Source organism: Nonomuraea aridisoli (assembly GCF_003236395.1).
Lineage (GTDB): Bacteria > Actinomycetota > Actinomycetes > Streptosporangiales > Streptosporangiaceae > Nonomuraea > Nonomuraea aridisoli.
In genome coordinates, this window is sequence record NZ_POUD01000039.1 from 1 (window position 1) to 45,687 (window position 45,687).

Here is a 45,687-nt window from a genome sequence, read left to right on the forward strand (position 1 = left end):
GGGCGGGCAGGGGCGCGCGGCGCACCCGGTCGAACCGGGCGCACGTCACCTTGCCCTCGAAGTCGACGACGACCGCCCACCAGCCCTCGCCGTCGAGGGCGGCGAGGTCGGAGGTCACGTCGCGCAGACCGGTCGCGAGGTGTTGCCCTAAGGCGGCGAAACCGTCGTGCACACCCGCCATTCTCCCAGGAGCTCCACCAGCTCCAGCGCGGCGGGCAGCGGCGACTCCGGCAGCGCGGCGTGGACCTGCCGTACGGGCCGCGTGCCGCGCAGCGGCCGGAGCACCAGATCGCGCGGCACGCCACGCGCGGCGAGCTCCGGCACGAGCGTCACCCCGAGCCCCGCCGCGACGAACCCGAACTTGCCCGTCCACTCCGCCACCCGCAGCCCGGTGCGCGGGGTGAAGCCGGCCGCCGCGCACGCCGTCATCAGCACGGTCGGCTGTCCGCTCGGCGCGGCCTCGATCCAGCTCTCGTCCGCCAGGTCGCGCAGGTCGACGTCCGGCTCGGCGGCCAGCCGGTGGCCGGCGGGCAGGGCGACCAGCAGCCGGTCCGCGCCGAGCGGCACGGTGCGGGCGCCCTCGGCGGGCAGGCCGGCCGGGTAGTCGCTGATCACGGCCACGTCGAGCGCGCCCGCGCGCAGCCGGTCCATCAGGGCGGCGCTGAGCCCCTCGGTCACCCGGGGCTCGACGCCGGGGTGCCGCTCGGCGAGGCGTTTGAGCGCGCCGGGCACGAGGGCGACGTTGGCGGTGGCGAACGCGCCGACGCGCAGCGTGCCGCCCGTCCCGCGGTGGAGGGCGGCCAGGTCCTCCGCGGCGCGGTCGAGGCGGTCGAGCACGGCGACGGCGTGCCGGTGCAGCACCCGCCCGGCGGGCGTCAGGCGCACGCCCCTGGCCAGGCGTTCGAAGAGCGGGCCGCCGGCGGCGCGTTCGAGCGCGGCGACGCGGCGGGAGACCGCCGACTGGGTGTAGCCGAGCAGTTCGGCGGCGGCCGTGAACGAGCCGCTCATGGCGACCTCGTCCAAGAGCCGCAGGGCGGCTGTGTCGAAGTCATTCGTCTCGGGCATGGCTGGCATGCAATCTAGTCGGTGGTGGAATACCGCGCATACCGCTTCACTGGCCGCATGATTGCTTTTCTCGGACAGGGGCGCATGGGCGTCCCGATGGCCCGGCGGCTGACGGAGGCCGGGCACGAGGTGACGACGTGGCGGCGCGGCACGGGCATTCCGGTCGCCGAAGCGGTGCACGGGGCAGAGCTGGTCATCACGATGTTGAGCGACCCGGCGGCGGTGCGCGAGGTGCTGACGGCGGCGCTGCCGGGGCTCGCCCCCGGGGCGACGGTGGTGGAGATGTCCACGATCGGCCCGGAGGCCGTGCACGGGCTGCGCGCGCTGCTGCCGCCGTCGGTGGGGCTGGTGGACGCGCCGGTGCTGGGCAGCGTGGGTCCGGCGGCCGAGGGCACGCTGACCGTGCTGGCCGGCGGTGACCTGTCGGCCTGCCGCGAGGTGCTGTCCGTCTTCGGGACGGTGCGCGAGGCCGGGCCGCTGGGGGCGGGCGCGGCCATGAAGCTCGCCGTCATGAGCGCGCTGGTGCCCGCCCAGGTGCTGGTGGCGGAGACGTACGCGTACGCGGAGGCGCACGGCGTCGATCCGGGCGCGCTCGCCGGCGTGCTGGCGGGCACCCCGCTGGGCGCGTTGGCCGAGCGGCTGCGCGAGCCGGCGCCCGAGACGCGGTACGCGCTCGCGCACGCCGCCAAGGATCTGGAGCTGGCCGCCTGGGAGGGCGCCGGGCTGGCCTCGGCCGCCCGGGCCCGGCTGCGGGAGGCCGTGGCGGCGGGCCTGGGCGGCCACGACCTGACGGCCGTCACCGCGCACGTCCGCGCCGCCACCCTGGGGACGGGCAGGCGGCGGGCCGTGCCGCTCAACCTCGCGACCGTGCCCGCCACGAACGGCGCCTACTCGCACGCCGTCCGCGCCGGCGACACGCTCTACGTCTCCGGCCAGGCCGCCCTCGACGAGCGGGGGAACGTGGTCGGCGCGGGCTCCATGGCGGCGCAGGCCGAGTACGTCTTCCAGCTCATCGGCCGCATCCTCGCCGATCAGGGCGCCACGTTCGCCGACATCGCGTTCATCCGGACGTACCTGACCGACATGGAGGACCGGGCCGAGTACGGGAAGGTGCGCCGGAAGTACATCACCGGCACGCCCCCGGCCAGCACGACCGTGGAGGTGTCGAAGCTGTTCGTGCCGGGGCTGCTGCTGGAGGTGGACCTGATCGTGGCCCTGCCCGCCGCCCTGCCCGCCTGAGTCAGTCCAGGGGGCCGGTGACCGACTCCGCCGCCGCCACGACGCCGCCCTCGGCGACCAGGCGCACGGCGGCGTCGATCTCCGGGGCCAGGAACCGGTCGGGGCCCGGCGCGGGCACGGTCTCGCGCAGCGCCCTGACCACGGCCGCCGTCGCCGGCGCGGGCTCCAGGGGGGCGCGCAGGTCGATCGCGCGGGCGGCGGTGAGCACCTCGATCGCGAGCACGCGGGTGAGCCCGTCGACCGACCTGCGCAGCTTGCGCGCGGCCGACCAGCCCATGGACACGTGGTCCTCCTGCATGGCCGAGCTCGGGATGGAGTCGACGCTCGCGGGCACGGCGAGGCGCTTCATCTCGGAGACGATGGCGGCCTGGGTGTACTGGGCGATCATGTGGCCGGAGTCGACGCCCGGGTCGGCGGCCAGGAACGCCGGCAGCCCGTGGTTGCGGGCCACGTCGAGGAAGCGGTCGGTACGCCGTTCGGACATGGAGGCCAGGTCGGCCGCCGCGATGGCGAGGAAGTCGAGCACGTAGCCGAGCGGCGCCCCGTGGAAGTTGCCGTTGGACTCCACGCGGCCGTCGTCGAGCACGGCGGGGTTGTCGACGGCGCTGGCCAGCTCCCACCCGGCCACGGCGGCGGCGTGCGCGATCGTGTCGCGGACGGCCCCGGCGACCTGCGGGGCGCAGCGCAGGGAGTAGGCGTCCTGGACGCGGGCGCAGTCGGCGGGGTCGCGGTGGCTGGCCACGATGGCGGAGCCGCGCAGGATCGACGCCATGTTGGCGGCCGAGCGCGCCTGGCCGGGATGGGGGCGCAGCGCCTGCAGCTCGGGGGCGAACACCCGGTCGGTGCCGAGCAGCGCCTCGACGCTCATCGCGGCGCTCACGTCGGCGGTCCTGACCAGCGTGGTGAGGTCGTGGATGGCCAGGATGAGCATGCCGAGCATGCCGTCGGTGCCGTTGATCAGCGCCAGGCCCTCCTTGGCGGCCAGCTCGACGGGCTCGATGCGGGCCTGCTTGAGCGCCTCGGCGGCCGACACGACATTTCCGGATTTGTCGCGTACGACGCCTTCGCCCATCAGGGTGAGCGCCACGTGGGCCAGCGGCGCGAGGTCGCCGGAGCAGCCCAGGCTGCCGAACTCGTGCACGATCGGCGTGATGCCCGCGCTGATCAGGGCGGCCAGGGTCTTGGCGGTGGTCGGCCTGATGCCGGTGTGGCCGGTGGCCAGGGTGTGCAGGCGCAGCAGCATGAGGGCGCGCACGACCTCGGTCTCCACCTCGGGGCCGCTGCCCGCCGCGTGCGAGCGCACCAGCGAGCGCTGGAGCTGGGCGCGCAGCTCCGGGTCGATGTGCCGGGTGGCGAGGGCGCCGAACCCGGTCGAGATGCCGTACGCGGGCACCGGGCTCTCGGCCAGCTCGTCCACCCGCTGGCGGGCCGCCGCGACGGCGGCGATGGCGTCGTCGGTGAGCCGCACGGGGGCTCCGTGGCGGGCCACCTCGATGACCTCGTCGAAGCTGAGCGGCTCGGGGCCGACGTTCACGACTTCGTTGTCGCGCATGTGTGCGTCTCTCTCGTTCAGGTAACCGGCGTAGCCGATGTTAGCTCCTTACCGGAGAACAGCGCCGCCAGCCCCTGCCTGCCCTCGTCGGTGAGCACCACCGCCCTCGGGACCGCGCCCCGCCGGTACCAGCCGCGTTCGAACAGCGTCCGCGCGATCGCCGCCCCGAGCGCGCCGCCGAGGTGGGAGCGGCGCTCGGTCCAGTCGAGGCACTCGGGAGCGAAGCGCCGCCGCGACCCGCGCGCGCCCGCGACGTCCACGCCGAGGCCGGACAGCAGCCGCTCCCCCCGCTCCGTCAGGTCGCAGGCCGCGTAGTGGCCGCCCTCCCTGAGCCGGTCGAGCAGCCCCACCCCGGCGCGGCCGGCGAGGTGGTCGTAGCAGGTGCGGGCCTCCTCCAGCAGCCGGGCCTGCCGGGACTGGCGCAGCGAGCGCACCGGCGGGCGGGCGCTGATCGTGGCCAGCGACTCCAGCACCTCGGCCACCTCGTGCCCGGCCAGGCGGTAGTAGCGGTGGCGGCCCTGGGGGACGACGTCGACGAGCCGGCCGTCGAGCAGCCGCGCCAGGTGGGCGCTCGCGGTGGCGGCGCTGACCCCGGCGACCCGGGCCAGCTCCCCCGCCGCCAGGGCGCGCCCGCCGAGCAGCGCGGTGAGGATCGCCGCCCTCGTGGGGTCGGCGATGAGCGCGGCGACGGGCGCGATGTCGGCGTCACGGGCGAAGTACTCCATGCTCACGACGCTAGTACGCCGACGTTTCGCCCCGCGTCGAAGGGTCCCGGGTCAGTGCCGGTCGAGGGCCTTCCGGATCACGTCGCGGGCGCGGTCCATCAGCGCGAGCGGCGTGCCCATGAGCAGGTTCTTGGCCGCCGACTCGGTGCCGGGACGCGGGCGCGACGGCGCCAGCGACTCCGCGGCCCGCACCGCCGCCGCCATGGCCCGCCGCTCCATGGCGGTGGTGCCGGCGCGCAGCCGGGCGAACTCGTAGCGCTCCTCGCTGCGCGCGTGCGCCGTCACGGCGGTGCGCAGCCGGGCCAGGCCGTCCCAGAAGCCGGGGTCGTCCACGCCCTTCTTGTGCAGTTCGAGGAGCAGGCGTTTGGCGCGGTTCTCCTCCTCCAGCCGGTCGGCCACGACGCCCTGGCCGTTGTCGAGCTTCTTGCGCGCGTACGGATGGACGATCTCCTCCTCCGCCGTCTCGTGCACCGACAGCGCCCGCGTCAGCCGGTCGAACGCCGCCGCGACCTTCTCCGGCGGCGCCTGCTCCACCTCGTCGAACAGGTCCCTGATCTGGCCGTGCTGCGCCATCAGCAGCTCGATGACATCTTGTTCACGCACCCCAGCGGCCTACCCGGCACACAGTGCGACACGCCCCGCCTTACCGAACGCGGGCCGTTCGGGGAGCGAACGCGGAGGTTGCCCGCCCCGGCCCCGGGTAGGCGCAGCGACATGGCCTTCGACCCACTCCAGGAGCGGGGAATCCCGCTGGACGAGCAGCTGCGCGACTGGCGGGAGCTGAACGTCACGCCCATCGACCCCGACCGCTGCGACCCGTACACGCGGTGCCGGATCATCACGATGAACGGGATCGAGACCGAGGCGATCCTCTTCAGCCACCACATGGCCCGCCACTGCCGCGACCTGGAGGTCAAGCAGCGGCTGGCGCGCGTGCGCTACATCGAGGCGCAGCAGCAGAAGGTCGTCAACTGGCTGCTGCCGGGGGCGTCGTCGGTGCTGGAGACGACGATCGCCTACGAGCAGGTGGCCGTCGACCTGACCGCGTGGGTGGCCCGCATGGAGCCGGACCTGCGGCTCAAGCAGGCCTACCAGTTCGGCGTGCTGGAGGACTTCGACCATCTCTACCGGTACGCCAACCTGTACGAGATGATCGAGCACCGCAAGGCGGAGCAGATCGTCGACCAGCTCACCGAGGTCATGCCGGGGCGGCCGACGTACCTGCACCACCGCGACCCGATGGACAACGTGCGCGAGCCGTACCAGCGCCGGGTCACCGAGCCGCTGTCGCGCCTGCACGCGCTGACCATCACGGCGGCCGAGCAGCAGACGATGAACTTCTACATGAACGTCGGCCCGATGTACATGGAGCCCATCGCCCGCCAGCTCTACCAGGAGATCGGGCTGATCGAGGAGGAGCACGTCACCCACTACGAGTCGCTGGTGGAGCCCGGCGAGAGCTGGTGGGAGCGGCTGCTCAACCACGAGTACAACGAGTGCTACCTGTACTACTCCTTCATGGAGACCGAGAGCGACCCCAAGGTGCGCAACATCTGGGAGCTGCACCTCAACATGGAGCTGGAGCACCTGCGGCTGGCGGCCGAGATGTTCCGGCGCTTCGACGGGCGCGACCCCGACCAGGTGCTCGCCCCCGCGCTGCCGCCGCCGGTGACGTTCGAGCCGAACAAGGGCTACATCCGCGACCTGCTCGCCACCCAGATGGACCTCACGACCCTGGGCACCGGCTACGTACGGGAGGCCCACGAGCGGTTCGAGAAGATGCAGGAGGCGGTCATGGGCGGCGAGAGGCCGCCGTCGGAGCGCGTCGTCGACGAGAACCGGGCGATCTCCGGGGAGGAGTACCGCCTGCAGACCGAGGGCCCGCACCCGGCCGGACTGCAGGTCAGCCGGTAGGTCCGGTGTCCGGCGAGCCGGCGGGCGAATTCCGGTTTGGGGACTCGGCCAGGATTCGCTAGAGTTCTCTCGTCGCCCTGCACAACGGGGCGCACGCGGAAGTGGCTCAGGGGTAGAGCATCACCTTGCCAAGGTGAGGGTCGCGGGTTCGAATCCCGTCTTCCGCTCGGAGCTTCCGGCTCGGTGGCGTGGCCGAGAGGCGAGGCAGCGGCCTGCAAAGCCGTCCACACGGGTTCAAATCCCGTCGCCACCTCTGCAAAGGACGATTAGCTCAGCGGGAGAGCGCTTCCCTGACACGGAAGAGGTCACTGGTTCAATCCCAGTATCGTCCACCATCTCCGCGCCCTCGCCGGGCTCCCGCCCGGCGGGGTTTTCGCTTTTTCGGGCACCTGCCCGCCGCCCCTCACTTGCTCGAAGGCGCCCGGCCGCGTGTAGCCCCGGAGGAGGGACTTGGTGGCCGGGCGCTCACCTGAGGGCCACTTAGCGGTCACCGGGCCGCGGGAGTGCCGGCCGGCGGGGGCAGATGACCGGACGTGGCCAAGACGACGCGCGCCTTCCTCCTGGTGGCCTTCCTCTGTGCGTCCGGCGTCGCCGGGGTGTGTGCGCTGCCGCCGGGCCTTCTACCCCGGTCGAAAGGCTGTGCGGTTATGGCGTTCGCATGGGCTCTTCTCGGTCACGACATAGCAGTCGATCTCGGAACCGCCAACACGCTCGTCTACGTCCGCAGGAAGGGCATCGTGCTGAACGAGCCCTCCGTCATCGCGATCAACCTGCAGAAGAACACCGTCGTCGCCGTCGGCAAGGCGGCCAAGCGCATGATGGGCCGCACTCCCCCGCACATCGCCACGATCAGGCCGCTCAAGGACGGCGTGATCGCGGACTTGGACGCGGCGGAGCGCATGTTACGCATGTTCATCCAGAAGGCGCACCGGAGCCGGTTCCTGGCCAAGCCCCGCATCGTGGTGGCCGTCCCGAGCGGCACCACCTCGATCGAGCAGCGAGCGGTCAAGGAGGCCGCGTACGAGGCGGGCGCGCGGCGGGTGCACATCATCGAGGAGGCCATGGCCGCGGCGATCGGCGCCGGGGTCAAGGTCGGCGAGGCCGCCGGCAACATGGTCGTGGACATCGGCGGCGGCACGACGGAGGTCGCCATCGTGTCGATGAGCGGCGTCGTGGTCGCCACGTCGGTGCGGGTGGGCGGGGACGAGCTGGACGAGGCGATCGTCGCGTACACGAGGAAGGAGCACGCGCTGCTGCTCGGCGAGCGCACTGCCGAGCGGCTGAAGATCGACCTCGGGGTGGCGCGGCCGGCGCCGGTGTCCGCGCGCGACGCCGACCCGACCCCCAAGGGCAGGCACCGGGTCGGCGCGCCGATCCAGCCGGACGGGGACGAGCCCGTCGTGACGGAGGAGGAGCCTGGCGAGGCCCCGGCGCCGCGCGGCTGGAACCCGTTCAGGTCGAAGGCCAGGTCCGAGAGCGCCGTGCCGGCTCCGTCTCCGCCGGGCCCGCCCAGGACGTCCGCGCCGGTGCGCCGGCGCGACCTGGTCATGGGCCTGCCGAAGACCACCACGATCACCGCCGACCAGATCAGCGAGGCGATCGAGGACCAGGTGCAGGCCATCATCGACGCGGTGCAGGCGACGCTCGACCAGTGCCCGGCCGAGCTGGCCGGCGACCTGCTCGACAACGGCATCGTGCTGACCGGCGGCGGGGCGCTGCTGCGCGGGCTGCCCGAGCGGATGGGCGAGGCCACCGGGATGCCGATCCGGGTGGTGGACAAGCCGCTGTACTCGGTGGCCCTGGGCGCGGGCCGCTGCGTCGAGCGCTTCGACGCGATGCGCGACGTGCTGCTGCCCGATTGGTCGCGGCGGTGAGGCGGGCGGTCGTCCTGCTCGTGCTGGCCGCCGCCGTCTCGCTCGTCGTGATCGACCGTACGCTGGCGCCGCTGACCCCGCTGCGGGAGGCGGGCTCGGCCGTGTTCGGAGCCGTTCAGAACGGTGGCGGGGCCGTGACCAGGGCGTTCGGCGGTGACGCCCGGGTGCGGGCGCTGGAGCAGGAGAACGCCCGGTTGCGCGCCGAGCTGCTGTCCGGCGGCGCGCGGGCGGCCGGCGCCGGGATGGCGGCGGGGCACGAGGGGGTGGCCGCGCACGTGGTCGGGTTCGGGCGGCAGAGCGTCACCATCGACGCGGGCGCGGCGGCGGGCGTCGAGCGCGACGTGACGGTGCTGAACGCCGACGGCCTGGTCGGCAAGGTCACCTGGGCGGGGCCGGCGACGGCGTCGGTGTCGCTGATCACGGACGCCGGGTCGTCGGTGGGCGCGCGGATGGCGGGCTCGGGCGAGCTGGGCGTGGTGACCGGGCTGCCGGGCGAGGGGCTGCTGCGGCTCAGCCTGTTCGACCCGCACGCGCCGGTGCGGGCCGGCGACCAGGTGGTGACGCTGGGGTCGGCGGGCGCGCGGCCGTACGTGGCCGGGGTGCCCATCGGGACGGTGACCGAGGTCGAGTCGGTGCCGGGGGCGGCGACGCGTACGGCGCTGGTGCGGCCGGGCGGCGGCGGATCGTGTGGGCGCCGTCGCTGGGCGCGCCCGACAGGGTGCTGGCGGCGCTGGCGGCGGCGCTGTCGGCGGTCGGGCTGCTGCTGGTGTGGTCGGCCACGCGGATGACGGGCGACCACACGCTGCTGGTGCGCCAGGCCGTCGCCGTCGCGGGCGGGCTCGTGCTCATGTGGCTGGTCTCGCGGGTGGATCTGCGGGTGCTGCGGGCGTACGTGCCGGCGGCGTACGTGCTGGCGGTGCTGGCGCTGGCCGCGGTGCTCAGCCCGCTGGGCGAGCGGGTGAACGGCGCGCACTCGTGGATCGTGCTCGCGCCGGGACTTCAGTTCCAGCCGTCGGAGCTCGCCAAGGTGGCGCTGGCGCTGGCGTTCGCGGTGCCGCTGGGGCTCGTCCGGCCGTACCAGCTGGAACGGCTGCTCGTGCTGGCGAACCCGGCGGCCGACCCGGGCGGCGCCGGTTACAACGCCGCCCAGGCGCGCATCGCGATCGGCTCCGGCGGCCTGTACGGCAAGGGCCTGTTCAACGGCGAGCAGACGGCCGGCCACTTCGTCCCCGAGCAGCACACCGACTTCGTCTTCACCGTCGCGGGCGAGGAGCTCGGGTTCGCCGGGGCCGCGGCCGTCGTGCTCGCCCTGTGCGCGCTGCTGTGGCGCGGCCTGTCCATCGCCCGCGACAGCGCCTCGCCGTACGGGACGGTGCTGGCGTGGCGCGCGGTGTCGTGGATCGGGTTCCAGGCGTTCGTGAACGTCGGCATGACCGTGGGCCTGACGCCGATCGTGGGCGTGCCGCTGCCGTTCGTGTCGTACGGCGGCTCGGCCACGGTCGCCGGCCTGGTGGCCGTGGGACTGCTACAGGCCGTTCACCGGACCAAGCCCATGCAGCCGTAGCAGGTTCTCGCCGAGGATCTTGCGTTTGGCCTGGTCGGTGAGCTGCGGGTAGCCGTACCCGTCGCACAGGTCCTGCGGGATGGTGAAGTCCCTGAACGCGCGCAGCGCCCACTGCGGGTGGAAGATCGGCGCCTCCGAGCCGTAGATGATCTTGTCTTCACCGCACCAGAAGAGCAGCTTGCCGATGATCTCGGCGAACATGCGCGGCGCCCGGACGATGAAGTTGATGGTGGCGGCCAGGTCGGCGTACAGGTTGGGGTAGCGGATGAGCTGCCAGCAGGTCTCGTCCAGGAACGGCAGCCCGACGTGGAAGATGACGAAGTTGATGTCGGGGAAGTTCGCGGCGGCGCCGTCCATGTCCCAGGTCTGGGTGTGCTCGATGGGCTGCGGGCCGAGCGGCACGCCCTTGTGCACGCCGATCAGGTTGACGCCCAGGTCGCGGGCCTTCTCGAAGATGGGGAAGGCGACCCGGGGGTCGTCCATGCGCCACGGGTACGGCGACCCGTAGTCGTAGCGGACGTTGTACAGCTTGAACGCGCGCGCCCCGAACTCCCCCACCTGGCGTTCCATCAGGTCGAGCGCCTTGCGTCCCTCCAGGGGGTTGACCGAGCCCCAGAAGACGATCCGGTCGGGGTCGCGGGCGGCCAGCTCGGCGCACTCCTGCCACGGCGACAGGCCGTCGTGGTAGAGGTCGGTGAGCGGGAGCGGCATGGCGACCAGCATGTCGGTGTCGGACTCGTCGAAGACCATGCGGCGGATGTCGTCGATCGTCCACTGGCGCAGGAACTCCTCCGGCGCCAGCCTGGTCTCGCCCTCCGGGGTGAGCGTGGTGTGGAAGGCGTACAGGTGGTTGGAGAACATCTGGCCCGCCGGGCCGTAGGCGTTCTTCTGCTCGAAGTTGAAGACGTGCGCCACGCTGTCGAACACGAACATGTCGTCGATCATCGAAGCTCCTCGCGGATGTAGCTCTCCTTGTCGGGCACCTGCGCGGGGGCGGGCAGGAAGCGGAGCACGCGGGCCGCCCTCGGGGAGAGCCGGTCCACCGTCCAGACCTCGTCCCACACGACCTCGACCTCCGCCTCGCGGACGCCGGGCTGCTCCTCGATGCGCTCGCGCACCTCCGTGAGCACCCGGGCGGCGAACGGGCACCAGCCCGAGGTGAGCAGCAGCTCCACCCGGGCACGGCCGTCGTCCACCTCGACCGATCTGACCAGGCCCATCTCCACGACGGAGATGCCCTTCTCCCTGCAGCACGGGTCGTAGACCCCCGACAGCGCGTCACTGGCCCACTGCGGTATGTCCGGCATGGCCTCATCGTCGGACGGGTGTGCCTTCCGGGGTAGGAGTGCGATTTTCAGATGGCGCACATGCTGAAGGGATGACCGGTGAACCCCCCAGCGATCTGATCCGCAGCGTCTCCCGCGCGCTCCGCGTGCTGGAGGAGGTCGCGCGGGCCGACCGGCCGCTGCCGGTCAAGGTCATCGCCCGCCGCTGCGGCCTGAACCTGTCCACCTCCTACCACCTGGTGCGCACCCTGTGCTACGAGGGCTACCTGCATCGGCGGCCGGACGGCGACTACCTGCTCGGCTCGCAGGTGGCCGAGCGCTTCCACGAGATGGTGCGGGCCTTCGAGAGGCCGCCGCGCGTCCGGGCGGTGCTCGGCCACCTGGCGGCCGTGACCGGGCACACCGCGTACCTGGCGCGGCTGGCCGACGGGCGGCTGGTCGTGGCCGAGGTGGCGGAGGGGCCGTGCTCGCCGTGGCTGGAGGACCTGCAGGCGGGCCTGGAGACGGCGCCGCACGCCACGGCGCTGGGCAAGGCGCTGCTGCTGGCGCTGCCGTCCCGGACGCGCCGGGGCGTCCTGCGCGGGTACGGCCTGCGCCGCTTCACCTCCGCGACGCCCGCCAGCGTGGAGGACGTCGAGGAGGAACTGGCCGGGCTGCGGCCGGGGCAGGTGGTGGAGGAGCACGGGCAGTTCCGGCCGGACGTGGCGTGCGCCGGCGCGGTGGTGCCCGGTACGCAGTGGGCGATCGGCCTGTCGGCGCGCGGCCTGTCCGTCCCGCGCGCGGCCTCCGCGCGGCTTGCCGAGGCCGTGCGCGACCTGGCGTGCGCGTGAAGGTGTTGCCCCGCCGCGCGGGTCTTCGCCACGGTGATCCTCATGAACGTTCCCCTCCGCCAGATCCGCGCCCTGCACACCGAGGAGACGGTCACGGTCTATCAGGCGTACGACGCCGCGATCGCCGAGCCGGCCGTCGCGCCCGGCGCTTCGTGCCGCCGTTCAAGCGGGACCGGATGACGTGGATCAAGCCTTCGTTCCTCTGGACGATGTACCGGTCCGGGTACGCGACCAAGCCGGGGCAGGAGCGCGTGCTGGCGATCGAGCTGACCCGCGAGGGGTTCGCGTGGGCGCTGGCGCACGCCTGCCTCAGCCGGGACGACGGGCGGCCGGGGTGGGCGCGGCGGCTCAAGCACAGCCCGGTGCGGATCCAGTGGGATCCCGAGCGGGGGCCGCGGCACGAGGCGCTGCCGTACCGGTCGATCCAGATCGGGTTGTCCCGCGAGGCGGTGCGGCGTTACGTCGAGGAGTGGACGGTCTCGATAGCCGACGTCACCGACCGGGCCCGTGAGCTGCGGGCGGCGCTCGCGCGCCGAGCGGACGTGAGCGGGCTGCTGCCGGTCGAGCGGCCGTATCCTGTGCCTGCCGACCTCATCGAGACGATCGGGGCGAGTCCGGGATGAGGGTGATCCTCTTCGGGGCGACCGGGGTGATCGGGCGCGCGGTGCTGCGGGAGTGCCTGCTCGACGACCGGGTCACGGGCGTGCTCGTGGTCGGGCGCGTCCCCGAGGGGTTCGTCCATCCCAAGCTCCGCACCGGCGAGCCGGTCGGATACGACGCGTGTTTCTGCTGCGCTCCCGGCCTGGCCCTGCCGGCCGCCCGTACGCTGGCGCCCGGCTGCACGCTCGTGTACGTGCGGGGCGCCGCGGAGACGGACGCGGCGCAGGAGGCGGTCCTGGCGCTGCCGCTGGAGGCGTACGTGTTCCGGCCCGGTCGCCTCCCGTCGGGGAGGCCGCCCTTCCGGCTGGCCTACGTGGTGACCCGGCCGCTGCTCCCGCTGCTGCGCCGCTGGTGGGGCGGTGAGGCGACGACGCCCGAGCGGATCGGCCGGGCGATGATCACGGTGGCCGAGCGCGGCGCGCCCCGCCGCGTGCTGGGCCCCGCCGACATCAACGTCCTCGCCGAAGGCTCCTGATCCCGCCTCTGTACCCCGCGGTGACGGGGATGCCGGATGATTGGAATATCTCAGGAGGGCTTGACGCTCTAGCCGTCAAATCTTCAAAAGTCATGGATGGTGACTAAATTGCAGTTCGGGATCTTCAGCGTGGGCGACGTCACTCCTGACCCCACCAACGGCAGGACGCCCACCGAGCACGAGCGCATCAAGGCGATGGTGACGATCGCGCTCAAGGCCGAGGAGGTCGGGCTGGACGTCTTCGCGACCGGAGAGCACCACAACCCGCCCTTCGTCCCGTCCTCGCCCACCACCATGCTGGGGTACATCGCGGCCAGGACCGAGCGGATCGTGCTCTCCACCGCCACGACCCTCATCACCACGAACGACCCGGTGAAGATCGCCGAGGACTTCGCGATGTTGCAGCACCTGGCCGACGGCCGGGTCGACCTCATGATGGGCCGCGGCAACACGGGCCCGGTCTACCCGTGGTTCGGGCAGGACATCAGGCAGGGCATCCCGCTGGCCATCGAGAACTACGCGCTGCTGCACAAGCTCTGGCGCGAGGACGTCGTCGACTGGCAGGGCCGCTTCCGCACGCCGCTGCAGGGCTTCACCTCGACGCCGCGCCCGCTCGACGGGGTGCCGCCGTTCGTCTGGCACGGCTCGATCCGCAGCGCCGAGATCGCCGAGCAGGCCGCCTACTACGGCGACGGCTTCTTCGCCAACAACATCTTCTGGCCGAAGGAGCACTTCATGCGTCTGATCGGCCTCTACCGCCAGAGGTACGCCCATTACGGCCACGGCACGCCCGAGCAGGCCATCGTGGGTCTGGGCGGGCAGGTGTTCATGCGCAAGAACTCCCAGGACGCCGTGCGCGAGTTCCGCCCGTACTTCGACAACGCCCCCGTGTACGGGCACGGGCCGTCGCTGGAGGACTTCATGGCCGAGACGCCGCTCACCGTGGGCAGCCCGCAGCAGGTCATCGACCGTACGCTGGAGTTCCGCGAGTACTTCGGCGACTACCAGCGCCAGCTGTTCCTCATGGACCACGCCGGCCTGCCGCTGAAGACGGTGCTGGAGCAGCTCGACATCCTCGGCGAGGAGGTCGTACCCGTGCTGCGCGAGGAGTTCGCCAAGAACCGCCCCGAGACTGTGCCCGACGCCCCCACGCACGCCTCGCTGCTCGCCGCCAAGGAGCGGTCCGCGGGCGTCGGCGCCTGAAACCCCCTGGAAAGGAGAGATCCCCCATGAAGCTCGTCGTCGTCACGGCGGGTCTGACCCAGCCGTCCTCCAGCCGCCTGCTCGCCGACCGCCTGGCCGAGGCGGTCGCGCGGCGGCTGGAGGAGACGCCGGGAACGTCCCCCGAGGTGCGCGTCATCGAGCTGCGCGAGCTCGCGGTGGACGTCGCCAACAACTTCGTGACCGGCTTCCCCAACGCGCGCCTGCGCGAGGCGCTCGATGCCGTGACGGAGGCCGACGGGCTCATCGCGGTCACGCCGATCTTCAGCGGCTCCTACAGCGGCCTGTACAAGTCGTTCTTCGACGTGATCGACAACACCGCGCTGACCGGCACGCCGGTGCTGATCGGCGCGACCGGCGGCACCGCCCGGCACTCCCTGGCGCTGGAGCACGCGGTGCGGCCGCTGTTCACGTACCTGCGCGCGGTGGTGGCGCCGACCGCGGTCTACGCGGCCTCGGAGGACTGGGGCGGCGGCCACGGCGCGTTCACCGACGGGCTGGGCGAGCGCATCGACCGCGCGGCGGAGGAGCTGGCCGGGCTGATGGCGCACCGGGCGCCCAGGCGGGAGCCGGAGGAGGACGCGGTCGTCCCGTTCGAGGAGCAGCTCGCCGCGTTGCGCCCGCCGCAGTAGGGAGCTCCTCCCCGGCTCCGCAGCGCGCCGGGGAGGAGGTACGGCGGCGGCCTGCGGGCCGCCGCACGGCTGTGACGCGTGACGTCCTGGCTCGGGGACCAGGGTTCGGCGTCAGGGTTTGAGCGTCAGGTTTGGGCGTCAGGGTTTGACGGAGACCACGTCGTACGTCGTGTCGGGCGTCGGGGTCGTCGTGAAGCGGGCGTTCGGCAGGTAGAGGCGGTGGCCGTAGGAGGCGACCGTCGTCGGCACGTCGAACCGGTCGTCGGTGATCCGCCTGACGACCTCCCCGGAGGAGGCGTCGCGGGACAGGCCGATCACGGCGATCGTGTTGAGCCGGTTGAGCACGGCGTACAACGTGCGGCCGGACAGCAGCAGTCCGTCGCCGTTGGTCAGCACCTCGCCGCCGAGATCGACCTCGGCGGTGACGCCGGTGGACGGGTCCACCTCGAACAGCTTGCCGGTGTTCGACTGCACGATCAGCAGCGACTTCCCGTCGGGGCTCGGGGCGATGCCGTTGGCGTTGTTGCCGGTCGTGTACTGGATGTCGCCGCTGAGCGGGATGTTCACCGCCTCGTCCGGCAGCGCGCCGCCGCGGCCGAGGTCGAGCTTGTACAGGACCGGGTTGGCCGAGTCGGTGAAGTACGCCGCGCCGCCGAAGAGGATGACGTCGTTGACGAACGACGTCCCGGTGGCCAGCTCGTACGACTTGAGCACCTTCCCGGTGCGCACGTCCACCACGCGGGCGTCCCCGCCGGTGCCCCCGGCCACGAACAGCCGGCCGCGACCGTCGGTCTTCATCCCGAGCGAGGGCGTGCCGGGCCCCTGGCTGATGACGGAGCCCTTGCCGGTGCGCAGGTCGGCGCGGTAGACGTCGCCGTCCACGCGGGAGCCGAAGTAGGCGTACGGCCCGGGGCCGATGGCGATGCCCTCCGGCTGGAAACCGTTGGGCAGCGGGAACGTGCCGGGCTTCGTGGCCGCCTGCGCCGGGAGGCCGGCGAGCGTGACCATGAGCGCGGCGCTGAGTGCGGTCTTCAGGATCGCGGATCTCATGCGGACCACGATGCAGAAGCCGCCGGTCCCGGCAAAGGCCCAGAACCGCCTTCACAGGGATCTTTCAGCAACGATCCGGCACGCCGCCGGGGACGAATCAGGGAAAACCGCTTGTGGGCCTCTGCCTGCGTCGTTACTTTTGCCCGAATGCGGAGGGCCCCTGTTATCCCTGATGACCGTCGCGCTCGCCCTGACGGCCTGCAGCGCGCCCGCATCGCCCGCCGCGCAGCCCACCGCGAAGCAGCCCGCCACGAAGCAGCCGCAGGCGGCGACCGCCGCGCCCCGGCGGGTGGACCTGAGCGCGTACGAGGCGGGCCGGTCGCGGCCCGTCCTGGACCCGCTCTACCCCGCCTACGGCGACCCGTCGATCGACGTGCTCCACTACGACCTGGCGCTGACGTGGGAACCCGCTGAGCGCACGCTGTCCGGCACGGCCAAGCTGACGCTGCGGGCCGTCCGGCCGATCTCCCGCGTCCGCCTCGACTTCGGCCGCGCCCTCAAGGTGGACGAGGTCACGGTGGTTGCGGGCACAGGGGTTGCGGGCACAGGGGTTGCGGGCACAGGGGTTGCGGGCACAGGTCACGCGGGCACAGGGGACGACGCCGGCGTCGAGGCGGTCACGAAGGGCGACGACCTCATCGTCCCGCTGCCCGAGCCGCTGGAGGCGGACGAGGTCGCGGTGGTGACCGTGCGCTACCACGGCCGTTCGCTCTCGGCCCCCTCTACATGCGGCCCTCGGTGGTGGCGCACGAGCTGGCCCACCACTGGTTCGGCGACACCGTCACCCCGCGGACGTGGCGCGACCTGTGGCTCAACGAGGGCTTCGCGATGTACATGGAGATGCAGTGGTACGCCGACCACGAGGACGGCACGATCGACGACTTCATCGCCGACATCCGCCGGGTCGACGGTCAGTTGCGCGAGGAGGCCGGCCCGCCCGGCAGGTACCGGCGCGACTCGTTCGGCATCAGCAACGTCTACTACGGCCCGGCGATCATGCTGCACGAGATCAGGAAGCGGCTCGGCGACCGGAGGTTCTTCGCGATGTTGCGCGCGTGGGTCCAGGAGCACCGCAACACCACCCAGGACCGGGCGTCCTTCACCAAGTGGATCAACGAGCACACCGGCCGTGACTTCACCCGGCTCATCGACACCTGGCTCGACTCCCCGACGACACCCGGCGGCGGCTAGTACGTTGGATGGAGCCGAACAAACGGGGTTGAATCATGTCAAATGGTGCACGTCATGCTCTTGGAGTCGTCGCCGGCCTGTTCCTGCCCGCCATCGTCACGGCCGCGTTGTGGTACGGGGCCGGTGATTTCGCGCTGCAGGCCCAGCGGGCGTTCCAGATCTCCTGGCCGGCGGTGGCCGCGCTGGCCGCCGCGGCGATCCTGCTGGCCTTCCTGGCCGGCTCGCGCCTGTCGCCCGTCGCCTCGCTGATCGGCGGCCTGGGGCTCACGGCTCTCGGAGTGCTGCCGGTGCTGGAGATCCTCGGCCGCGGCCCACTGCTGCCCGACGACCTGCTGCCCGGGGTCATGCGGACCGGCATGATGACCGTGGCGTACTCGGGGCTGCAGGCCGTGCTCGGCGTGATGCTGCTGGTCGTGTCGATGTTCCCGTCCCGCTGGCGGGCGTCCGTCACCCGGCAGGAGCTCCCGCCCGCCTACGACCCCGGGTACGACAAGACGCCGTCGTTCTTCGAGCCGCACCCTGGGCCCGAGGACGCCACGAGGCCGATGTACCGTCAGTGAGTTCCGGGCGGCCTGGAAGAATGCCGCCATGCGCGACTCGAGGATCGTCGACTTCCTGGCCGAGCTGGCCGCACGGGTGCCCGCGCCCGGCGGCGGCGCGACGGCCGCCCTGCACGCGGCGCAGGCCGCCGCCCTGCTCGGCATGGTGGCCCGCTACACCACCGGCGACAAGTACGCCGGCCACGCCGAGACCGTCGCCGCCGTGACCGGCGAGACCGACGCCCTGCGGGCCGACGCGCTGAGGCTGGCCGAGGAGGACGCCGCGGCGTTCACCGTGGTCGCCGACGCCTACCGGCTGCCCAAGGGCGAGGAGCGCAGCGCGACCATCGCGCGGGCGCTGGCCGGCGCCGCCGAGCCGCCCGCCCGCGTGGCGGAGGCCGCAATCCGTCTGGTGGAGCTCTGCGAGCTGCTGCTGCCCATCGCCAACCGCAACGTCGTCACCGACGTGGCCGCCGCCGCCGAGGCCGCGCGCGCCGCCCTCACCACGGCCCGGATCAACGTCGAGGTCAACCTGGGCGGCATCGCCGACGAACAACTGCGCGCCGAGCTGGGCGCCCGCCTGACCGGCGTCGACGCCGCCGTGTCCAGGGCCGAGCGGGTCACCGCCGCCGTACGCGAGGAGATCAACCGGTGAAGACGCTGAACGGCAGGGAGCTCGCCGCCGCCATCCGCGCGCAGGCCGGGGCCGAGGCGGCGGCCGGGCCGCAGCCGCGGCTGGCCGTCGTGGTCGCCACCGCCGACGAGGCGAGCCTGTGGTACGTCCGCTCGATCGCCAAGGCGGCGGCCGGCGTGGGCATCGCCTGCGACGTGGTCGACCTCGGCCCGGACGCGAGCCCCGACCAGATCGGTGAGACGTTGTCGCGGCTCAGCGCCGACCCCAACGTGCACGGCCTGATGCTGCAGACCCCGCTGCCCGCGGGCGCCTCCGCCCAGGAGCTGGCCATCGCCATCGACCCGCGCAAGGACGTCGACGGCGCCAACCCGCTGTCGCTGGGCCGGCTGGCCGCCGGGCTGCCCGCGTTCGCGCCGGCCACGGCGGCGGCCGTGCTGGCGCTGCTCGACCACTACGAGGTGGAGCTGCGGGGACGCCGCGCCGTCGTGGTCGGCCGCTCGACCGTGGTCGGCAAACCGCTCGCCCACCTGCTGCTCGACCGGCACGCGACGGTCACCGTCGCCCACTCTCGCACCCGTGACCTGGCCTCGGTCACCGTCACGGCCGACGTGCTGGTCGCGGCGGTGGGCCGGGCGGGGCTGATCGGCGCCGATCACGTGGCGCCCGGCGCGGTCGTGATCGACGTCGGCACCAACCCGACCGACGACGGCGGGCTCACCGGCGACGTCGACTTCGAGGCGGTCTCCCACGTGGCGGGCGCGCTCACGCCGGTGCCGGGCGGCGTCGGCCCGGTGACGACCGCCCTGCTGCTGCGCCACACCGCGCGAGCGGCGAACCTTCCGTGACCCGGCCACCGCGCCGTGCACGTGTTCAGGCTCACCCGCGCGGAAGACGTGGACGAGCGGATTCTGGAGGCATCTGATGGCTGACATCCTCATCGTGCAGAACAGCAAGAGCGGCGGCCCGAGCCGGGTGGGCGGCTGGCTGGAGCAGGCGGGGCTCGGGCTCGACATCGTGCTCGCCCACGACGGCGCCCCGCTGCCGGCCCGGCTGGAGCACGACGCCATGATCATGCTGGGCGGCGGCTACCTGCCCGGCGAGGACGACCGGGCCCCGTGGTTGCGCGACGCCCGGCGGCTGATGGGTCAGGCGCTGGAGGAGGGCGTGCCGGTGTTCGGCATCTGCCTGGGCGGCCAGATGCTCGCCGAGGTGGCGGGCGGTGAGGTGACCGGCGACGTCGGCGCGCCGGAGAACGGCAGCCTGCCGGTCACCATCCGGCCCGAGGCGGCGGCCGACCCGCTGTTCCACGGACTGCCGCCGGTGGTGCCCGCCGTCGAGCACCACAAGGACGCGATCACCCGGCTGCCGGACGGCGCCGTCCACCTTGCGGAAACCGAGCGCTGCCCGTACCAGGCGTTCCGCATGGGTGAGCGGGCGTGGGGGGTGCAGTTCCATCCGGAGGTGCTGCCCGAGCGGATCCGCGAGTGGACGGCCGACGGCTTCGACCCGGCCGAGGTGTACGAGCGGGCGGTGGCGGACGAGCCGGTCTCCACGCCCATCTGGCACCAGGTGACCAACCGCTTCGCCGCGATCGTCACCGAACGCGCCCTCCGCCCGATGGGGTAAGGGCCTCTAAGCCAGGGCGTCGGTGATGGCCTGGGCGGTGGCCTGCCAGATCGGGGTGGTGGGCAGGATGACGTCGAAGTGGCCGCCCGGCATTTCCAGATATGTCACGTCATCGCCGGCTTCCCGGGCGGCCCTGGCGTAGCGGCGGCCGAAGTCGACGAAGTCGAGCTCGTCCCCGGTGCCCTGGACGATCAGCTGCGGCACCCCGACGGGCACCCGGTGCAACGGCGACGCGGCGGCGTACACGTCGTCCGGTGCGGCGGCTCCGTGCCCGGAGGACTCCTCGGGGGTACGGCCGGGATCGCCCGCAGCCGCGCCCCCGAGGCCGGCGGTGTCCGGGGAGGGGCGGCCGAGGGCCGCGGCGGTGGCGCCGGCGCTCAGCCGGCGGCGGTCGGCCTGGACGAGGTCGAGCACGCCCGCCAGCGACACGGCCAGCCTGGCCCGCGCCCCGTCGGCCACGGCCCGCAGGACCAGCTGGGCCCCGGCCGAGTGCCCGGCGAGGGCGATCCGGTCCAGGTCGAGGCCGGGGTCAGCGCCTTCCATCGCGGCCAGGCCGGCGGCCACGTCGGCGACCGTGGCGGCCCAGCCGTGGCGGTCGGGGCGCCGGTACTCGAGGTTCCACACGGCGAGACCACGGGCGGTCAGGTCGGCGCAGAGGGCCTCCATGAGGTCGGCCGCCCAGATCGAACGCCAGTAGCCGCCGTGCACCAGCGCCACGACCGGCGTCCCGCCCGTCCTGCCCGTCCTGCCCGTCCTGTCCGTCCGGCCGGGTGGGAGGTACAGGTCGGCCCACTGCTCGGCGGAGCCGTCGCCGTAGAGGACCCGCCGGGTGGGCGGGTGGCGCAGGCGGTGGACGGCGTGCCGAACGCCCCACGCGAGCCCCCACAAGCCCCGCCCGTGGATGTGCCCCGCGCCCTCGACGTGTTCGAGGTCGACCCAGGCCACCACCTGCGACCCGAGCGGCTGCCCGATCAGTGCCCGCGCCTCGGGCGACGGTCCCGGGACGACGACCGCCGCGCCGCTCCCGCGTACGAGGGAGCGAAGGTGGGCGGCGTCACGGGCGTAGGCCACCGCGCCGCGTGCGTGCCAGACCGCGAGTTCGCGGGTGGCGATCTCCGCCAGCAGCGCCGCGTCGGCGGGCACCCCGGGACCGACGACCACCGAGATCTCGCTCATGCCGCCGACCTTACAGAACGCCTCCCGGCCCCCGGCGGCCGGCCGAGCGCGGGGCATGATCGGTATAGCGTGGGCCGGGTGCAGGTCCAGCGACTCCACCCATGGCCGTCCAGCGTCGCCGAGGCGGAGGCCGTCCAGGATGGGCTCCGCGGCCGCGTCGAGCTGACCGGCCCCGCCACGTTCACGCTCGTCGCGGGCCTCGACGTGCACTACCACGGCGACGAGGCGCTGACGGCGGCGGTGGTCGTGCTGGACGCCGCCACGCTCGCGCCCGTCGAGCAGGTGGTGGCGCACGGGAGGGCGGCGTTCCCGTACGTGCCGGGCCTGTTCGCCTTCCGCGAGCTGCCCTCCCTCGTGGAGGCCCTGGAACGGCTCACGGTGACGCCCGACCTGTTGGTCTGCGACGGGTACGGCCTGGCCCACCCGCGCGGCTTCGGCCTGGCCTGCCACCTCGGGGTGCTGACGGGCCTGCCGTCGCTGGGCGTGGGCAAGACGCCGTTCGTCGGCGTCCACGAGACGCCCGGCCCGGAGCGGGGAGCGTGGACGCCGATCGTGCACGAGGGCGCCACAGTGGGCCGCGCCCTGCGCACGCGGCCCGGGGTCAAGCCGGTGTACGTCTCCCAGGGTCACCGCATCTCGCTGGAGACGGTCACGGAGCAGGTGCTGCGCCTGACGCCCCGCTACCGTCTCCCCGAGCCGATCCGCCACGCCGACCACCTGGCCCGCCACCCCTCCTGACGGGCCTCAGCCCGGGTGGTGGGCGCCCGAGGAGGCGAGGGGCGGCAGGATGGCCTGCGCGTCCGCGCCGCCGAACCACAAGGTGATCACGAACGCCGCCGTCGCCTCCAGCAGCACCGCCCGGTCCAGCCCGCCGGCCTGGACGGGGGTGCAGCCGAGGCCGGCGACGAGCGTGCGTGTTGCCTCCAGCGCCGCCGGGTCGTCGCCGCACAGCGGCACGGCCAGCGGACGGCCGTCGAACACCGGCGGCGTCATCCGCCACACGTCCACGTGGCACAGGTTGAACGCCTTGACCACGTGACCGCCGCTGAGCTCGGCGATCATCGCGGCGAGCGGGCGCGCGGGGTCGAAGTGCGCGGGACCCGCGTTGGTCACGTCGACGAGCGGCTTGCCACGGAGCGCCGGGCCGGCGGCGGCGAGGGTGCCGGCGAGCCCCTCGGCCCGTACGGCCACCACCGCGACGTCCCCGAACGCGGCCGCCTCCGCCCAGGTCCCGGCCCGCACCACCGCGCCGCCGGCCTGCTCGGTCATGCGCGCGGCCTGGGCGGTGCTCCTCCCGAGGTCCCTGCCGCTGATCATGACGGCGTGGCCGGCCGCGGCCCACCGCGTGCCCAGCGCGTTGCCATCCCGCCCGCGCCCAGAATCCCGATCCTCATGTGCGTCCTCCATCCGCAAGGGGCTTTACTTGCAGGAAGACCGTAGAGATTTCGACGCACACCATTCGGTGCCCGACGAAAGGCCGCCGTTGTTCCTCGCCGACTGCCAGGCCAGGCTCGCCTTCGACCTCATGTCCAACACCTGGAACGCGGTGGTCATCTGGGCGCTGCGCCACGGGCCGCGGCGGCCGGGCCGGTTGCGGGAGGAGATCGGCGGCATCCGGCCCAAGGTGCTCACCGAGACGCTGCGGCGCCTGGAGCACAACGGCCTGGTGACGCGCCGCGCGTACGCCGAGGCGCCGCCGAGGGTGGAGTACGAGCTGACCGCTCTCGGTCGCTCGCTGCTGGAGCCGATCGGGGCGTTCGGCGAGTGGGCCCACGACCACGCCGACGAGGTCATGGCCGCCCAGGACGCCGGTGCGGGCTGATCTCGCGCAGGACGGGCACCGGCCGGTGTGTCCCTGGCGGTGTGCGGTGCGCCGGGGATCACACGAAAGTCACCGCTACTGCTTGGAGCTGACCGGGCCCTCCGTGATGTACTGCGGTCCGTTGGCGAAGTTGCCGCCGTTGATGCTGAAGTCGCTGTTGACGGCGCCGTTGGCGTTGTCCCAGTTGCCGCTGTTCACCTGACGCCCCTTGACGCGGTAGTTGCCGCTCTTCCAGAGGTTGCCACGATCCTTGAACCAGTCGTGCCCGGCGTGTGCCGGGGCCGCCGAGGCGGCGCCCTCCAGCGACGACGCGGACAGCACGACCGCCGACATCATCAGCCCGAGCCGCGCCGCCGTTCCCGCCTTTTTCATCAAGCCCCCCATCGCGCGCTCACCCGCCCGGAGAAACCTGCTGGGGCCCGTTGGCCGTGTTTCCGCCGTTGGAGTTGTTACTGCTCCCCGTCGAGCCGTTGGTGTTGGAGAAGTTTCCGCTGTTGATGGCGTTTCCTTCATTATGGTAGTTCCCGCTGTTTGTCGAGTTTCCGCTGTTCTCCGGACCGTTGACGCACTTCGTGGGCGAATTGTGCGATGGGGAGTTGTAGGCGACCAGCCGATTCCCGCAGAAAACGCTGGGCAGCGTTTTCATGACGGTGCCGAGGTCGGCGCCGACCGCACGCATGAGCAGCGAGGAGATCTCGCCGGACGTCACCGGCGCCGCCGCGCCGGCCCGCGTCGAGGCATCCTCCCCGGGTTTCTCGGCCGCGGATGCGCCGCCCCCGGCAAGCAGCGCGCCGCAGCCGAACATGGTGATCATCGCAATCCGTACGATTGCCCTCAACGCGTCCCCCCGTCTTTTCGTGACTTGATTCGCCGACGATAGCAGCGGGCAGTGAAATACGAAGGTAAGAAATCGTGAGGGTTTGCGGAAAATGGGTGGCGAACTTCCGGGCGGTGGTGGCACACGTCATTTCGTTCGGCGCCGGTGTGTCCATGGAATTATCCGCCCGGTCCCGATTCGGCCCGGCCGGTACGGCGGCCGGGCCGGGCGGCGGTCAGAGGGCCACGGCCTCTATCACCACCATGTTCCCCGCCTCGGCCACCCGGGTCCGGCGCAGCCCCGCCCGGGCGAAGAGCGCGTCGTACTCCGCGAGGTCGCGTTCGCGCCCGCCGGTCATCACCAGCATGTTGGCGTCCATCACCGGCGCGAGTCCCGGGGTGCCGATCGGGCCGACCAGGAGCTCGACGACGGCGACCCGGCCGCCGTCGTTGAGGGACGCGCGGCAGTTCGCCAGGATGCGGACGGCCTGCTCGTCGTTCCAGTCGTGGACGATGTAGCGCAGCAGGTAGAGGTCGGCGGCGGGCACCACCTCGAAGAAGTCACCCCCGACGGCCTCGAACCGGTCCGCGAGGCCGTCCGCCTTGGCCGCCGCCAACGCGTCCGGGACGACGTCCGGCCGGTCGAGCACCACGCCGCGCAGGTGCGGGTGGTCGCGCATGAGCTCACGGATCAGGGAGCCGTCCGCGCCGCCCACGTCCACGGCCAGAGCCTCCCCGCGCACGCCGATCTGACGGGCCACCTCCGCGTTGGTCATCGCCGTGATGTTAGCCAGCGACCGGGTGAAGTAGTGGGCCTCGTCCGGGTTCTTCGCCAGGTAGTCCCACACTTCGCCTCCGTACGCGGCGGGGCCCTGCGTCGCTCCGCTGCGGACGGCGTCGGGGAACCGGCCCCAGGGCAGCCAGTGGCCGGGGGCCGCCTGGGAGAGGGCGAGGTGGTGCAGGGAGTGCGGGGCGTCGGGGTGGAGGGTGTCGAGCAGGCTCGTGCTCGCGAAACGCACCCCGTCCTCGGAGGTGAGCAGGCCCAGTGACGCCCAGGTGCGCAGCAGGCGCCGGACGGCGTCACGATCGGCGGACTCCGCCCCGGCGATCTCCTCGGCGGTGGTCCGTCCGGCCGCCAGATGTCCGGCGATGTCGAACACCGCCGCGGCGCGTACCACCTGGCTCACCCAGAAGCCGGTGATCATGGTCATCATCCGCTCGTAGTCCGCCGTCGCGGGTGCGGGGTGGGCGTCTGCGGTCATCGCAGTCTTCTCCTTGCCGAATGCTGAAGTCGTAAAAAATCGTGACAAGGAGGTGCATCCAGGCGCCGCGAGACCGTACGCGGCCGTGGACACCGCACCTCCTGACATGGTCGAGGCAGTGGTGGATCAGTGGTCGAGGCAGTGGTCGAGGCAGTGGTCGAGGCAGTGGTCGAGGCAGTGGTCGAGGCAGTGGTCGACGGCGACGACGGTACGAGCGTCCGCTGCTCGGTTCCCAGACGGAAAACTGCTAGGTTTGCGCCGGCTCGGGCCCGGCCAGCTCCCGCATCCACAACCAGGCGCTGATCCGCTCGATCCCGGTGGACAGATGCGAGCGGTAGGTGCTGAACGGCAGTCCGAGCGCCTCGGCCGCCCGCTCCTGTGTCGGCGCCGGCTTCAGGTACGTCCGGTGAACCGCTCGGTAGAACTTCTCGTCACGGGGACTGCCGCGCAGCGCCTCCGCGGCCTCCGTGATGACCCGCCGCAGATCCTCCGGACGCGGTCGGTCGCCGGCGGCCTGGTCCACGGTGACCCGTGAGTGCAGCAGCGGGCTGGCGGCCAGCACGTCGAGGCGGGTGTAGCCGCGCAGCGCGTGGCGCACCGCCGTGCGGAACTCCGGCTCCGACAGCACGACGAGCGCGGGCCGCGTCTCCGCGGCGGGCGGGCGGCCGCCGGCCCGTGTGCCCTCGATCTCCCGTTCCTCCATCAGGTCGAACCAGGCCGCCGGCGGCTCCACACGCCAGTCGTGGCTGAAGACGCCGTAGCGCCGGCCGACCTCGAAGTCGGCCTCGGGGACGCGCGGCATGTTGAGGTAGTCGAACATCGGCTGCCAGAAGTCCGGATCGGACAGCGCGACGAAGGTCCAGGCCAGCCGCGGGGTGACGAGCCAGCGCCGGAACGCCGAGACCGCGAACATGCTGGAGCCGGGCGAGACCGCCTGGTAGGCGTCCCGGCTGACGGCGAAGCGGTGATAGAGGACCTGGTCGCCCGGACGCGGCGGCCCGTGCCGGCGGGCGAAGACCATGGCCGCCCGGGTCGCCGGGTCGGCGTCGATGTCCTCCGCGGACGCCTCGTGCAGCGACAACGTGGCCTCGAGACCGACGATCTCGCCGTCTTCGTCGAGGATGGCCGTGAACGCCGACGGCTGGCGCCGGTACCACTGTTCGGCCAGCGCGGCCGACCGCTCGCCCTCGTACCGCTCGACCATGGACAGCAGCTCGGGCAGCGCCTGCGGTGACGCGGGGGCGGTGTGGACGGCGCCGAAGGACCCCCAGTCCTGGTAGTGCCGCATGACCGGGTTGTTGCGGTGCATGAAGAGGAAGTCCAGCAGGGCCCGGTGCTGCCGGGCGCCGTCGGTGGCCTGCACCCGGCGCAACGCGGCGGCGCGGGCGGCGGCGTGGAGGCGCCGGTACTCGTGCGGGCTGCGCCACCGCAGGTCCGCGTCGAGCACGTCACGCGCCAGGTCGTGGAGACACACCCCGTGCGGGCCGTGCTCGGCGAACGACAGACCGCGCAACCAGGCGAACAGCTCCGCCGTGTCATCGCCGCCGAGCACCTCGGCCAGCGTCTCCTCGGTCGTGACCCGGACATGGGCGCAGACCTCCAGGGCCGAGCGGTGCCGTGGGCCCGGCACGTGCTCGACCAAACGTTCCAGCAGGATCCGCACCAGCTCGGGCTCCTGCTCGGGCCGTACGGGCGGCAGCGGACGCCCCTGCGCCAGCGTCTCCGCCACCAGCGCCAGCGCCAGCGGGTGGCCGTGGGTGAACTCGATGACCTGCTCCTGCCGCACGCCCACCACGCCCCTGGCACGCAGGTAGTCGCGGCTCTCGTCGGGACGGAGGTTGCGCAGCGGCAGCGTGCGCAGCAGCGGCTGCCACCCCACGTCGCCGAGCCAGCGTTCGTCCGGGCGGCGCCGGCCGCTGACGACGAGCAGGCCGTCGGCGGGCCAGCCGGGAAGAAGGGAGTCGCGCAGCCACGTCTCCAGCGGCGCGAACCGCTCGAAGGTGTCGACGATCGTGACCTGACCGGGCACCGGCTCGCCCAGTGCGGCCCGCAGCGCCTCGGGGGTCATGTCGGCGTCCCGCGCGTCGCACACATGGACCGGCCGCCCCGCCGCGCGGGCCCGTTCGGCGAACATGCCGCACAGGGCGGTCTTGCCGACCCCGCCGGGCCCGTGCACCCACAGCAGGCCGAAGGCCGGGCGGTCGGCGGCGAGCATGCCGTCGAACACGGCAAGCTCGGCGGACCGGCCGACGAAGCTCGCGCGCCGTGAGCTCCGCAGCCGCTCCCCCAGGCTGACGTCGTTCCCACGGTCATGTTCCGCCGCCATCACATCCCCCATGGGCGAACCATCGCCGCACATCATGGCAAGAGCCGCGTGAACCCGCCAAACGCACACTCCCGCCGGAGCCCCGCAGAACGACCGGGACACCGGCCCGCGCGAAGGGCGTCGGACCTCGCCGGATGACGATGCTTTTACTCAGTGTTGCTTTAGCACTACGCTGGGTAACACCGTCGAGGGTTCTTCGTTACCGCCCCCAGGAGGTTGCATGCGTTCCACCCCCCGCCTGCTCGCGGCCGCGGTCGCCGCCGGAGCCGTGGCCCTGCTGTCCGCGCCGGCGCACGCCGCCGTCGATCCCGCCACGCTCAGCACCTGCGTGGTCGAGTCGGTGAGCGACTTCACCGCCCACCCCGACCTCTCCACCGCGAAGACCCCGGTCGTGGACTGCCTCCACGCCTGACCCCCCGAGCCCCCTCAGACAGCGCAATCAGCGTCTACGAAGAATGCAGCAACAAGGAGTTCCGTTGAAGGTCCGCTTCCTGACCGTCGTCGTCACCGCCTTGGCGGTGGCGGCGGTCGCACCACCAAGCCTCAAGGAAACCCTGGAGACACTCGGCGGCGGCGCACCGCTCGTCACCGTGGAGACCTGGGTCCACCACGTCAATCTCCTGACCTCCTAGTGCGTCCCGCGCAACTGTCCGTGGCCCAGACGCCGACAGGGCCACGGACGCCTCTCGGGCACGTCGGCTATGTGATGTTCCTCAGCCGGTGGATCCAGGTGCCGCTCTACCTGGGGCTCATCGTCGCCCAGGTCGTCTACGTGTGGCGCTTCCTGGCCGAACTGGTGCATCTCGTCCACCTGGGATTCGGGGGCCATCCTCCGGAGACCACGGTCATGCTGATCGTCCTCGGCCTCGTCGACGTCGTGATGATCTCCAACCTGCTCATCATGGTGATCATCGGCGGCTACGAGACGTTCGTCTCCCGGCTGCGCATCGAGGGCCACCCCGACCAACCGCAGTGGCTCTCGCACGTCAACGCCAACGTGCTGAAGGTCAAGCTGGCCATGGCGATCATCGGCATCTCGTCCATCCACCTGCTGCAGATCTTCATCAACGCGGCCAGGCCGTCCATCACCGACAGGGAGCTCATTTGGAAGACCTTGATCCATCTGACCTTCGTCGTCTCCGCGCTGGCGCTCGCCCTGATCGACCGCATCATGGCGGGCGGTCATCCGCACCAGGGTGCGGCCAACGGGGAGCGGCCGGCGGACCGGCAGCCGGAGAGGCAGCCGGAGCGGGTGGTCGCCTAGGCCGCCGCGTCGCGTCGCCGTGCCGCGCGGGAAACCCCTGATGACCTTGACCGCGAAGCCTCCCGGGCGCCCGCGGCGGCCCCGTCCGCGACGGGCGTCCCGCGGTGCCCGGGGACGACCCGAGGCGCCAGGGCATCCACCCGTGCCCGCCCGTGAGCCGGGCGGGCACGGGTTCCGTCATGCGAAGAGCCGCTCCAGCACCTCCGCGACGCCGTCCTCGTCGTTCGACGACGTCCGGTGCTCCGCCGCCGCCAGCACCATCGCGTGGGCGTTGGCCATCGCGTAGCCGGCGCCGGCGTAGAGCAGCACGGCCAGGTCGTTCGGCATGTCGCCGAAGGCCACCACGTCGCCGGCCCCGACGCCCCTGTCCCGGCAGAGCCGTTCGAGCGTGCCGGCCTTGGTCACTCCGCGGGCGCTGATCTCCAGCAGCCCGTCCACGCCCGAGTGCGTGACCTCCGCCAGGTGGCCGACGGCGGGTGAGACCGCCGCGTGCATCTCGTCCGCCGTGTGGGCCGCCGACAGGGCGAGCAGCTTGACGATCGGCTGGTCGTGGTCGAAGACCGACTCCACCTCGTGGTAGACCGAGAGGTCGCTCTCGACACGCCGGGTGTAGGCCGACTCGGCCAGCACGCCGCGGCCGGTCTCGACGGCCAGGCCGACGCCGGGCAACGACTGGGCGAGGGCCTCGGCGACCTTGCGCGCCGCGACGGGTTCGAGCGGGCTGCTGGCGGTGATCTCGTCGCTGTCCACGTCGTACACGACCGCGCCGTTGCTGCAGATGGCGGTGCCGGTGACGCCGGCGCGGGCGGCGATCTCCCTGACGCCGCGCGGCGCACGCGCGGTGACGAACACGATCTCGGCGCCCGCCGCGCGGGCCGCCTCCAGGGCCTGCCTGGTACGGGCGGTGACGGCGCCCTCGGAGGTGAGGAGGGTGCCGTCCAGGTCGGTGGCCACGATGCGCGGTGGTGTATTCACAGGCCGATTATCCCGACTTGAGGGGAAAGATCCACATCTAGGCCCGCTGGTCCTGCTCTGTGTAGAGTACGCGGGTGCTCGCCGCCCCCCGCCCCGACGACCGCGTCGCGTCCGTGTTCCGCTTCGCGACCGAGCTGGTGGCCTGGGTGGCGACCCCGTGGGCACTGGCGGCGACGTCGGTGCCGCTGGCGGTGCTGTCGGCGGTGGTGCTGATCGGGCTGCCGACGGTGTTCTCCACGCCGGGCGACAAGCGCAGCGTGATCGTCGCCGTCCCGGGCCTCGTGACGATCGCCCTGGTCGTCCTGCACGTGCTCGCCGCGGTGGCGGCGGCCTGGGCGGCCTGGCACGCGGTCGCCGCCGCGCTGGTCACCGTGCTGGCCGTGGTGACGGTGGTGCTGGAGCTGCCGCGCTGGCGATGGTTGCTCGGGCGCCAGAGCTCGCGGCGGTCGTTCGGGCATTAGAGCCGCATCTCCGACGGCAGCAACGTCGCCGCGTCCGTCAGCTCGACGCCCAGAAGCTGGCCCGAGCCGGCGTAGTCGAGCACGACGTCCTCCGCCACGACCTGGCGGACGGCCTCGCCGGGCGTGACCTCGTGCTTCATCGCGATGTAGGCGACGTTGCCCTCCTGGTTCCAGGTGACGTACACCGTCCTGGCGCGCGAGGGCGGCAGGTCCTCGGCGGCGAGCAGTCCCTCGCGGGCCTCGTGCGAGGCGGCGAGCGCCGCCCGGACCGTGCCCAGCGCCAGCTCGACGGCCTCCAGCGCGTCGAACCCGGTGACCTTCCGCTCGTGCTCCCACCCCTCCAGCCCGTCGATCCGGTACGGGCACGACCAGTCGCCCGTCGATTCCTCGTACGGCAGGCCGATCGTGACCACGACGTCACGCGGCGGATCGGTACGCAGCGCCAGCACCCGTTGGGCGATCTCGTACATGTCAGGTGATCTACCCCCGAGGCCATTGATGGAAGACTCGCTTCAGCCGGAGGGGCTTCGTGGCCTATTGTCGCCGGAGTAGACGAGTCGAGCCGCCGCGCCCGCGGTGGCGAGGGAGCGGTGAGATGGACGATTCGTTCGGGGCGCGACTGCGGGCCAGGATGGACGAGCGGGGGCCGCTGTGCGTGGGCATCGATCCGAGCCCTGCTCTGCTGCACGCCTGGGAGCTCGACGACTCCCCCGCCGGCCTGGAGCGCTTCAGCCGCACGGTGGTCGACGCCGTGGCCGACGTGGCCGCCGCGGTCAAGCCGCAGTCGGCCTTCTACGAGCGCTGGGGCAGCCGCGGCATCGCCGTGCTCGAACGCACCATCGCCGACCTGCGCGACGCCGGCGCGCTGGTGATCCTCGACGTCAAACGGGGCGACATCGACAGCACGATGGCGGCCTACGCCGAGGCGTACCTCGATCGGGGCAGCCCCCTCGCCGCCGACGCCGTGACGCTGAGCCCGTACCTCGGGTTCGGGTCGCTGGAGGGGGCGATCACCTCGGCGGTGGCCAACGACGCCGGTGTGTTCGTGCTGGCCCGCACGTCCAACCCGGAGGCGGCCCCGCTGCAGCGGCCCGTGGCCGGGCAGGTGCTGGCCGGGGCCGCCGCGGCGAACGCGGGTCACTCGCCGTTCGGGCCGGTCGGGGTGGTGATGGGCGCCACGCTGCCCGCGCTGGAGGAGTCGCTGGACGACCTCAACGGGCCCGTCCTGGCTCCGGGGCTGGGCGTCCAGGGCGCCACGCCCGCCGACGTGGCGCGGGTGTTCGCGTCCGTACGGCACGCCCTGCTGCCGTCGGTCTCCCGCGCCGTGCTGGCCGACCCGGGGCGGCTGCGGGAGCGTACGCTCGCCTACCGCGACGAGTGCGTCGCCCACCTCGCCGCCGCCCGGGTCTGACCGGCCGGATTCCGGTCAGAGAGAGCGGTTGACGGCGGCCAGCACCGCGTGCACCGAGGCCGTGAGCACCGACGTGTCCACCGCCGCGCCCCAGTACGTCGCGCCACCGACGCGAGCCTCCACGTAGGCGATCGCCCGGCCGCCCTGCCCGGGGTCGAGGGCGTGCTCGGCGTAGTGCAGGATGTCGACGTCGAGGCCGCTGGCGGCGAACGCCCCGGTCAGCGCCGACAGCGGGCCGTTGCCGGTGCCGCGCAGCGGGCCGCCGTCGCGCAGCGTGCCGGTGAACTCGTGGACGCCCGGCCCGGTCTCCGCCGTGCTCCACTCCGTCAGCGGTCTCCTCTCGACCGGCGCCACGTAGGTGGCGCGGAACAGCTCCCACAGCTGCTCGGCGGTGATCTCCTCGCCGCTGCCGTCGGTGGCCCGCTGCACGACCTGCGAGAAGTCGATCTGCAGCCGCCGCGGCAGCTCCAGGCCGTAGCGGGTGTGCAGCAGGTACGCGATGCCGCCCTTGCCCGACTGGCTGTTGACCCGGATCACCGCCTGGTAGTCGCGGCCCACGTCGGCCGGGTCGATCGGCAGGTACGGCACGTCCCACGGCGCGAGCTCCGGCGGCACGCCCAGCTCCGCGGCCCGCTTGGCGTGGTGGGCCAGGCCCTTGCCGATGGCGTCCTGGTGGGTGCCGGAGAAGGCGGTGTAGACCAGGTCGCCGGCGTACGGATGACGCTCGGGCACCGGCAGACGGTTGCAGTGTTCGGCCACGCGCCGCACCTCGTCGATGTCGGACAGGTCGATCATCGGGTCGACGCCCTGGGTGTGCAGGTTGAGCGCCAGGGTCACCAGGTCGACGTTGCCGGTGCGCTCGCCGTTGCCGAACAGGCAGCCCTCCACCCGCTGCGCGCCCGCCAGCAGGGCCAGCTCGGCGCAGGCCACGCCGGTGCCGCGGTCGTTGTGCGGGTGGACGGAGAGGATGACCGCGTCCCTGCGGTCGAGGTGCCGGTGCATGTACTCGATCTGGTCGGCGTACACGTTGGGGGTGGCGACCTCGACCGTGGCGGGCAGGTTGTGGATCACGGGACGGTCGGGCGAGGCGTCCCACAGGGCGGTCAGGTCGTTGCAGACCTCCAGCACGAAATCCGGCTCGGTGAGGTTGAAGACCTCGGGCGAGAACTGGAAGCGGATGTCGCGGTCGCCGGCCAGGCGGGCGACGTGCCCGGCGGCGTCCCTGATCAGGTCGCGCAGCTCGCGGCGGTCGTGGCCGAGCACCACGTCGCGCCAGGTGGGGGCGGTGGCGGTGTAGAGGTGCACGACCACCCGGGACATCCCCTCGATCGAGGCGAACGTGCGCTCGATCAGGTCGCGGCGGGCGGCCGTGAAGACCACCACGCTGACGTCGTCCGGCACGGCTCCGGGGGTGGCCAGGTGGCGGACGAAGTCGAAGTCCAGCCGGCTGGCGGAGGGGTAGCCGACCTCGATCTCCTTGAAGCCCATGGTCGTGAGCAGGTCGAACATGCGGCGCTTGCGTCCGGTGTCCATCGGCTCGGCGAGGGCCTGGTTGCCGTCGCGCAGGTCGACCGGCACCCACAGGGGAGCCTGGGTGAGGCGCCGCGCGGGCCAGGCGCGCTCGGCCGGCGGGACCTCGACGCGCTCGTGGGCGGGGCGGTAGCGGTGGGAGGGCATGCTGCTCGGACGTTGCCGGTTCCAGAGGTACATCTCTTCCTTGCCTGTCGTGGCGGGGAGGACCGGCGGACACCCGTGACACCGCGGCGGGGTGCCGGTCTCGGTCAGGCCCCGCCGCGGCGGCCGAGAAGCAGCAGACCGTACGACGTCATGGCGGTACACTAGCCACACCACAGGTCCTCAGACAAGCTGACAGGTTTCCGATGCCTCTCGCGTCACTCCGCCCGAGCCCGCTCGTCGAGCAGGCCACCAGTCATCTCCGCGAGCAGATCACGAGCGGCGAGTGGCCCGTCGGCACCCGGCTCCCCGGTGAGAACGCGCTGGCCAAGACGCTCGGCGTGGGCCGCTCCACCGTGCGCGAGGCCCTGCGGGCGCTCGCGGGCGCGGGGCTGGTGCAGGCCCGTCAGGGGTCGGGGGTGTTCGTGATCGCCGCCGAGCCCGCCGAGGACTGGCCGGTCCGGCTGCGCCGCGCCGCCATCGCCGACGTCTACGAGGTCCGCATGATGGTCGAGACGCAGGCCGCCCGGCTGGCGGCGCGGCGGCGTACGGAGGAGGACCTGGCGGCGATCGAGGCGGCGCTGGAGGCGCGCGCCCGTGCGGCGGCGAGCGATGACGCCGCCTTCGTGGACGCCGACATCGCCCTGCACGCGGCGGTCGTGGCGGCGGCGGGCAACCCGGTGCTGACGGACCTGTTCGCCGAGTTCGCGCCCGCGCTGCGGCGGCGGCTGATCGACCTGGTGGAGCTGCTGCGGCTGCGCGACCACGATCCCGGGCCGGGGCAGGACTCACATGCTGCGCTGGTGAGGGCCGTCCGCGACGGCGACGGCGACGCGGCCGCCTCCGTCCTGGAGGCCGAGCTCCAGCGGACCCTCACCCACCTGTCCCAGCCCGACGGGCGATAGAGGGCATCCCGAAATCCGGCCGCGGTGGGTGCCGCGGCCGGGGCTGGGCGGGGCGCACACGGTCAGCGGTGATCAGCCGGTGGGCCCCGCGTCCGGACGGATGACGTTCTCGTCCTCGTCGACTTCCGGCTCCTCGTACGGCCGCCGCTCTTCCTCGTCGCCCTCCGGGAGGTCGGCGGAGATGGGCCGGCGGGTCCTGCGCGTGTCGGAGCCCGACCGTTCGGCGACGACGTCGCTCTCGCCCTCGATCCCGTCGATCGTCTCGGGCAGTTCCTCGGGTGTCTCCCTCATAGCCCCCACCTGCCCGGCGGATCCGGCCCGAACCCGCCCGCGGCGGCCTGTTACGGTCCCAGGATGGTCATTGAGCGCCCCTCCGCCCGCGTCATCATGGCCGATCCCCTCGGGCGGGTGCTGTTGTTCCGATTCGTCCCCCCGCAGCCGTGGCCGAAGGAGCCCGCGTGGCACCTGCCGGGCGGCGGGATCGAGGCCGGAGAGACACCGGCGCAGGCCGCCGTGCGCGAGGCGCTGGAGGAGACCGGCCACGCGCTGGACCCGGCCGACCTGGGCGATCCCGTGGCGGTGAACGAGGGCGTCTGGTCCAACCTGGGCCGCGACTTCCACACCGTGACGACGTACTTCTTCGCCCGGGTCCAGGCTCCGACCGTGGCTCCCACCGTGCCGGAGGACCATCCGGAGGAGGAGTGGCTGAACGGCCACCGCTGGTGGAGCGCGGAGGAGCTGACCGCCACGGAGGAGCGCGTGTTCCCGCCCGGACTGGCCGCGCTGCTGCCCGCGCTGCCAGCGGGCGGTCGGGCCGCCGGGGTCGTACGGCTGCCGTGGACGCACTGAGAAATTCCTCTCCGGAGGATGTCGAGACGACGTGGGCCGCTCCGACCCACTGGCGTACCGAGACAAGGAGCACGTCATGAGCAAGCTGATCTACTGGGTCCACACCTCGCTGGACGGTCACATCCACGGCCCGAACGGCGAGTTCGACTGGGCGCAGATGGGGCCGGAGCTGTCGGCGTACGGGGACGAGGTGCACGCCCGGGTCGGCACGTTCCTGTACGGACGCGTCGTGTGGGAGATGATGTCCGGCTACTGGCCGCACGTCGAGTCGATGTCCGACCACCCGCACGACCTCAAGTTCGCGCCGATCTGGCGGAGCACGCCGAAGGTCGTGTTCTCCACGACGCTGCGGGAGGCCGGCTGGAACACCCGGATCGTCTCCGGCGACCTGGAGAAGGAGGTCGCGGAGCTGAAGCGGCAGGCCGGCCGGGACCTGCTGCTCAACGGCGGCTCACGGCTGGCCTCGGCGCTCACCGCGCTGGGCCTGATCGACGAGTACCACGTGATGGTCCACCCGGTCGTGCTCGGCGGCGGCCGGCCGATGTTCCCGCCGCAGGAGCGCATGGACCTGCGGCTCGTGGACTCCCGGGTGTGCGACGGGCGTACGGCGGTGCTGCGCTACGACCGGGTCAGTTGAGGGCGTTCTCGATCTCGTGGCGGGTGGGCATCGAGGTGCTCGCGCCCTCCCGCTGCACCGACAGCGCCGCCGCCGTGGACGCGAAGCGCAGCGCCTCCTCCATGCCGCGCCCCTCGGCCCGGGCCACGGCCAGCGCCCCCACGAACGTGTCGCCGGCCGCGGTCGTGTCCACGGCCTTGACCGGGGCGGCGGGCACCCGCAGCCGCTCCCCGGAGCGCGCCCCGTACAGCGCGCCGTCGGAGCCGAGGGTGATGACGGCCTCCTGGACCTGCTGCAGCAGCGCCTCGAGGGCGTTCTCCGGCCCGGAGACGCCCGTGATGGCGGCGGCCTCGTGCTCGTTCGGGACGATCGTCGTGACGGCGCCGAGCAGCTCCGGCGGCAGCGGCCGGGCGGGCGCCGGGGTGAGGTAGACCGGCACCCGGGACACCTGGGCGGCCTGCGCCGCCGCCACGACGCCCTCCATGGGCAGCTCCAGCTGGAGCAGCAGCGCGTCGGAGCGGGCGATCGCCGCCATGTCCTCGCCCGAGGGCCCGGTGACGGTCCCGTTCGCGCCGGGGACGACGATGATCGAGTTGCCGCCGTCGTCGTCGACCACGATGTGCGCGATGCCGGTGGAGCCGGGCATCTGGCGCAGGCCGCGCACGTCGACGCCGGCCTCCGTGAGCGCGGTGCGCAGCTCCGCCCCGAAACCGTCGTCGCCCACCGCGCCCAGGAACGCCACCTGGGCTCCGGCGCGGGCGGCGGCGATGGCCTGGTTGGCGCCCTTGCCGCCGGGGATCGTACGGAATCGGTGACCCGTGACCGTCTCTCCCCGTGCGGGGGCCTGGCCGACGTACGCGACGAGGTCCATGTTGGCGCTGCCGAATACCGAGATCATGAGGCCATCATCTCCTGAGTACGGGCGGCGAGTTCGCCCAGCCCCACGCCGTCGAACCCGGTGAGGCTGCTGGCCAGGCCGTCGCGCAGCCGCCACCGGTCCGGCACGCCCCCGTTCAGCGCGCCCGCGATGGACCCGGCGGTGGCGCCCGCGGAGTCGGTGTCCCAGCCTCCGGCGACCGCCCCGGCGATCGTGGCGGTGAAGTCGCCGCGGCCATGGATCAGCGTGGCCGCGATCAGGGCGGCGTTGTTGACGGTGTGCACCCAGTGCAGGGCGCCGTGCCGCTCGTGCAGGAGGTCGACGACGCGTTCGAAGTCGTCCTCGCGGGCGGCGTCGGCGGCGGCCAGGCGGACCGCCTCGTGCAGGCGCGAGCCGCGCGGCACCACGGACAGGCCGGCGCGCACGACCTCCTCCGCCGACGTGGCGACCAGCGAGGCGGCGCACATCGCCGCCGTGAACATCGCCCCGTAGATCCCGTTGGCGGTGTGCGTCAGGCGGGCGTCGCGCCAGGCGTACTCGGCCGCCGTTGCCGGGTCGCCCGGGTTGACCCAGCCGTACACGTCGGCCCTGATCAGCGCGCCGATCCACTCGCGGAACGGGTTGCGGTACGTGGCCGTCGCGGGCGGCTCGACGCCGTCGAGCAGGTTGCGGTACGCGACCCGCTCGGCGGTGAACGTGCGCCCGGCGGGCAGCTCGTCCAGCCAGTGCTTGGCCACGTCGTCGGTGGTGAAGCCGCGGCCGTGCCGCTCCAGCACCGACAGCGCCAGCAGCGGGTAGTTGAGGTCGTCGTCCTCGGGGATGCCGTCGATGTTCTCGGCGAGGGAGTTGACGGCGCTGCGCCGGTTCCACGGCCAGCGGCGGGCCACGTCGTCCGGCAGGCCCTTGGCGGTGAACCAGCCGCGGATCGGCCAGTTGCCGGTGGCCTCGGCGATCTCCCTGATGCCCTCGCGCGGGATCTTCTCGACGGGTTTGCCGAGCACGCAGCCGGCCGCCCGTCCCTGCCAGGCGCCGAGCACCCGGGCGGGGTCCACGTCGCGGCGGCCGGCGGGCGCGGGCCGGCCGGGGCAGGCGGCGACGATGGCGTCCCAGTCGGACGGCTCGTCCAGCGGCGACGGGACGGCCGCCAGCTCGTCCAGCAGGTGCTCGGCGAGCCCGCGCAGCCGCGCGGCGCCCGGCTCGGAGGCGCCGGCGCGCGGCGGGGCGTCGTGCCCGCCCGCCGCGTGCCAGCGCTCGGCGATCTCGCGCACGTCGCGGCCGTCCTCGGCCGCCTGGCGCAGCTCGTGCCCGACGAGGTCCTCAGGCTGGACCCAGGTCAGCCGGATCATCGGCCGTCGAGCTCCGCGAAGGCCGCCTCGTGGCGGCGGCGGCGGGCCACGTCGTCGGCGTGCACCCGGCGGGCCACCTCCGCGATCGCGAGCCCGGGGGCCACCAGGTCGGTACGGCTGGCCGCCGCCACCTGCTCCGCCCACGCCGACGGCACGGCTGACAGCCCGCCGAGCGCGCCCGCGATGGCGCCGCCCATGGAGGCGATCGAGTCGGCGTCGCGCCCGTAGTTGACCCCGCCGAGCACGGTGTCGCGGTAGCCGCCCTTGGCGATCACCAGGAACCCGAGCGCCAGCGGCAGCTCCTCGATGCTGTGCACCCGGCTCGGCCGCCGCGCGCCCAGCCCCTGGTCGCGGTAGGTGTCGGCGACCGTGTCGAACGGACGCACGGCGGCGCGCAGCGCCTCGAACGAGCCCTCCCAGTGCGTCAGCCCGGAGGCGGTCTCGCAGACGGCCTCGATGGCGGCCCGCGTGCCGTCCTTGGCCAGGCGCAGGCAGGTCGCGACCACGGAGTCGGCGCTGGCGCCGGGGCGCATGGCCTCGGCGACGGCGGCGGCCATCACGCCGGCGGCCTCACGGCCGTAGCTCGACTGGTGGGCCCCGGTCAGGTCGACGGCCTCGGCGTAGGCGGCGTCGGGGTCGGCGGCGTTGACGATGCCGACCGGGGCGACGTACATGGCGGCGCCGCAGTTGACGATGTTGCCGACGCCGGCCTCGCGCGGGTCGGCGTGCCCGTAGTGCAGGCGGGCGACGATCCACTTCTCGGCCAGGAAGATCCGCTGCAGCGGCAGCGCCTCGCTCTCCAGCTCGGGGATCCACCGCCGCTCGCCCATCAGCTCGGGCACCAGGTACTCGGCCATCGCGTACGCGTCCAGGTGCCCGCCGGCCTTCTCGTACACGCGGATCAGGGCGTGCGTCATCAGGGTGTCGTCGGTGATGTGGCCGTCGCCCTTGTGGTAGGGCGCGATGGGGCGGGCGTTGCGCCAGTCCTCGTTGAACGGCGGCACGATGCCCTCGACGCGGCCGCCGTAGCGTTCCACGATCTGCTCGGGGGTCCAGCCTTCGGTTGCGCCGCCCAGCGCGTCACCGACCGCTGCCCCCGCCACGCAGCCAGTGGCCCTGTCCTCAAGCGGCGTCATGCGATTCCTTCCGTCAGTGTGTCCGCTACTTCGATGAGATCCCGCCCGGCCAGATCGGGCAGGCAGCAACCGGCCAGCGTACGGGCCGACGCGATCCACCCCTCCGGGATCGCGTCGAACCCGCCGCAGGCGCCCGCGAGCGCCCCGGTGAGCGCCGGGGCGGAGTCGGCCACCGGCGCCAGGCAGGCCGCCGCGGGAACGGCCCGGCTCAGCTCGCCGCCGGCCGCCTCGGCCAGCGCGAGCGCCACGGGCACCGTCTGCGCGGCGCCCACGCCGTAGCTGTAGACGTGGTCGAGCAGCGCCGCGTCGAGCGCGGGCACCGCGGCGAACGGGTCTCCCGCCGCGCGGGCGGCCTCCAGCGCGGCGCGGGCGTTGTGCCCGATGGCGGTGCCGGGCGGCAGGACGGCGAGCGCCGCCTCGATCGCCGGGCCGATCCGCCCGGACGCGACGGCCGCGGCGACCGCGGCGGCCATGGCCCGCGCGCCGAGCACGCCGTCGAGGGCGTTGGTGACCTGGGCGTCCTCGGTGGGGTCGCGGCCGATGACGCCGTAGGCGACCGCCCGGATCGCGGCGGCGTCGTCGAAGTGGTGCGGGTTGTCGTGGCCGGACGCGGGCGGCTCGACGCCCTTGGCCAGGTTGTCCAGCGCGGTCGCCACGGAGATGCGGGCCCTGACGTCGGTCAGCTCCCTGAACGCCTCGGCGCGCGGCCGGTGGACGGTCAGCGCCGTCCAGGCGAGCCACTCGGCGTCGTCGGACGGCCCGATCCGCAGCGGCGCGACCGGCTGGTTGAGCGCGAACGGCACCGGCAGCGTGGTGACGCGGTGCTCCTCGGCGAACGCGTCGAGCTCGCGGTACAGGCGGCGGCTCCACGGCGCGTGCAGCGCCGAGCGGTGGCGGCCCGCGGGCCAGCCGGCGGCGTCGCCGACGGCGAGCCCCGCGAAGGCCCCCCTGATTCTGTCCCCCGACATGTGATCTACAGTCCTTCCACCAGTTGCTCGGCCGTGTCGAGCACGTGTCTCCCGGCCACGACGGGCAGGCATTTGCCCGTCACGGGGCCGATCCTGGCGGCCCAGCGGGCGGGGACACCCGCTTCGCCCTGCGAGGCGCCCGCCACGGCGCCGGCGATGGCGCCGATCGTGTCGGCGTCACGGCCCAGGCTCACCCCGAAGGTCACGGACTCCTCGACGTCGCCGTCACCGGCCAGGAAGGCGGCCAGCGCCAGCGCGACGGCCTCGGGCGCGACGTCGGTCCAGGGGTAGTGGCGGACGACCACGGCCTCGTGCAGCGCCTCGACGGCTTCCGCGCCGCGTCCGCGCGGCCCGCCCGCGGCGAGCACCTCGCAGACCCGCACCACGTTCCTGGCCGTCCAGGAGTCGGCCGGGATCACCGACAGCGCGGCCTGCACCACGTCGCGGGGCTCAGCCCCGGCCATGGCCGCGGCCACCGCGCCGGCGACCGCCCGGCCGCCCGCGATGCCCTCGCCGGACCCGCTGACGCGACCGTCCTGCTCCAGCAGCCGCGCCGCCTCCGCCGGATCGCCGGGACAGAAGATCCCGTACGGCGCCGCCCGCATGGCGAGCCCGTCGGACCAGCCGTGCTGGTGCGCGAGCCCGGTCAGCGGCGGTTCGAGGCCGCGGCGCAGCGCCTCGACGGTGCCGAGCTCGGAGAAGCCGGCTCCGCGCATCGGCCCGGTCGCCAGCGGGACGATCTCCTCGCGGTAGGCCTGCTCGACGTCGTGGGAGGTCAGCCCGTGCCCGTGCCGCACCAGCAGCGACGCGGCGAAGATGGCGTACTCGGTGTCGTCGGTGCCGCCGCCCTCGATCTCGGTGAGCCGCCCCCACCGCCGGCGGATCTCCGCGGGCGTGAGGTTCTCGGCGGGCGCCCCGAGGGCGTCGCCGGCCGCGAGGCCGAGCAGACACCCCCGGGCTCTGTCCCTCAGTTGGCTGCGATCCGTCACCGGTGGTAGCGCTCCAGCACCTGGTTGCCCTCCTCGACGAGCCGCTTGGCCACCTCGTCGAGGGTGATCTTGTCAGCGAAGTACTCCTGAAGGACCGGCGTGGCGACCTTGCTGCGCCACTCGTCGTAGCCGTTCACCTTGAGGAACGGGGCCACGACGAGGTTCTTCGCCGAGGCGGTGGCGACGTCCCAGCCGTTCTCCTGCGTGGTCATCGCCGGGTCGGCGGCGGCCTTCTGGGAGGCGGGCAGGAGCCAGTCGCCCTTGGCGAGCTTGGCCTGGTTGGCGGCGTTCAGGAAGAACGAGATGAACTGCATGGCCTCGTCGGGGTGCTCGCTCTCCTGCGCGATCGACAGCGTCTGGGAGACGGCGCCCTGCTGGGCCGAGGTGCCCTTGGGCGCGGGCAGCGTGACCCACTCGAAGTCGTCGGGCGCCTGCTCGACCACCTGCTGGCGCAGGTAGACGCCGGTCGGCAACATCGCGAACTTGCCCTGGAAGAACGCGGGCAGCGGGTCGGCGGTGCCCTGGCCGAGCGCGGCCGGGTCGGCGGACTTGTCCTTGTAGAGCTGGTCGTGGATGCGCTGGAGCACCTCGCGCTCCTCGGGGCCGACCTTGACGGTGGTGTTGCCGTCGGTCGTCTGGAAGAACGTGCCGCCGAAGTTGAGCGCCAGGTTGAGGGTCTTGTTGACCGGCGACTTCATCGCCCAGGCGACGCCGTACTGGCCGTCCTTGGTCATCTTCTTGGCGGCCTCGGAGAACTCGTCCCAGGTCCACGGCTCCTCGGGCGTCGGGACGCGCACCCCCGACTCGTCGAGCAGCTTCTTGTTGGCGATGATGACCTGCGACTCCTGGAGGAACGGCACGCCGTAGACGCCCTGCTCGCCCTCGCCGCCGGTGAAGGTGACGGTGTCCCAGGCCGACTGCGGGATGTCGCTCTTCAGCTCGGCCGGCAGCTTGGCGGACAGGTCCAGCAGATAGCCGTCGGAGGCGAAGCCGGCCAGGGCGGGCGAGTCGTTGTGGATGACGTCCGGCGCCGTGCCGCCCGCGAACTGAGTGACGAGCTGGTCGTTGACGTTGTCCCAGCTGCCCTGGACGTAGGTCACCTGGATGTCCGGGTGGGCCTTGTTCCACTCGTTCACGAGCTCTTTGTTCGCCGCGACCGATTCCTTCTGCCACGCCAGGCTGAGGAAATCGAGCTTCACCGGCTCGCCGGGGGCGGCCGGCTCGCCGCCCCCTCCCCCGCCGCACGCGGCGGCGAGCGTGACGATCGCCGCGGCCGCCAGAGCGGACTTGATACGCATAGGAGCCTCCTAGCCCTTGACGGCGCCGGCCATCAGGCCCGACTTCAGACGCCGCTGGATGATTGCGAAGAAGATCAGGCTCGGGATCGTCGCCATGAGCGACGCCGCGGCGAGTGGTCCGAGCCGGGCCACTCCCTCGGGGCCGGTGAACCTCACCAGCGTCAGCGGGAGTGTCATGACGTCGGGGTCCTGGAGGAACACGAGCGCGAACATGAACTCGTTCCAGGACGAGATGAACGCGAACAGCAGGGTCGCGACCACGCCCGGGGCCAGCAGCGGGGCGACCACGCTGGCGATCGCGCGCAGCCGGCTCGCGCCGTCCACGGAGGCGGCCTCCTCCAGCTCGCGCGGCACCGCGCGGACGTACCCCTGCAACATCCACAGCGCGAACGGCAGGGTGAACGTCACGTGCACGGCCACCAGACCCGGCAGGGTGTTGACCAGCTCCAGGTCCCGCATGATCAGGAAGAGCGGGATGATGATCAGGATGAACGGGAACACCTGGCTGACCAGCACCCACCCGATCGCGATCCGGTTGACCAGGCTGCGGTAGCGGGCCATCGAGTACGCCGCGGGCAGCGAGATCACCACCGTGAGCAGGCTGCTGGCGAGGGCCACGACCAGGCTGCGCAGCGCCGCGCCGACGAGGTCCTGCTCGCCGAACGCGTCGGTGAAGTTGGCCGGCGTCGGCTCGCGCGGGATCCACGTCGGGCTGGTCAGCGCCATCTCCTGCGGCGTCTTCAGCGCCGTGGACAACAACCACAGCAGCGGGAACGCCAGGAAGACGACGTAGGCGAGCAGCGCGGCGTACAGCGGGACGCGCCTCATCACTTGGCCTCCCTCATCTGGCGCCACAGGTAGAGCCCGAGCACCGCGAGCACGACGATCGCCATGGCCAGGCCCAGCATCGAGGCGTAGCCGGCGGCCCGGTAGCGGAACGCCTCCTCATAGGCGAACAACATCGGCAGCCTCGTCCGGCCGCCGGGGCCGCCCTGCGTGAGCACGTAGACCAGGCCGAACTGGTTGAAGTTCCACACGAAGTCGAGGGAGGTGATCGCCACGATCACCGGACGCAGCTGGGGCAGGGTGATGTTCCAGAACCGCCGCCAGCGGCCCGCGCCGTCGACCTCGCCGGCCTCGTACAGCTCCTTGGGGACGTTCTGCAGGCCGGCGAGCAGCACGACCGTGGTCTGCGGCATGCCCGTCCAGACGCCGACGACGATGATGGCGGGCAGCGCGAGCGAGAAGTCGGCCAGCCAGTTGACGTCGGTGCCGAGCAGGCCGTTCAGGATGCCGGCGTCGGGGTGGTAGACGAGCTTCCACATCAGGCCGATGACCACCGGCGGCATCGCCCACGGCACCACCGCCAGCACCCGCGCCACGCTCCTGAACCGCAGGTTCATGTTGAGCAGCAGCGCGAGCCCGAGCGCGGCGAGGAACTGCAGCACGGTCACCGAGACCGACCAGATCGCGCCGATCTGGAACGACGCCCAGAACTGCTCGTCGGAGAGCATCCGGGTGAAGTTCTCCAGGCCGACGAAGCTCGTCTCGTGGACGCGGGTGTTGCGGGCGTCGGTGAACGCCAGGCCGATGCCGTACAGCAGCGGGCCCACACTGAACAGCAGCACCGGCACCATGGCCGGCAGCATCAGCAGCCACATCTCCCGCTTCTGACGCGACGCCCCGCGCCGCTTGCTGCGCGGCGCCCGGGGCGGCGCCGGTCTGGTCGCGGTCGCCGTCACGCGCCGCCCTCCTTCCTGTCAGCGGGCTCGTACGCGGGACCCGCCGTCGAGGCGCGTACGGCCAGCCGGGGCGCCACGGTGACCACCCGGGGCTCGCGGTCGCCGCCCCGCAGCCGGTCGAGCAGCAGCTCGGCGGCGACCTTGCCGCGTTCGGCCGAGCCGAGCGAGACGCTGGTCAGGGACGGCCAGGAGGCCGCGGCGAGGTCGGTGTCGTCCATGCCGACCACCGCCACGTCGTCCGGCACCCGCCGCCCGGCCGCGCGCAGCACGTCGAGCGCGCCGAGGGCGATCAGGTCGTTGGCGCACATGAGCGCGTCCACGTCGGGCACCCGGGCGAGCAGCTCCGCCACCGCGCGGGCGCCCTCGGCCCGGTAGAAGTCGCCGATCTGCACGAGGTCGTCGTCGTAGGGCAGCCCCAGGTCCTCCAGCGCCTCCCGGTAGGCCGCCCCGCGGGCCGCGCCGGGCACGGTGTCGAGCGGGCCGTTGACCATCGCGATGCGGCGGCGGCCGAGCGCGTAGAGGTGGTCGACCGCGAGCCGGACGCCGGTGCGGGAGTCGGCGCGGACGTTGTCCACCGGGGTGCCCTCGGGCACGGAGCCGATGATCACGACGGGGGCGCGGGCCGCGGCCAGCATCTCCAGGTGGGCGTCCGTGACCCGCAGCGGGCTCATGATCAGCCCGTCGACGTAGCGCTCGCCGAGGCTGTGCAGGACGTCGATCTCGTCGGCGGCGACGGCGTCGGTGGAGTGCAGCACCAGCCGGTATCCGGCGGCCTTCAGCACCGGCTGGATCTGGCGCAGCATGGCGAGGTAGGCGGGGTTGCCCACGTCGGCCATGGCGAAGGCGACCTGGTCGGTGCGCCGCGACTTGAGCGACCTCGCCACGGCGTTGCGCACGTAACCGAGCTCCTCGGCCGCCTTCAGCACCTTGCGCTCGGTCTCCTGCCGGGTCGGCAGGCCGTTCAGCACCCGCGAGACGGAGGCGATCGAGACACCGGCGCGCTCGGCGATCGTGTTGATCGTGGGTCCGTCGGCCAAGGCTGTCCTTCCATCCTGGCGTAAACGTTTACAAAGAGTTGGTCTGTAAACGTTTACGGTGTGCTGGACATGAAACCTGCGCGTAACGTCCGGGTCAAGTCACGATCCCATAACGCAAGGTCACCCTGGCGCCGCGAACCTCGCCTGGACCAGAGCCGACTTTCCGGGGCACGCCCGGCGTCCGGTCCGTGATGACGGACACCTGGGACGCGCGCAGCTGATGGAGGTCTCCGGGCCGACCCGGCCGGAGACCCGCCGCGTTCCGTGGTGTGCGCCGGTTCGGCGTGCGCGTCCAGAACGTGTGGAACGAGGCCGGGATCGCGCCACGCCGACCCGCCGGAGCGGGCGGCGTCGGGCGTCCCCCGGCCCCGAGGTCTGATCTGCGCGCCGACGACGGGATCTCCGCCGGTGACCCAGGAGGTCCGCGGCACCGGTGTGCGCGTCGCCGCACTCGGCCGCGACGACGGCTGGTGCGACACCGGCGACCCGGCGGACTCGGGTCCCGCGCCGTGGTCCACCCTCGTTCCACCCCACCGCCGCTGGAGGAGCCGCGCGCAGCGGTGGATCAGCGGCGGCCGGGCTCACCGCCGCCGAGTGGGTCCCGCGGACGCGGTGGTTCAGTCGCGGGCGGGGGCCGGCTCGGGGGCTGTCTCTTATACA

At 72.9% G+C, this 45,687-nt stretch carries 51 protein-coding genes, 3 tRNA genes and 1 pseudogene; 29 read left to right on the plus strand and 26 right to left on the minus strand.

The features are described 5' to 3' along the window. Nucleotides 1–147: 147 nt before the first annotated feature. Complete coding sequence (locus tag C1J01_RS12240; protein ID WP_235854395.1) at nt 148–1,065, minus strand: LysR family transcriptional regulator; 918 nt, start codon at nt 1,063–1,065, stop codon at nt 148–150. A gap of 57 nt (nt 1,066–1,122) precedes the next feature. Here C1J01_RS12240 and C1J01_RS12245 point away from each other — a divergent pair, with 57 nt between their 5' ends. Next, on the plus strand, nt 1,123–2,304 hold the full coding sequence (locus tag C1J01_RS12245; protein WP_111179067.1) for a Rid family hydrolase: 1,182 nt from the start codon (nt 1,123–1,125) through the stop codon (nt 2,302–2,304). A gap of 1 nt (nt 2,305) precedes the next feature. On the opposite strand, the gene hutH is transcribed toward C1J01_RS12245, so the two are convergent. Genes hutH through C1J01_RS12260 form a run of 3 tightly spaced genes read right to left on the minus strand, consistent with a single transcriptional unit; the run spans nt 2,306 to nt 5,184 of the window. Beyond that, entirely contained in the window at nt 2,306–3,856 is a 1,551-nt protein-coding gene (gene hutH / locus C1J01_RS12250; RefSeq protein ID WP_111179068.1) for a histidine ammonia-lyase, read from the minus strand. Between the two features lie 17 nt (nt 3,857–3,873). After that, nucleotides 3,874–4,581 carry an ArsR/SmtB family transcription factor gene (locus C1J01_RS12255; protein ID WP_111179069.1) on the minus strand — a complete coding sequence of 236 codons (708 nt, stop codon included), beginning with the start codon at nt 4,579–4,581 and terminating at the stop codon, nt 3,874–3,876. 51 nt (nt 4,582–4,632) lie between these two features. Further along, nucleotides 4,633–5,184: a hemerythrin domain-containing protein gene (locus C1J01_RS12260; protein WP_235854396.1), complete on the minus strand. Its 552-nt coding sequence runs from the start codon at nt 5,182–5,184 to the stop codon at nt 4,633–4,635. 111 nt (nt 5,185–5,295) lie between these two features. Here C1J01_RS12260 and C1J01_RS12265 point away from each other — a divergent pair, with 111 nt between their 5' ends. From C1J01_RS12265 to C1J01_RS12295, 7 genes are all read left to right on the plus strand, one after another. Further along, entirely contained in the window at nt 5,296–6,495 is a 1,200-nt protein-coding gene (locus C1J01_RS12265; protein ID WP_111179071.1) for a hypothetical protein, read from the plus strand. Nucleotides 6,496–6,590: 95 nt separating this feature from the next. Beyond that, nucleotides 6,591–6,662 (plus strand) — tRNA-Gly (locus C1J01_RS12270). Between the two features lie 15 nt (nt 6,663–6,677). Next, nucleotides 6,678–6,748 (plus strand) — tRNA-Cys (locus tag C1J01_RS12275). A 7-nt stretch (nt 6,749–6,755) separates the two neighbouring features. Then, nucleotides 6,756–6,830, plus strand: a tRNA-Val gene (locus C1J01_RS12280). Between the two features lie 312 nt (nt 6,831–7,142). After that, nucleotides 7,143–8,369, plus strand: coding sequence for a rod shape-determining protein (locus tag C1J01_RS12285; protein ID WP_220039867.1), 1,227 nt, complete (start codon nt 7,143–7,145; stop codon nt 8,367–8,369). After that, the gene (gene mreC / locus C1J01_RS12290; protein WP_146615566.1) at nt 8,366–9,157 is read left to right on the plus strand and encodes a rod shape-determining protein MreC; all 792 of its coding nucleotides are present in this window, start codon (nt 8,366–8,368) and stop codon (nt 9,155–9,157) included. The genes C1J01_RS12285 and mreC overlap by 4 nt, the downstream gene beginning before the upstream one ends. Next, complete coding sequence (locus tag C1J01_RS12295; RefSeq protein ID WP_235854397.1) at nt 9,055–9,933, plus strand: FtsW/RodA/SpoVE family cell cycle protein; 879 nt, start codon at nt 9,055–9,057, stop codon at nt 9,931–9,933. The genes mreC and C1J01_RS12295 overlap by 103 nt, the downstream gene beginning before the upstream one ends. Here the strand turns inward: C1J01_RS12295 and C1J01_RS12300 are convergent. Together C1J01_RS12300 and C1J01_RS12305 are read right to left on the minus strand one after the other, a co-directional pair. Beyond that, on the minus strand, nt 9,895–10,878 hold the full coding sequence (locus C1J01_RS12300; protein ID WP_111179074.1) for an amidohydrolase family protein: 984 nt from the start codon (nt 10,876–10,878) through the stop codon (nt 9,895–9,897). The genes C1J01_RS12295 and C1J01_RS12300 overlap by 39 nt on opposite strands. After that, complete coding sequence (locus tag C1J01_RS12305; protein ID WP_111179075.1) at nt 10,875–11,240, minus strand: metal-sulfur cluster assembly factor; 366 nt, start codon at nt 11,238–11,240, stop codon at nt 10,875–10,877. Before C1J01_RS12305 ends, C1J01_RS12300 begins: the two co-directional genes overlap by 4 nt. Before the next feature lie 71 nt (nt 11,241–11,311). On the opposite strand from C1J01_RS12305, the gene C1J01_RS12310 reads away from it, so the two are divergent. The 5 genes and pseudogenes from C1J01_RS12310 to C1J01_RS12330 all read left to right on the plus strand — a co-directional run bounded on the left by C1J01_RS12310 (nt 11,312) and on the right by C1J01_RS12330 (nt 15,037). Next, on the plus strand, nt 11,312–12,049 hold the full coding sequence (locus C1J01_RS12310; protein ID WP_111179076.1) for an IclR family transcriptional regulator: 738 nt from the start codon (nt 11,312–11,314) through the stop codon (nt 12,047–12,049). A 42-nt stretch (nt 12,050–12,091) separates the two neighbouring features. Then, nucleotides 12,092–12,672: pseudogene (locus C1J01_RS12315) on the plus strand (DUF4291 domain-containing protein). Further along, on the plus strand, nt 12,669–13,184 hold the full coding sequence (locus C1J01_RS12320; protein WP_111179077.1) for a Rossmann-fold NAD(P)-binding domain-containing protein: 516 nt from the start codon (nt 12,669–12,671) through the stop codon (nt 13,182–13,184). Before C1J01_RS12315 ends, C1J01_RS12320 begins: the two are co-directional and overlap by 4 nt. 108 nt (nt 13,185–13,292) lie before the next feature. Next, entirely contained in the window at nt 13,293–14,387 is a 1,095-nt protein-coding gene (locus tag C1J01_RS12325; RefSeq protein ID WP_111179078.1) for an LLM class flavin-dependent oxidoreductase, read from the plus strand. A 26-nt stretch (nt 14,388–14,413) separates the two neighbouring features. Continuing rightward, nucleotides 14,414–15,037, plus strand: a complete 624-nt coding sequence (locus C1J01_RS12330) for an FMN reductase (RefSeq protein WP_111179079.1) — start codon at nt 14,414–14,416, stop codon at nt 15,035–15,037. Between the two features lie 138 nt (nt 15,038–15,175). Here the strand turns inward: C1J01_RS12330 and C1J01_RS12335 are convergent, their stop codons facing one another. Then, the gene (locus tag C1J01_RS12335; RefSeq protein ID WP_181448711.1) at nt 15,176–16,087 is read right to left on the minus strand and encodes an NHL repeat-containing protein; all 912 of its coding nucleotides are present in this window, start codon (nt 16,085–16,087) and stop codon (nt 15,176–15,178) included. A 726-nt stretch (nt 16,088–16,813) separates the two neighbouring features. Here C1J01_RS12335 and C1J01_RS12345 point away from each other — a divergent pair. The 5 genes from C1J01_RS12345 to C1J01_RS12365 all read left to right on the plus strand — a co-directional run bounded on the left by C1J01_RS12345 (nt 16,814) and on the right by C1J01_RS12365 (nt 20,077). Further along, nucleotides 16,814–17,278 (plus strand): M1 family aminopeptidase, encoded by a 465-nt coding sequence (locus C1J01_RS12345; protein WP_111179081.1) that lies wholly within the window; start codon nt 16,814–16,816, stop codon nt 17,276–17,278. A gap of 35 nt (nt 17,279–17,313) precedes the next feature. Beyond that, the gene (locus tag C1J01_RS12350) at nt 17,314–17,838 is read left to right on the plus strand and encodes a hypothetical protein (protein ID WP_146615567.1); all 525 of its coding nucleotides are present in this window, start codon (nt 17,314–17,316) and stop codon (nt 17,836–17,838) included. A 28-nt stretch (nt 17,839–17,866) separates the two neighbouring features. Further along, on the plus strand, nt 17,867–18,472 hold the full coding sequence (locus C1J01_RS12355) for a cyclodeaminase/cyclohydrolase family protein (RefSeq protein ID WP_111179083.1): 606 nt from the start codon (nt 17,867–17,869) through the stop codon (nt 18,470–18,472). Further along, complete coding sequence (locus C1J01_RS12360; RefSeq protein WP_111179084.1) at nt 18,469–19,296, plus strand: bifunctional 5,10-methylenetetrahydrofolate dehydrogenase/5,10-methenyltetrahydrofolate cyclohydrolase; 828 nt, start codon at nt 18,469–18,471, stop codon at nt 19,294–19,296. Before C1J01_RS12355 ends, C1J01_RS12360 begins: the two co-directional genes overlap by 4 nt. A 76-nt stretch (nt 19,297–19,372) precedes the next feature. After that, nucleotides 19,373–20,077: a type 1 glutamine amidotransferase gene (locus C1J01_RS12365; protein ID WP_111179085.1), complete on the plus strand. Its 705-nt coding sequence runs from the start codon at nt 19,373–19,375 to the stop codon at nt 20,075–20,077. A gap of 6 nt (nt 20,078–20,083) precedes the next feature. Here C1J01_RS12365 and C1J01_RS12370 read toward each other — a convergent pair whose 3' ends face one another. After that, a complete protein-coding gene (locus tag C1J01_RS12370) occupies nt 20,084–21,253 on the minus strand; it encodes an alpha/beta hydrolase fold domain-containing protein (RefSeq protein ID WP_111179086.1) in 1,170 nt (389 codons plus the stop codon). A 78-nt stretch (nt 21,254–21,331) separates the two neighbouring features. On the opposite strand from C1J01_RS12370, the gene C1J01_RS12375 reads away from it, so the two are divergent. Then, entirely contained in the window at nt 21,332–21,991 is a 660-nt protein-coding gene (locus tag C1J01_RS12375) for an endonuclease V (RefSeq protein ID WP_111179109.1), read from the plus strand. Between the two features lie 6 nt (nt 21,992–21,997). Here C1J01_RS12375 and C1J01_RS12380 read toward each other — a convergent pair whose 3' ends face one another. After that, a complete protein-coding gene (locus C1J01_RS12380; protein ID WP_235854398.1) occupies nt 21,998–22,570 on the minus strand; it encodes an NADPH-dependent F420 reductase in 573 nt (190 codons plus the stop codon). 145 nt (nt 22,571–22,715) lie between these two features. On the opposite strand from C1J01_RS12380, the gene C1J01_RS12385 reads away from it, so the two are divergent. Next, nucleotides 22,716–23,075: a winged helix-turn-helix transcriptional regulator gene (locus C1J01_RS12385; RefSeq protein ID WP_235854399.1), complete on the plus strand. Its 360-nt coding sequence runs from the start codon at nt 22,716–22,718 to the stop codon at nt 23,073–23,075. A 75-nt stretch (nt 23,076–23,150) separates the two neighbouring features. Here the strand turns inward: C1J01_RS12385 and C1J01_RS12390 are convergent, their stop codons facing one another. The 4 genes from C1J01_RS12390 to C1J01_RS12410 all read right to left on the minus strand — a co-directional run bounded on the left by C1J01_RS12390 (nt 23,151) and on the right by C1J01_RS12410 (nt 27,491). Beyond that, the gene (locus tag C1J01_RS12390) at nt 23,151–23,447 is read right to left on the minus strand and encodes a hypothetical protein (protein WP_146615568.1); all 297 of its coding nucleotides are present in this window, start codon (nt 23,445–23,447) and stop codon (nt 23,151–23,153) included. Nucleotides 23,448–23,466: 19 nt separating this feature from the next. Further along, nucleotides 23,467–23,889, minus strand: a complete 423-nt coding sequence (locus tag C1J01_RS12395) for a hypothetical protein (RefSeq protein WP_111179088.1) — start codon at nt 23,887–23,889, stop codon at nt 23,467–23,469. Nucleotides 23,890–24,127: 238 nt separating this feature from the next. Beyond that, nucleotides 24,128–25,153, minus strand: a complete 1,026-nt coding sequence (locus C1J01_RS12400) for a methyltransferase (protein ID WP_111179089.1) — start codon at nt 25,151–25,153, stop codon at nt 24,128–24,130. 247 nt (nt 25,154–25,400) lie between these two features. Continuing rightward, on the minus strand, nt 25,401–27,491 hold the full coding sequence (locus C1J01_RS12410; RefSeq protein ID WP_146615569.1) for an ATP-binding protein: 2,091 nt from the start codon (nt 27,489–27,491) through the stop codon (nt 25,401–25,403). Between the two features lie 208 nt (nt 27,492–27,699). Between C1J01_RS12410 and C1J01_RS12415 the strand changes: the two genes are divergently transcribed. From C1J01_RS12415 to C1J01_RS12420, 3 genes are all read left to right on the plus strand, one after another. Continuing rightward, nucleotides 27,700–27,891: a hypothetical protein gene (locus C1J01_RS12415; protein ID WP_111179092.1), complete on the plus strand. Its 192-nt coding sequence runs from the start codon at nt 27,700–27,702 to the stop codon at nt 27,889–27,891. A gap of 64 nt (nt 27,892–27,955) precedes the next feature. Beyond that, nucleotides 27,956–28,111, plus strand: coding sequence for a hypothetical protein (locus C1J01_RS49770; RefSeq protein WP_181448712.1), 156 nt, complete (start codon nt 27,956–27,958; stop codon nt 28,109–28,111). A gap of 74 nt (nt 28,112–28,185) precedes the next feature. After that, nucleotides 28,186–28,743: a TIGR00645 family protein gene (locus C1J01_RS12420; protein ID WP_111179093.1), complete on the plus strand. Its 558-nt coding sequence runs from the start codon at nt 28,186–28,188 to the stop codon at nt 28,741–28,743. A 177-nt stretch (nt 28,744–28,920) separates the two neighbouring features. On the opposite strand, the gene C1J01_RS12425 is transcribed toward C1J01_RS12420, so the two are convergent. After that, complete coding sequence (locus C1J01_RS12425; protein WP_220039869.1) at nt 28,921–29,718, minus strand: HAD family hydrolase; 798 nt, start codon at nt 29,716–29,718, stop codon at nt 28,921–28,923. Nucleotides 29,719–29,792: 74 nt separating this feature from the next. Between C1J01_RS12425 and C1J01_RS12430 the strand changes: the two genes are divergently transcribed. Then, nucleotides 29,793–30,179, plus strand: a complete 387-nt coding sequence (locus C1J01_RS12430) for a hypothetical protein (RefSeq protein ID WP_111179094.1) — start codon at nt 29,793–29,795, stop codon at nt 30,177–30,179. On the opposite strand, the gene C1J01_RS12435 is transcribed toward C1J01_RS12430, so the two are convergent. Further along, nucleotides 30,176–30,649, minus strand: coding sequence for a DUF2283 domain-containing protein (locus C1J01_RS12435; RefSeq protein WP_111179095.1), 474 nt, complete (start codon nt 30,647–30,649; stop codon nt 30,176–30,178). The two genes, C1J01_RS12430 and C1J01_RS12435, sit on opposite strands and share 4 nt — an antisense overlap. A gap of 125 nt (nt 30,650–30,774) precedes the next feature. On the opposite strand from C1J01_RS12435, the gene pyrF reads away from it, so the two are divergent. Beyond that, nucleotides 30,775–31,590, plus strand: coding sequence for an orotidine-5'-phosphate decarboxylase (pyrF, locus tag C1J01_RS12440; protein ID WP_111179096.1), 816 nt, complete (start codon nt 30,775–30,777; stop codon nt 31,588–31,590). 15 nt (nt 31,591–31,605) lie between these two features. On the opposite strand, the gene leuA is transcribed toward pyrF, so the two are convergent. Continuing rightward, nucleotides 31,606–33,300: a 2-isopropylmalate synthase gene (leuA, locus tag C1J01_RS12445; RefSeq protein ID WP_220039870.1), complete on the minus strand. Its 1,695-nt coding sequence runs from the start codon at nt 33,298–33,300 to the stop codon at nt 31,606–31,608. Between the two features lie 170 nt (nt 33,301–33,470). Between leuA and C1J01_RS12450 the strand changes: the two genes are divergently transcribed. Beyond that, complete coding sequence (locus C1J01_RS12450; protein WP_111179097.1) at nt 33,471–34,169, plus strand: FadR/GntR family transcriptional regulator; 699 nt, start codon at nt 33,471–33,473, stop codon at nt 34,167–34,169. Nucleotides 34,170–34,241: 72 nt separating this feature from the next. Here the strand turns inward: C1J01_RS12450 and C1J01_RS12455 are convergent, their stop codons facing one another. Beyond that, nucleotides 34,242–34,460 (minus strand): hypothetical protein, encoded by a 219-nt coding sequence (locus C1J01_RS12455; protein WP_111179098.1) that lies wholly within the window; start codon nt 34,458–34,460, stop codon nt 34,242–34,244. A gap of 63 nt (nt 34,461–34,523) precedes the next feature. Here C1J01_RS12455 and C1J01_RS12460 point away from each other — a divergent pair, with 63 nt between their 5' ends. Together C1J01_RS12460 and C1J01_RS12465 are read left to right on the plus strand one after the other, a co-directional pair. Beyond that, the gene (locus C1J01_RS12460) at nt 34,524–35,018 is read left to right on the plus strand and encodes an NUDIX hydrolase (RefSeq protein ID WP_111179099.1); all 495 of its coding nucleotides are present in this window, start codon (nt 34,524–34,526) and stop codon (nt 35,016–35,018) included. 76 nt (nt 35,019–35,094) lie between these two features. Further along, entirely contained in the window at nt 35,095–35,655 is a 561-nt protein-coding gene (locus C1J01_RS12465; protein ID WP_111179113.1) for a dihydrofolate reductase family protein, read from the plus strand. Here C1J01_RS12465 and rbsK read toward each other — a convergent pair. From rbsK to C1J01_RS12510, 9 genes are read right to left on the minus strand one after another with little or no spacing between them, the layout of a single operon-like run. Then, complete coding sequence (gene rbsK, locus C1J01_RS12470; RefSeq protein WP_111179100.1) at nt 35,648–36,532, minus strand: ribokinase; 885 nt, start codon at nt 36,530–36,532, stop codon at nt 35,648–35,650. The two genes, C1J01_RS12465 and rbsK, sit on opposite strands and share 8 nt — an antisense overlap. Continuing rightward, the gene (locus C1J01_RS12475; protein WP_111179101.1) at nt 36,529–37,857 is read right to left on the minus strand and encodes an ADP-ribosylglycohydrolase family protein; all 1,329 of its coding nucleotides are present in this window, start codon (nt 37,855–37,857) and stop codon (nt 36,529–36,531) included. The genes rbsK and C1J01_RS12475 overlap by 4 nt, the downstream gene beginning before the upstream one ends. Then, nucleotides 37,854–38,993 carry an ADP-ribosylglycohydrolase family protein gene (locus C1J01_RS12480; RefSeq protein ID WP_111179102.1) on the minus strand — a complete coding sequence of 380 codons (1,140 nt, stop codon included), beginning with the start codon at nt 38,991–38,993 and terminating at the stop codon, nt 37,854–37,856. Before C1J01_RS12480 ends, C1J01_RS12475 begins: the two co-directional genes overlap by 4 nt. Beyond that, nucleotides 38,990–39,961 (minus strand): ADP-ribosylglycohydrolase family protein, encoded by a 972-nt coding sequence (locus tag C1J01_RS12485; RefSeq protein WP_220039871.1) that lies wholly within the window; start codon nt 39,959–39,961, stop codon nt 38,990–38,992. The genes C1J01_RS12480 and C1J01_RS12485 overlap by 4 nt, the downstream gene beginning before the upstream one ends. Before the next feature lie 5 nt (nt 39,962–39,966). Continuing rightward, nucleotides 39,967–40,950: an ADP-ribosylglycohydrolase family protein gene (locus C1J01_RS12490; RefSeq protein WP_111179104.1), complete on the minus strand. Its 984-nt coding sequence runs from the start codon at nt 40,948–40,950 to the stop codon at nt 39,967–39,969. After that, nucleotides 40,947–42,248 (minus strand): ABC transporter substrate-binding protein, encoded by a 1,302-nt coding sequence (locus tag C1J01_RS12495; protein WP_111179105.1) that lies wholly within the window; start codon nt 42,246–42,248, stop codon nt 40,947–40,949. The genes C1J01_RS12490 and C1J01_RS12495 overlap by 4 nt, the downstream gene beginning before the upstream one ends. Before the next feature lie 9 nt (nt 42,249–42,257). Beyond that, nucleotides 42,258–43,076 (minus strand): carbohydrate ABC transporter permease, encoded by an 819-nt coding sequence (locus C1J01_RS12500; protein ID WP_111179106.1) that lies wholly within the window; start codon nt 43,074–43,076, stop codon nt 42,258–42,260. Further along, nucleotides 43,076–43,990: a carbohydrate ABC transporter permease gene (locus C1J01_RS12505; RefSeq protein WP_181448714.1), complete on the minus strand. Its 915-nt coding sequence runs from the start codon at nt 43,988–43,990 to the stop codon at nt 43,076–43,078. The genes C1J01_RS12500 and C1J01_RS12505 overlap by 1 nt, the downstream gene beginning before the upstream one ends. After that, entirely contained in the window at nt 43,987–45,027 is a 1,041-nt protein-coding gene (locus tag C1J01_RS12510) for a LacI family DNA-binding transcriptional regulator (protein ID WP_111179107.1), read from the minus strand. Before C1J01_RS12510 ends, C1J01_RS12505 begins: the two co-directional genes overlap by 4 nt. A gap of 408 nt (nt 45,028–45,435) precedes the next feature. Here C1J01_RS12510 and C1J01_RS51215 point away from each other — a divergent pair. Beyond that, the coding region (locus tag C1J01_RS51215; RefSeq protein ID WP_220039872.1) for a hypothetical protein at nt 45,436–45,687 on the plus strand (252 nt) is incomplete at its 3' end.

What these genes read in the sequence shown, in the direction of transcription:
- C1J01_RS12435 (WP_111179095.1), bottom strand. Translation starts at nt 30,649, where the DNA reads ATGTACGAGATCGCCCAACGGGTGCTGGCGCTGCGTACCGATCCGCCG.
- C1J01_RS12305 (WP_111179075.1), bottom strand. Translation starts at nt 11,240, where the DNA reads ATGCCGGACATACCGCAGTGGGCCAGTGACGCGCTGTCGGGGGTCTAC.
- C1J01_RS12370 (WP_111179086.1), bottom strand. Translation starts at nt 21,253, where the DNA reads ATGAGCGAGATCTCGGTGGTCGTCGGTCCCGGGGTGCCCGCCGACGCG.
- C1J01_RS12285 (WP_220039867.1), top strand. Translation starts at nt 7,143, where the DNA reads ATGGCGTTCGCATGGGCTCTTCTCGGTCACGACATAGCAGTCGATCTC.
- C1J01_RS12500 (WP_111179106.1), bottom strand. Translation starts at nt 43,076, where the DNA reads ATGAGGCGCGTCCCGCTGTACGCCGCGCTGCTCGCCTACGTCGTCTTC.
- C1J01_RS12265 (WP_111179071.1), top strand. Translation starts at nt 5,296, where the DNA reads ATGGCCTTCGACCCACTCCAGGAGCGGGGAATCCCGCTGGACGAGCAG.
- C1J01_RS12365 (WP_111179085.1), top strand. Translation starts at nt 19,373, where the DNA reads ATGGCTGACATCCTCATCGTGCAGAACAGCAAGAGCGGCGGCCCGAGC.
- C1J01_RS12420 (WP_111179093.1), top strand. Translation starts at nt 28,186, where the DNA reads ATGTTCCTCAGCCGGTGGATCCAGGTGCCGCTCTACCTGGGGCTCATC.
- C1J01_RS12380 (WP_235854398.1), bottom strand. Translation starts at nt 22,570, where the DNA reads ATGATCAGCGGCAGGGACCTCGGGAGGAGCACCGCCCAGGCCGCGCGC.
- C1J01_RS12300 (WP_111179074.1), bottom strand. Translation starts at nt 10,878, where the DNA reads ATGATCGACGACATGTTCGTGTTCGACAGCGTGGCGCACGTCTTCAAC.
- C1J01_RS12310 (WP_111179076.1), top strand. Translation starts at nt 11,312, where the DNA reads ATGACCGGTGAACCCCCCAGCGATCTGATCCGCAGCGTCTCCCGCGCG.
- C1J01_RS12410 (WP_146615569.1), bottom strand. Translation starts at nt 27,491, where the DNA reads ATGGGGGATGTGATGGCGGCGGAACATGACCGTGGGAACGACGTCAGC.
- C1J01_RS12400 (WP_111179089.1), bottom strand. Translation starts at nt 25,153, where the DNA reads ATGACCGCAGACGCCCACCCCGCACCCGCGACGGCGGACTACGAGCGG.
- C1J01_RS12495 (WP_111179105.1), bottom strand. Translation starts at nt 42,248, where the DNA reads ATGCGTATCAAGTCCGCTCTGGCGGCCGCGGCGATCGTCACGCTCGCC.
- leuA (WP_220039870.1), bottom strand. Translation starts at nt 33,300, where the DNA reads ATGTACCTCTGGAACCGGCAACGTCCGAGCAGCATGCCCTCCCACCGC.
- C1J01_RS12450 (WP_111179097.1), top strand. Translation starts at nt 33,471, where the DNA reads ATGCCTCTCGCGTCACTCCGCCCGAGCCCGCTCGTCGAGCAGGCCACC.
- C1J01_RS12245 (WP_111179067.1), top strand. Translation starts at nt 1,123, where the DNA reads ATGATTGCTTTTCTCGGACAGGGGCGCATGGGCGTCCCGATGGCCCGG.
- C1J01_RS12330 (WP_111179079.1), top strand. Translation starts at nt 14,414, where the DNA reads ATGAAGCTCGTCGTCGTCACGGCGGGTCTGACCCAGCCGTCCTCCAGC.
- C1J01_RS12415 (WP_111179092.1), top strand. Translation starts at nt 27,700, where the DNA reads ATGCGTTCCACCCCCCGCCTGCTCGCGGCCGCGGTCGCCGCCGGAGCC.
- C1J01_RS12355 (WP_111179083.1), top strand. Translation starts at nt 17,867, where the DNA reads ATGCGCGACTCGAGGATCGTCGACTTCCTGGCCGAGCTGGCCGCACGG.
- C1J01_RS12485 (WP_220039871.1), bottom strand. Translation starts at nt 39,961, where the DNA reads ATGTCGGGGGACAGAATCAGGGGGGCCTTCGCGGGGCTCGCCGTCGGC.
- C1J01_RS12345 (WP_111179081.1), top strand. Translation starts at nt 16,814, where the DNA reads ATGCGGCCCTCGGTGGTGGCGCACGAGCTGGCCCACCACTGGTTCGGC.
- C1J01_RS12320 (WP_111179077.1), top strand. Translation starts at nt 12,669, where the DNA reads ATGAGGGTGATCCTCTTCGGGGCGACCGGGGTGATCGGGCGCGCGGTG.
- C1J01_RS12455 (WP_111179098.1), bottom strand. Translation starts at nt 34,460, where the DNA reads ATGAGGGAGACACCCGAGGAACTGCCCGAGACGATCGACGGGATCGAG.
- C1J01_RS12350 (WP_146615567.1), top strand. Translation starts at nt 17,314, where the DNA reads ATGTCAAATGGTGCACGTCATGCTCTTGGAGTCGTCGCCGGCCTGTTC.
- C1J01_RS12240 (WP_235854395.1), bottom strand. Translation starts at nt 1,065, where the DNA reads ATGCCCGAGACGAATGACTTCGACACAGCCGCCCTGCGGCTCTTGGAC.
- rbsK (WP_111179100.1), bottom strand. Translation starts at nt 36,532, where the DNA reads ATGATCTCGGTATTCGGCAGCGCCAACATGGACCTCGTCGCGTACGTC.
- C1J01_RS12475 (WP_111179101.1), bottom strand. Translation starts at nt 37,857, where the DNA reads ATGATCCGGCTGACCTGGGTCCAGCCTGAGGACCTCGTCGGGCACGAG.
- C1J01_RS12480 (WP_111179102.1), bottom strand. Translation starts at nt 38,993, where the DNA reads ATGACGCCGCTTGAGGACAGGGCCACTGGCTGCGTGGCGGGGGCAGCG.
- C1J01_RS12460 (WP_111179099.1), top strand. Translation starts at nt 34,524, where the DNA reads ATGGTCATTGAGCGCCCCTCCGCCCGCGTCATCATGGCCGATCCCCTC.
- C1J01_RS12465 (WP_111179113.1), top strand. Translation starts at nt 35,095, where the DNA reads ATGAGCAAGCTGATCTACTGGGTCCACACCTCGCTGGACGGTCACATC.
- hutH (WP_111179068.1), bottom strand. Translation starts at nt 3,856, where the DNA reads ATGCGCGACAACGAAGTCGTGAACGTCGGCCCCGAGCCGCTCAGCTTC.
- C1J01_RS12335 (WP_181448711.1), bottom strand. Translation starts at nt 16,087, where the DNA reads ATGAGATCCGCGATCCTGAAGACCGCACTCAGCGCCGCGCTCATGGTC.
- C1J01_RS12395 (WP_111179088.1), bottom strand. Translation starts at nt 23,889, where the DNA reads ATGATCACCATGTTCGGCTGCGGCGCGCTGCTTGCCGGGGGCGGCGCA.
- C1J01_RS12255 (WP_111179069.1), bottom strand. Translation starts at nt 4,581, where the DNA reads ATGGAGTACTTCGCCCGTGACGCCGACATCGCGCCCGTCGCCGCGCTC.
- pyrF (WP_111179096.1), top strand. Translation starts at nt 30,775, where the DNA reads ATGGACGATTCGTTCGGGGCGCGACTGCGGGCCAGGATGGACGAGCGG.
- C1J01_RS12390 (WP_146615568.1), bottom strand. Translation starts at nt 23,447, where the DNA reads ATGAAAAAGGCGGGAACGGCGGCGCGGCTCGGGCTGATGATGTCGGCG.